A 57671-nucleotide genomic window follows, 5' to 3' on the forward strand; every position below is an offset into this window, starting at 1 on the left:
GAGACCTATGCGGCGGATAAAGGCTATGATGACGGCAACAATCACTTCTATTTAGAACTGCACGGCTTACACTCGGCAATTCGCTTGAAAAAGACGCGCACGCAGAAGAAAGACGCCAACAAAGACAGCTGGCTGGCCTTGGAGCAGACCCAACCGTACCGTCAAGGCTTGAAACAGCGCTACAAAATCGAACGCAAATTTGGGGAAGCCAAACAGTGGCATGGGTTGGGACGCTGCCGGTATTTGGGAAAAATGGGCTTTGCGGTGCAAGCCTTTTTGACGGCGATAGCGCTCAACTTGAAACGAATGGTCAAGCTCCTGTTTGGCGTCGGGTTCAAAACCCCGGCTGGGGCCGCCATCCAAGGGTGAACTCCCATGCGGAGGGTGAAGTGTCGCTGGTGGTCAAAAATCCAGAAAAAATGGAAGTGAAGAGGTCAAATCAAGATACACAGCCCCTTTATTTTAGGGTGGATACCCCATCGGGTGCGGCTTTTCCACCCCTCAAACAGCCTGCTCGGCGTATTACGCTTGATTTTTCAACTCTCTCTTAAGTCTTAATTTGACAACTGCGTATTTGTGTTTCTTTCAAAAAGTTGTATGATCAAGTTGTGGGTTGGTTTGTGGAGAGAGGAGGGGATGATGAAATGGCGGGTTCGGATTTTTGCATGGGCGCTGGCGGCCGGTTTGTTGATTTATGCAGGCGCTTGTAAACCGTCACAGCCGGCGGAGGATGACGTTACATTTTCGGACGAAGGTGAGGGGATAACCGAATCATCTCCCGTTCCAGAGACGGCCGTTCCAACCAGTCGGCCTGAAGCGGTTCCGGAGGGGATGAATCTGGCCGAATGCCCCGGCCGGTTTGGTTTGCTTTCGCTCAAGTTTTCGGCGGATATTGACTTTAACGCCGCCGGGGCTTCTCTTCATCATACCCTGGGCGACGGTGTATTGCTGCTGGAAGTGAGCGAGGATAAGCCACAGGTGATAATTCAATCACAAAATCCCGTCACCCTGCCGGTAACCATCAACGGCACGGTAGGGGATTGTAGCCTGTCCGGCGAAAGCAGCATGATCGCCAGCGCCAGCGGGTATTGTGAGAACGGCATTGTTCACCTGATCATCGAGGAAAACTGGCAGTCGGGCAGCGGTGTGTTGACCTGCCCGGATCGAAATCCGGCCAATTTTCCTCTGGTTGGGGCGGGCAGCATGACTCATCGCGGTGCGGACGGTCGCGGCGAGGTTTTCTACCTCGATTGGGGCTTTTCGGATCAAAACATCGGCTACATGCTGGAAAAACCTTTCCTTGGGCAGGGCGGTTCCGGTACTCACACCTGGACGCTAATGATGGAGCCTTTCCAGCCGATAATGCCGGTATCTACTCCCTGAGGTTAACCAAAAGCGCATGGTTCCTCCGGGAACCATGCGCTTTGATTGCATGCCATCCCGGCCGAGATGGCTCACAGATTGCGCTTTTCGCGGTCGTAGTTCTGACCGAGGAAAGCCGGCACGCGCGCCTTACGGAAGGTGAGGATCATGATCAGGATGGTGGCGAGGTACGGTACCATCAACAGATACTGATAGGGCAGAGCCAGCCCGATGACCTGAGCGCGGAAGGCGAGTACCTCAACCCCGGCAAAGAACAGCGAGCCGGTCAGAATGGTCAGCGGACTCCAGCCGCCGAAGAAGGTCAGCGCAATCGCCAGCCAGCCGCGTCCGCGCGTCATCGCCTCGGTGAAGGTGCCGGTGTACACCATCGGCAGGTAAGCCCCGGCCAGCCCGATCAACGCCCCGCCGAGGATGGCAGTCCAGTAACGCGCCCGCACGACATTGATGCCCAGACTATCGGCGGTCATGGGATTTTCGCCGACGGCGCGCAATTCCAGCCCGCGCTGGGTGCGATAAAGGAAGTACCACAGCAACAGGGAAAGCACGATCGAAAAGTACACCAGTCCATTCTGCCTGAAGAGGATCGGCCCCAGCAGCGGAATCTGGCTCAGCAGGGGGATGGACACTTCCGGCAGGGTGGGGATGAGCGGGGGCGAAAGGGTGATGCCGATGATCAGCTTGGGCAGCAGGGTGGACAGGCCGACCCCGATGAAGAACAGCGAAAGTCCGATGAAAAACTGATTCATCTTCAACGTGGTGGTGAAGTAAGCCAGCAGCAGTCCAAATACAGCGCCGGCCGCCATGGCTGCCAGCATACCCACAAAATTGTTACCGACCTGATAACTGACCAGAAATCCCAATGATGCGCCCAGCAGCATGATGCCTTCCTGAGCCACGTTGAAAATGCCGGTGCGTCCACCCAGCATGGTGCCCTGGCTGGCCAGGACAAACGGCACCATCGAAAGCAGCACCAATCGCAAGAAGGTGATCAGAGTTTCCATGTTGTTTTACCTCCTGCGTACCACATCGGAAAGTAGGACGAAGAGCAGTACCAGCGCTTCGACGATGAAGACCATCTCGACCGGGATCATCAGGGTGCGCTGCATGGCGCTGGCGCCGACTTCCAGCACGGCGATGAAGAACGCCACAAAGGGCACAGCCAGATTGTTCCCGCGGGCGATTAACCCGATGATCAGCCCCAGCACCAAAAAGTTGGACTGCATGCCTTCAATCAGACGGCGGTGAACGCCGGCGACTTCAATGGAACCGGCCAGCCCAGCCAGCGCTCCGGCCAGCACCAGCGAGAACACGAACATGCGCCCGACATGGATGCCGAACACCTCGGCGGCGCGCGGATTTGCACCGGTGGCAACCAGTTCGTAACCGCCGGTGGTGCGGCTGGTGTAGATGTAGATGCCGGCTGCCACCAGTACCGCCAGGATGATGCCGGAGTGCAGCGGCGGGTTGTTGATCAGCATGGGCAGCCAGCCGCCTTGCCCGATGGGGATGGTAGTGGGGTGCCCGGCAGTGGTATCGCGCCACGGGCCGGTAGCCACCAGATCAATTACCGCAAAGGATACGAAGTTAAGCAGGACGGTGGTCAAAATTTCATTCAGTCCAAAGCGGTAGAGCAGCCAGGCCGGGATCAGTCCCCAGAACGCCCCGGCCAGCACCCCCGCCAGAATGACCATCGGCAGGAGCAGCACCGGCGGCAGGTCGGAGAAGGTAATCCCCACCGCGGCAGCAGCGATCCCGCCGACAATCATCTGACCTTCGCCGCCGATGTTGAATTTACCGGCGGTCAGTGGGACGGTAAAAGCCAGCGCTTGCAGGGTCAGAGGGATGAATTTGAGCAGGGTCTGGATGAAGCCGTTGGGGGTGCGGAAGGAGGTCAGCAGGATGGTCTGGTAGGCACGCCCCACGTCAAAACCCATCGCCGCAATGAAGATGCCCACTGCTGCGAAGGCCACGGCAATGGCGATTAGATAAGGGAGGATGGTTCGTCCAAGAGCCTTCATTGTTACCTCACTCACGGGGTTGCCGGTTCAGTCGAGCGGATACCGCTCATCAGCCGGCCAATGGCGTATTTATCGAACGCTTCGCGCGGCAGGATGCCCAGAATTTCGCCGCGGTAGATCACGGCAATGCGGTCGCTGAGCAGCATTAATTCGTCCAGGTCTTCCGAGATCAGCAAGGTGGCTTGTTTTTGGGCTTTGCGCTGCAGAATTTTCTGGTAGACAAAGTCCATCGAGGGAATATCCAGCCCGCGGGTGGGGTTGTGAGCGACCAGCAAATCGGCGTTCATCGAAAAGGCGCGCGCAATCATCACCCGCTGAATGTTGCCGCCGGAGAGATTGCCGCCGGGTTCTTCCGGTCCGCCGGTTTTGATGTTGTACTCGCTAATCTGCTCGCGGGTTTTCTGGTAGACCGTTTTCCAGTTGATGAAGCGGCCGTCGCTGTAGGGCGCTGGCGGTGTACCCCCAGAATGAGGTTTTGGGCAACGCTGGCTTTGGGCAAAAAGCCGTCGTGCAGGCGGTCTTCGGGGATGTAGGAAAGGCCGCGGCGCAGCCGTTCAGCGACCGGCAAACCGGTGACGTCTTTGCCGTTTTGTTCGATCTTGCCACTGGTGGGCGGCACAATCCCGGCAGCCACCTCGGCCAGTTCGCGCTGACCATTACCCGCCACGCCGGCGATGCCAAAAATTTCCCCCGGAAAGATATCAAAGGAAACATCTTTGAGACGCGGCACACCCTCTTTGCTGATCAGGTTGACCTGACTGAGACGCAAGATGGGGGCTGCGGTGGTATCCACCTCGCCAAAAGTTTTGGTGTCGCGCGCAAAATAAACGCTCTTTTCAATGTTCATTTGCTCGCCGACCATGGCGCGCACGAAGACGTCTTCCGAAGCGTCTTTGCGGTCAAGGGTGGTGATGTTGCGCCCTTCGCGCAGCACGGTGATGCGGTCGCACACACTCAGTACCTCGCGCAGTTTGTGGGTGATGAAGACGATGCTCAGGCCGTCGTTAACCATCACCCGCAGCGATTCGAACAGGGCATCCACTTCCTGCGGGGTCAGGTTGGTGGTCGGTTCGTCGAGAATCAAAATCTTCACGCCGCGGTAAAGGGCTTTGAGGATTTCCACCTTTTGGCGGGTGCCAATCGGCAGTGTCGAGATGACCGCATTCAAATCCACCGGCAACCCAAAGCGTTGACACAATTCTTCCACTTTTCTGGTTTCCGGTTCCAGTTTCATCGTGTAACGATGGGTGATGCCAGTGCCCAGCACAATGTTTTCCAGTACGGTGTAATTGGAAATTTGTAAAAAGTGCTGGTGTACCATGCCAATGCCGCGGTTGAGGGCATCCCGCGGGCCGTGAATTTCAATCTTCTCGCCGTTCAGGTAAATGTCTCCCTGATCTTTGCGGTAAAGGCCGTAGAGGATGTTCATCAGGGTGGTTTTGCCGGCGCCGTTGCCGCCCAGCAGGCCGTGAATCTCGCCGGGCAGCAGTGAAAAGGATACATCATCCAGCGCCACCAGTTTATCGAAAGTTTTACGAATATTCCTTAATTCCAGAATCGGTTGTTTTTCCATGTTCTCCTTCCCTCAGGCCTGCGGGGGCTGTTTACTGGACAGGGCGGATGGCTTGGCTGCGTCGGCTCGCGGCGAGGTAAACTGCTCCATGTCATCCCGACCAAAGGGACACTTGCCAGTGCGGGCGGGGGTTCTCCCCCAACCTCCGCAACGGCTTTGCGGGAGATCGCCACGCTCGCTGCACTCGCTTATGGTGACGTAAACCGTTTACACGACACCGCAGGGTTATTACGTTGCCCTTTGCCGTGAATGAAGAATTCAGATGCTGCCAAACCATCTATTCTTAACGTGCCAATGAAAGTCCGCTCAGCCTGCCGAGGTCTTCCGCAGGGGAGTGTGAGCAGGGGTTCCTGCCGTTAGAATAGGCGCTGGAACCCCTGCCCGTATGGATTTTTATGGACGATGAAAGCCGTAACGGCAAAGCACTTTACTTGATTTCACTGGTATCTTTGACCACTTCGATCTTGCCGGCGCGCAGGTCGGCCAGCAGCGTGTCCATTTCCGCCTGAATTTCGGGGGAAACGTTCTTCAGCGGGGTTTGCAGGGCAACGCCGGTGGCAAAGCCCAGCGGGTAATAGCCGCCGGTTTCGCCAGCCTGGATTTTGGCGTAAATATCCTTGAGCGGGCCGGCAAAGTCGTACAGCAGCGAGGTCATGTAGTTGTCGGGGGCGTAGGTGGCCTTGTCGGTGTACTTGGCGGTGACCAGTACCTTGGTGGGTGAGGCTTTGACCGCCTCGAACAGACCGAACATGCCCAGATTGAGCGAGCCCATGATCACATCGCAGCCCTCGGCAATCAGGGCATCAGCAACCTGACGGGCTTTGGTCGGGTCGTTGAAATCGCCCGCCCACACGGCCTTGACTTCCACATCCAGCCCAAGGTCTTTGATGGCCTGCTGAACGGCGTGGACTTCGGCATAGGAGAAGGGCAGCGCTAACCCGCCCAGATAACCGATTTTACCGGTCTGAGTGGCTTTGGCAGCCAGCGCGCCGATGCCGTAGAAGCCGACATGGAAGTTGCGGTCAATGAACCACAAATTGGCGGGAGCATCGGCCACCGGAGCATCACCTTCACCGATAAAAATGACATCCGGGAACTGCTTGGCCAGATCAACCGTCTGGGTCAGGAATTGACCGCCATGCGTCCAGATGATGTTGTAACCGGCATCAATGTACTCGCGCATGACGCGGTCAACATCCGGTACGGCCACACTTTCCGAGTAGGCAGTCTCAATGCCGGTGGCTTTCTGGAGCTCCGAAATGCCCACATAGGCCAGCGTGTTGTAGTCGGCATCGGTAATTACGCCGGGGAAGATAGCGGCCAGTTTGTAGGTCTTGCCGGTTGGTTGGGCGGTGGGGGTTGCCGCCGGGGCGCATTGAGCCGCCAGCAGTGCAACCAGCACCAACACGAACACCAGAACGAAACGATTCTTACGCATTTCTTTCCTCCTTAAGTTTTGATGGGATGGGAAAAAACAGGGTGAAGGTGATTCTTATTGTACTCTTTTGAGATTGTCTGTTAATTACGAATTAAATAAAAAATTGGGGACGTTCTTCCTGAATCAGGTCTGTTTGGGGCAGGGCGGGAGATTCCCCTGCAGTGGCGAGTTTCGCTCACGCTCGGGGTGACGTGAATAAGGACATGTCATTGTGAGCCGCCCTCAGGCTGTGTGGTAATTTCCCGCAGAGCCGTCGGGGAGGCAGGGGCACAACAGGGGCAGTTCACCGTCGGGAGAGTGCCGGTTTGATGGTAAAATCCACCCATCCCCGTGTTTATCAAGGAAGGAGAGGGAAGGATGACCGCTTCTTTTATCACACCCGAGTGGGTTCAAGACGCTGTCTTTTACCAGATTTTTCCAGACCGGTTTGCTGCCAGCCCCATTTTGGAAAAGCCGAACAACCTCGAAGCGTGGGACGCTCCGCCGACCCCTCACGGCTTCAAAGGCGGTGACCTGCTGGGTGTGGCGGAGAAACTGGATTATTTGCAGGATTTGGGCGTGAACGCCATTTACTTTACGCCGGTATTCCAATCGGCTTCCAATCATCGCTACCACACCCACGATTATTTTCGGGTTGACCCGTTGTTAGGTGGAGATGCTGCCCTGCGGCGCTTATTAAAGGAAGCCCACCGCCGAGGCATCAAAATTGTGCTGGATGGCGTCTTCAATCACGCCAGCCGTGGGTTCTTCCAGTTCAATCACATTCTGGAATGCGGGGCGCAGTCACCCTATCTGGATTGGTTCCGCGTAAAGGGTTTTCCCCTGAACGCTTACCAGGGCAAACCCAACTACGACTGCTGGTGGGGGCTGGCGGCTCTGCCGGAGTTCAACCATCAAAATCCGCAGGTCAGGCGTTTCATCTTCGATGTGGCGCGCTACTGGCTGGAACAGGGCATTGACGGCTGGCGGCTGGATGTGCCCTTCTGCGTGGATGATGACCGTTTCTGGCAGGAATTTCGGCAGGTGGTCAAGCAGACCAATCCCGATGCCTACATCACCGGTGAAATCCCGTGGGATGCCGAGCGCTGGCTGCAGGGCGATCAGTTCGATGGGGTGATGAATTACCTGCTCACCTACGCCTGCTGGGGATTCTTCGGCGGCGAGAAGATGGATAAGGAACTGGTCGGCCACTGGTACGAACACGGCCCGCAGTACTTTACGCCGCAGGCGGATCGGTTTGCCGAAAACGTCAGGGCGTTGTTGAAGAAGTATCCCCGCCCGGCCGTGCAGTCCCAGTTGAATCTGCTGGATAGCCACGATACCGCCCGGTTTCTTTCCATCGCCGGGGGAGATAAGCGGCTGCAACGGCTGGCGGCGCTGTTCTTATTCACTTATCCGGGCGCACCCTGTATTTATTACGGCGATGAAATCGGGCTGGAAGGCGGCAAAGACCCCGACTGCCGGCGCGCTTTCCCGTGGGATGAAAACCGCTGGGACAACGACCTGCGCGATTTTTACAGGACGCTGGCCGGCCTGCGCCATCAACATGCCGTACTGCGTCACGGCTCATTTGAGGTGCTGTATGCGGCCGGACAGGTGTTGGTTTACCTGCGGCAGCAGGAAGGGGAGGCAGCGGTCATCGTCATCAACCGCTCGGCGGCTGCTTCGTTTGAATTGGATTTACCGGTAACGGATGTTCTGCCGGAGGGGATGGCTTTTCGGAATGCAATCGGGCAGGGAGGCGCTGCGGTTGGAGAGGGGCGCTTGCGCGGGTTGACTCTGCCGCCGCTTTCGGCGGCTGTATTGCTGCCGGGCAATGGATAACCGGTGAGCGGACGGGTTTGAAGCCGCGATTTCAGCCCAGAGAATAACTTGAGGTTGGGATAAGTTTGCTCGTGTTAAGCCGAATGCAGCGGCGCTAGCGCCGCCCTATACCACTTAATATCACCCCAAGAGCAGCGACACTTGCCAGCGCTGGCGGGGGTCCCCCCCAGCCCTGCGGGAGACCGCCACGCTCGCTGCGCTCGCTCGCGGTGACGTAAACCGTTATGGAACGGCTCTGCGGGAGACCGCCACGCTCGCTGCGCTCGCTCGCGGTGACGTATACCGTTATGGAACGGCTCTGCGGGAGACCGCCACGCTCGCTGCGCTCGCTCGCGGTGACGTAAACCGTTATGGAACGGCTCTGCGGGAGACCGCCACGCTCGCTGCGCTCGCTCGCGGTGACGTAAACCGTTATGGAACGGCCCTGCGGGAGACCGCCACACTCGCTGCGCTCGCGGTGACGTAAACCGTTATGGAACGGCTCTGCGGGAGACCGCCACGCTCGCTGCGCTCGCTCGCGGTGACGTAAACCGTTATGGAACGGCTCTGCGGGAGACCGCCACGCTCGCTGCGCTCGCTCGCGGTGACGTAAACCGTTATGGAACGGCCCTGCGGGAGACCGCCACGCTCGCTGCGCTCGCTCGCGGTGACGTAAACCGTTATGGAACGGCTCTGCGGGAGACCGCCACACTCGCTGCGCTCGCGGTGACGTAAACCGTTATGGAACGGCTCTGCGGGAGACCGCCACACTCGCTGCGCTCGCGGTGACGTAAACCGTTATGGAACGGCCCTGCGGGAGACCGCCACACTCGCTGCGCTCGCTCGCGGTGACATTAATCCAATGAACGCCGCGCCGCCTGACGGCGACATCTCCCTCGAATTGTTTGCGCAGCGGGCGGGGCAAAAACCCTTCCAAAACAACCAATCATCCGATTAATCAATTCATTTGACGTTCAAAAACAACCCGTTTTTCTTGACTCTCTCATCAGATTATGCTATATTGCTTGCACTTTCCATCCGATTTATTTACAATTAGGATAGTTGTAAACTCACAGATGCGCAGCGGATTCCGTCCAAATCCGCAGACTCTGTGAGCCGTCAAAATCGGAGGAAAGCCTCTGATCAATCATCCTAAATCCCATATAGAAGGAGGAGAAACATGAAGCGTTATACACTTCTGGTCGTTGGACTGTTGGTCATTGCCAGCATGGTCCTTTCGGCCTGCCAGCAGGGCACTCAGGTGGTGACCCAGGTGGTGACGGAAGAAGTCGAAGTGGTCAAGACGGTTGAGGTCGAAAAGACCGTTGAAGTCGTCGTGACCCCCGAACCCACCCGCGTTGACCGCAACGGTGCCTGGGTGGACACCATCGTCGTCGTTGAGGAGCCGAGTGCGGATGCGGCGGTAACCCGCTTACAGAACAAGGACATTGATCTGTATGCCTTCACCGTCAGCAATGCGGAAGTGGCCGCCAAGGTTGCCGCCAGCCCCGAACTCAAATCGGAGCGCACGTTCGGTTCCTACAACGAATTGACCTTCAACCCGGCTGGCCCCATCTTCGAAGGCACCGGCAAACTTAACCCCTTTGCCGTGCCGGCCGTTCGCGAGGCGATGAACTGGCTGGTTGACCGCGACTACATCGTGCAGGAAATCATGAAGGGTCTGGGTGTCCCGCGCTACACACCGTTCAACGTGGCCTCTTCGGACTATGCCCGCCTGGCGGAAGTCGTGCGCAAAGTTGAGTTGAAGTACGCCTACGACAAAGAAAAAGCCCAGCAAGTCATTTCTGCGGAAATGGAAAAATTGGGCGCGACACTTGTGGACGGCAAGTGGCAGTACAACGGCGAACCGGTTGAAATCATCGTCCTGATCCGTGTTGAAGACGAACGCCGCCAGGTTGGTGATTACGTCGCCAATCAACTGGAAGATATTGGCTTCACCGTGACCCGCGATTACAAGACCTCCGCCGAAGCCTCGCCAATTTGGATCCGCGGTAATCCCAATGACGGCAAATGGCACGTCTACACCGGCGGCTGGATCACCACGGCTGTACCGCGCGACCTGGGTGACAACTTCTCGTTCTTCTACACCAATCGTGGTTTGCCGCAGCCGTTGTGGCAGGCCTACACCCCCAGCGAGGAATTCGACAAAGTCGCCCTCGACCTGGAAAACCGCGCTTACAAGACCATTGAAGAGCGCACCCAATTGATGGGTAAAGCGCTCGAACTGGCGCTGCAAGACTCGGTGCGCGTCTGGCTGGTCGACCGCGCCAGCATCACCCCCATGCGGGCTGAATTGCAAGTGGCTTCCGACCTCTACGGCGCTGTTTACGGCTCGCAGTTGTGGCCGTACACCATCCGCCGCGAAGGTGAAGTGGGCGGCTCCGTGACCGTCGCCATGCCCAGCATCCTCGTCGAGCCGTGGAACGCCCTCAGCGGTACCAACTGGATCTACGACCAGATGCTGATTCGTGGCACGGGCGAATACGGCCAGGTGTACGATCCGTTCACTGGTCTGACCTACCCGAACCGCATTGAGAAAGCCGAAGTGGTGGTTCAGGAGGGCCTGCCGGTTGGCAAGACCCTGGACTGGTTGACGCTTGAATTTGCTCCGTCCATCGAAGTACCGGGCGACGCCTGGGCCGACTGGGATGCCGAGCAGCAGCGCTTCATCACCGTGGCTGAGAAATTCCCCGAAGGCACTACCGCCCTGCGCAAGAGCGTAGTCTATTACCCGGCTGACCTGTACGAAAAGGTCAAATGGCACGATGGCAGCCCCTTCTCCGTGGGCGATGTGGTGATGGGCATGATTCTCACCTTTGATCTTGGTAAGGAAGCCAGCCCCTACTACGACGCTTCTCAGGTGCCGACCCTGGAGTCCTTCCTGTCGTCCTTCAAGGGCGTCAAGATCGTCTCCACCGACCCGCTGGTCATCGAGACCTACTCCGACCTGTGGAATCTGGATGCTGAGCTCAACGTGAGCGACTGGTGGCCGTTCTACGCTCAGGGTCAGGCGGCCTGGCATGCTCTGGCCATCGGCCTGAAAGCCGACGGCGCCGGTGAAGCCGCCTTCTCGGCTGCGAAAGCTGATGAACTGCAGGTCGAATGGCTGTCCTACATCTCCGGCCCGACCATTGACATCCTCAAAGCCAAACTGGATGAGGCAAGCAGTGAAGGGTTCATCCCCTACGCTCCGACCCTCGGTGAGTATGTCAGCGCCGACGAAGCAGCTGCCCGCTACGCCAATCTGGCCGAGTGGTTCCGCCAGCGCGGTCACTTCTGGATCGGCACGAATGTGTTCTATCTGGAACGCGCCTTCCCGGTGGAAGGTACGGTTGTGCTGCGCCGCTACAACGGTTACTCTGAACCGGCCGACAAATGGCTGCGCTTCTCCGCTCCGCCAATCGCCGAGGTGGAAGTGGATGGTGACGACCGCGTGACCGCCGGTAGCGAAGCCTCGTTCGATGTCTTCGTGGACTTCGAGGGGCAGCCCTACCCGCTGGCCGATATTGACAATGTCAAATATCTGGTCTTCGATGCCAACGGTGAACTGGTACTGGTTGGTCAGGCGGAAGCCGTGGAAGACGGCCTGTTCCAGGTCAATCTGAGCGGTGAAGACACCGGCAAACTGGCGGAAGGCACCACCCGCCTTGAGGTGGTGGTGGTTTCCAAACGGGTTGCTGTGCCGTCCTTCGCCTCCTTCCAGTTTGTGACCGCCCCGTAAGGGCTTATCCGAAAAGTCAAATGGAGGGGCGAGGGAAACACCTCGCCCCTCTCCTACCTCAAAAAGGATGATGAATTCGTATGACGGAAGCGACTCAGTCCCCTGTGACGGCCTCCCCATCCTCCCTTGAAAAGAAAGCCACAGCCAGCACCTTATCCAGATTAGCCAAGTACACGCTCGTTAAAATCCTTACCCTGGGTGTGACCATCGTTATCGGTGTTTATCTGACCATTATCATTGCCAATATGGGGGGAGAAGTAGACAACATTCGCCGCGGCGAAATCCGTGAACGGGTTGCGCTGATGGTCAGCATGAATCAGGATTTACGCCGCCTGCCAGCCGAAGAGCGCGCAAAATACATCAACGACATGGTGAAAATTGAAGAAGACCGGCTGGGGTTGGATCGTCCTTTCATTCTGCGCAGTTTTACGTATTTGACCGATGCCATGTCCCTCAATTTGGGGCGTGCGCAGTTCCTGACCAGCGACAGCGGCTCAAAGCAGGTGCGCCTGATCATTCTGGAACGCCTGCCACCCACGCTGGTGCTGTTTGGGACGGCGAACATCTTGCTGTTCTTCTTTGCCCTGTTCATTGCCCTGGGGCTTTCCCGCCACTACGGCAGTTTCCTTGACCGGCTGGTGATTGCCCTGGCGCCGACTTCGGCCGCACCGGGCTGGTTCTACGGCATCTTTCTGATCTTGATTTTTGCAGCAGTATTGAATGTGCTGCCGTACGGCGGCATGGTGGATGCTCCCGTGCCGGACACGACCATCGGTTATGCGCTCAGCCTGCTCAAGCACATGATTTTGCCCACGCTGGCAATCTTCTTGAGCTCGATTTTCATCACCATCTACAGCTGGCGCACCTTTTTCTTGATTTTTTCCAGTGAAGATTACGTGGAGATGGCCAAGGCCAAAGGCCTGTCATCCCAGATGATTGAACGTCGGTACATTCTGCGGCCGACCATGCCGAACATCATTACCAACTTTGCCCTGCTGATTATCGGTTTGTGGTTCGGGGCAATTATTCTGGAAACGGTGTTCAACTGGCCCGGTTTGGGACGCCTGTTCTACCGGGCAATTGGCCTGTTTGATACGCCGGTGATCGTCGGTGAAACGGTGATTTACGCCTACCTGCTGGCGATTACGGTGTTTTTACTGGATTTCATCTACGCGTTGGTTGATCCGCGTGTCAAAGTCGGAGGCGAGGGCCCGAAAGCATGAACGCGCTGAAAAATACTTTCCGTGATATTAGCCAATACCCCTCGGCAGTGCTCGGTCTGGTGATTATTGTGCTGCTGGTCATCTTTGCCGTGTATGCCGTGGTAACCATTCCTTACAACGAAGCCATTCGGATGTGGCGCGGTGGGGAGGAAATCTGGGGCGACTACCCGCGCAACGCCGCCCCGGCGTGGACGAACTGGTTTTCGGCCAAGAAACTGCCCGAAACCATCATCTTGACCACCGATGATGAGCGGGTTAAAAAAGAAATTCAGACCGTTGGCAGCAATCAGGAAGTCATCATGCACTATGTTTTTGACTATCCGTATGACGACTTCCCGCAGGAAATGATCATCTTCTTCACTTCCAAGTACGATGTCAAGCAGCCCCACATTACCATGAAGTGGGTCACGCCGGACGGCCGTGAATTGCGCATGAGCCAGATGTCGGTACGCCGTTCGGATCAGTACCGCTTTGAACTGGATGAACGGTTGAAGCGGCGCATCAAGGACATGACCATCATACAAGGTCTGTTTGCTACACCGGACGTGATGCCGCCCACCATTCAAAAGGGACAGTATGAGCTGCAAATTTCAGCCCTGCTGTTTGAACCCAATGCCGAAGTGGATGCCAAGCTGGTGATTTACGGCAAGGTGCATGGGCTGGCCGGTACCGATCACCTGCGCCGTGATTTGATGGTGGCGATGCTGTGGGGCGCTCCAATTGCGCTGTCATTCGGCATTCTGGCCGCCCTCGGCACCAGCGTGTTGAGCATGATCATTGCGGCGGTGGGTTCGTGGTTCGGCGGTGCGGTGGATGAGGTCATCCAGCGCATCACCGAGGTTAATCTGGTGCTGCCGGTGCTGCCGATTCTGATTATGATCGGTACGCTGTATTCGCGTTCGATCTGGGTCATCCTTGGGGCGGTAGTTGCCTTGAGTATTTTCTCTTCTTCGATTAAGACCTTCCGGGCGATCTTCCTGCAAATTAAAGAAGCGCCCTATATCGAAGCAGCCCGTTCCTACGGCGCCGGAAATCTACGCATCATTTTCAGTTATCTGATTCCACGTCTGATTCCGGTGCTCATTCCGGGCTTTGTCATCGGCATCCCCAGTTATGTGTTTTTGGAGGCCTCGCTGGCGGTTCTGGGTCTGGGCGACCCGGTGCTGCCGACCTGGGGTAAAGTGATCAACGATGCTCAAGCGCAGGGGGCTTTGTTCAACGGGCATTATTACTGGGTGTTGCAGCCAGCGGTTTTGCTGATGATCACCGGTCTGGCGTTCTCGATGCTCGGTTTTGCACTCGATCGGATCTTCAATCCCAGACTGCGGGGGGTTTAGCACAATCATGCCAGAAAAAACATTACTGCGTGTCGAAGATTTGAAACTCTACTTTCGGGCCACCCGCGGTGTGGTGCAGGCGGTGGATGGGGTTTATTTCACCCTCAACCCCAACGAAGCGATGGTCATCATCGGCGAATCGGGCTGCGGCAAAAGCTCCATGGCCAAGGCACTGCTGCGTTTGTTACCCCGCAATGTGCATACCTACTCCGGCAAGGTCTTTCTCAACGGCACGGAATTAATATCCATGTCCGACGAGGAATACCGCCAGCAGATCCGCTGGCTGAAGATCTCGATGGTACCCCAGGCTGCCATGAATGCCCTCAACCCGGTGTTGCGGGTGGGCGATCAGGTAGCCGAGCCGATGATGGTGCATCACGGCGTCCGCAAGGAAGAAGCGCTGGTGCAGGCTGCCAACATGTTCCAGCGGGTGGGTGTGCCGGTGGACTTTCTGACCCGTTATCCGTTTGAATTGAGCGGCGGAATGCGCCAGCGGGCGGCCATCGCCATGGCGCTGGTCACAGCGCCGGATCTGGTCATTCTGGACGAACCGACCTCCGCCCTGGATGTGCTGACCCAGGCAAACATCATGAACCTGCTCAAGCGCATCAAGAAGGAAATTGCTACCAGTTTCATCCTGATCACCCACGATATTGCCACTTCCAGCGAACTGGCCGACCGGGTGGGGGTGATGTACGCCGGGCAGATGGTGGAATTGAGCGATGCTCACCGCTTTTTCACCGCCCCGCTGCATCCCTATTCGCAAAAGTTGATGGCCTCGGTGCCCAAACTGCGTAGCACGGTTGAACCGGAATTCATCACCGGTCAGCCGCCCAGCCTGATCAACCCGCCGACCGGCTGCCGCTTTGCAGCCCGCTGCCCGCTACGTTTTGAAAAATGCGATCAAGACCCGCCCATGTTCCAGCACCCGGATGGCCGGCAGGTCAAATGCTGGTTGTACGAAAAAGAGGCAAGGAGTTAAGCATGACCGTTCAAGATGCCGTTGTTCAACAGGAAACCTTGTCCGGCGCCGATGCGCTGAGCAATGCTCCGCTGCTGTCCATTCAAAATTTGCGGGTGTGGTTCGAGCTGCGCCGCTTTGGTTTTGGCCATGCCGGTTATGTCAAAGCGGTGGATGGTGTCAGCTTTGATCTGCAGCAGGGCGAGGCGGTGGCTGTGGTGGGTGAGTCGGGCTGCGGTAAATCCAGCCTGATGAAGACAATTTTGGGCCTCAACCGTCCCACTGAGGGCGATGTGGTCTTTCAGGGCAAGTACCGCATCAGTCAAATGGATGCCAAGACCCTGCGCTGGTACCGCCGGCAGGTCGGCTATGTCCAGCAAGACCCCTACGGCGCTCTGCCGCCGTTTATGAACGTCCAGCGCATTCTGGAAGAGCCGATGATCGTTGCCGGTATCAGCGACAAGAAGGAGCGGCTGGAACGCATTCATAAAGTGCTGACCGAAGTCAAAATGACGCCGGTGGAAGAATTCCTGCCCAAATTCCCGCACATGATCAGCGGTGGGCAGCAGCAGCGGGTGGTCATCGCCCGGGCAATGATCCTCGAACCCAAACTGCTGGTGGCCGATGAGCCGGTTTCGATGCTGGATGCCTCGGTGCGGGTGGAAATTCTCAAACTGCTGCGCGGTTTGCAGGAATCGCACAATCTGGGTGTGATTTACATTACTCACGACCTTTCGACGGTGCGCTACTTCTCCGAGCGTATTTTTGTGATGTACGCCGGGCAGATTGTGGAGAAGTCGCCGGTGGATAACCTGTTGCAGGACGCCAAACACCCCTACACCCACGCTCTGCTGGCGGCAACTTCGGACCCGGATGCACGCAATGCAGAAACCTTCAAAGAAGTGCCGCCGGGTGAGCCGCCCAGTCTGGTTAAACCGCCGACCGGTTGCCGCTTCCATCCGCGCTGTCCGCACATCATCCGCGGGGAGTGCGATGTGAACGTGCCGCCCGAATTTGAAGTCGGCCCCGATCACACGGCGGCGTGCTGGCTGTATAAGTAATCAACAACGATGATGCTCCGCTTGGGTCCAAAGGGAATGATGGCAATCGGCGCCGGGTTGTTGTTCTTCGGCGCCGCTGCTCCATTCCTGATGATTTTACGCATCTGGGAAACCTCCTTCTGGCTGAGTTTCCTTTCGTATGCGGCTTCGATCAGCGGGCTGGTAATCGGCTTTTTGGGAATTTTCCTCTACATCCGCATTCACCGGCGGGATTGAGGGATGTAAACGGGTTGCGTTCAACCCATTCAGCCCGCCTTACCCCACAGGCGGGCTGAATTTTTTTCATCGGACGAACAGAGGGCAAAGTGATTCGACGATGGCGGAAAGCAGCCGGTTGCAGCAGCCTTCCGGCTTTGGTTGCGGTGAAAAATCCCACAATTCACAACCGGAAAACGCGCCTTTTGGCTACAACGGGGGCGGCTGCCAGCCGCCTAGGGTTTGCTCCAGCAGGTGCGCCACTGCCAGCGCCACATCCTCACGCCACGGGCGGGCGACTACCTGCACGCCAATTGGCATTCCCTCCGGCGAGGTTGCGCAGCGGACAACCACTGCCGGGTAACCGGTCAGGCTATAGGGCAGGGTATAGGGGATGCGCCCTTCCGGTTGGCCGTGCGGTTGGGCGGGTAATTCGGCTGCCGGAGTCAGAATCACGTCCTGCCGTGCCATGAATCCGATCATCGCACGGCGGAAGCGATCCCAAATGAACAAATGGCGGGCGACTTCATCGCCATCCAGTTGCGAACGGCTGCTGCTGACCCATTCCTCATCGTCCTCGGATTCGACTCGCGCCCAATACTGACGGGTGATCTCGTAGGCTTCTTCAATGCGCGGCGGCAGGTTTTCTTCGACCTGTGCCCCGTGTTCAGCCAGCAGCCGGGCGGCACGCCGACAGGCGGCTGCTGTTTCGGGCGTGGGTTCGGCTTCGGCGTGATGAGTGTAGAAAGCAACCCGCAGACCGTCAATTTTTACCTGCCGCCAGTCCGCCAGCGGCATGGGAATGACGCTGGCATCCTGCCAGTCCACCCCGCTGAGAACCGGCAGCACCAGCGCCAGATCCTCCACAAAGCGCGCCATCGGGCCGATGGTGGTGCGCGGATCGTTCATGGCGCTGATGAACGGAAAATGACCGGTCAACGGCAGCCGGCCGGTGGTGGGTTTCAAGCCGGTTATGCCGCAGGCATGAGCCGGTTGCCGGATGCTCCCGCCCGAATCGGAGCCCAGCCCCAGCGGGCTGCCGCAGGCGGCGATGATGGCGGCTTCGCCGCTGCTGCTGCCGCACGGGCTGTAAGCGGGGTTATAGGGGTTGTGGGTGCGGCCATACACCTCGTTCTCGACCATTACATTGGTCTTTCCCAGCAAAATGGCGCCGGCTTGCCGCATCCGGCTCACCACGCTGGCATCTCTGACCGGGATGCGGTTTTTGTACCGGGCTTCTCCGCCGGTACAGGGCAGGCCGGCGGCATCAATCCAGTCCTTGACGGTGAAGGGAACGCCGTGCAAGGGGCCAACGGCTTCGCCGCGTGCCAGGGTTGCATCCGCCTTTACTGCCTGCGCCAGGGCTTCCTCAGCCGACAGAGCAACCACCGCATTTAAGCCGGGATTGACCTGCTCAATGCGCAGAAGGTGGGCTTCAATCACTTCCCGCGCGGAAATTTGCTTCCGGCGGATGCGCCGGGCCAGTTCCGATGCCGATAGACGGACGATTTCTTCGTTCAAATTTTCTCTCCGGAACGTAAAATTGCTTGCTTTGGGATTAGCGTACCCGGAATTGAACCGGCTCGGATACGGTCTGGTTGCCGGCCAGATCCACGGCGATGACTTCGAGGCGGTGCTCGCCGCGGCGGGCGTCCCACACCAGCGCAAAGGGCGGTTGGCTGGTCTCGCCGATGATGCGACCGTCCAGCCGCCATTCCACCCGTGCCAGCCCAACCGTATCGCTGACTTCGGCTTGCAGGGTAATGGTGGACTGTCCGGTAAATACCTGACCCTCCACCGGGTAGGGAATGCGTACCTGCGGCGGCGTGTTATCCACGGTGACTTGCAAGAGACTGGTCTCGACGCGCTGATCGCGGCGCACCACCAGCAGGCGGATCACGTACAGACCTTCCAGATTGCGCGTATCCCAGACGGCCAGCCGGCCGTTTTCCACTGGCTGAGTGGTGCTTTCTTGAATGCTGATCCACGCGGTGGGGTTAATCCCCTGCCCGACCTGAAGGCTGTACGATGCAAATGCCTCTCCGGCGGCTCTGCCGGTGATTTCTACCTGACCGCCCACCACGCTGAAGGGGCGCGGCTGGCTGATTTGAGCATTGGGGTTGGGAGAGGGCTGCTGAACCAGATCGTATTCGCTGGGCGGCAGGGGTAAACCGGCCGTCCGCGCCCACGCCTGAGCCTGCGGCGGCACCACCAGAAAAACGCGTTCTTCCACCAGTTCAGGTGGGGTGAAGACGGTTGCCAGCCGACCGGTTTCGCGGTTGATTTGGAAACGGCGGTAGAGCGAATCGATTCCGCCGGGCTGATTGCTTTCCAGAAAGACCTCGTTTACCCGGCTGGGGCAGGCATCTCCCGGCAGTAAACCGGAGGGATCGCAGACTTCCACCCGCACGACACCCGGCGGCATTGGCCACGATTGCACCGGCTGATTGCGGTGCAGGTATTGCATCAAGGCGTGCCAGATGCCGGCCGCCGGGAAAGCCCCCGGCGTCGGGGCATCCGCAACCTCGCTGCCCAGCCAGACGACTGCCACTGCTTGCGGGGTGTAGCCGGCTGCCCAGCTCGAACGTCCGCCGGCGGCCTGTCCGCTTTTTGCCGCCGCCGGGCGGCCAATTTCCAGCGGGTTGGGGTAGCCCAGGGTACGCCAGCGGGCGGCTTCGTCGCTGAATACGTGGTGGACAAGGTAGGCCAGTTGAGCGCTGACCACCGTGCGGCTGGCGGTCTGTTCCGGCATGGAAAGGGGATTGCCGCTGTAATCTTCCACCCGCAGCACCCAGCGCGGCTGCGGCAGGCCGGTTTCATCGCTGACCACGCCGTTGAGCGTGCCTGAGGCGGCAAATACGCTGTACGCATGGGCCAGTTCCAGCAGGGGCAGCGGCTCACCCTCGCTGAGCAGGGTGTCTTCTTCAACCGGCAGGCGGTACTGTTCGATGCCCAGGTTGTGAGCGGTGGCGGTCAGCGCGGCAGCCCCAATTTGAGCATAGACGGTTCGCAAAGCGGCCCAATCATCGTTGACCAGCGCGCTGCGCAGGCGCAGCGGCCCATCGTACTCCTCCGGCGGCTCATCAGCGGTCTCTCCCTCGCCGGTCAGCGGAATGTCCCACACCAGCGTAGCCGGGGAGAGGCCGCGCGCAAAACCGGCCAGCGCCAGAAACGGATTTTGCAGGCTGCCGGGCGGGTGCGGGCTTTGCTGAGAACTTTCCCCCGCTGGCGAGGTATCCCCGCTGAAAGCCAGCACTTCCCCGTTGAGCGGGTCGAGGATCACGGCACTGGCCTGCCACACACCGGCGGAGCGGGGGGTGCGCAGGGGCAGGGCCGGCAACAGGCGAGCGGCTTCACACTCGCCGGAAAGAGCAGCTGGCGGATCGCTCAGGCGTGCCAGTTGGGATTGCATGGTACACACGACCTGGCTTTGCAGGTCGGCGTCCAAACTGGTGATGATGCGCAGTCCGCCGCGCTCCAATCGGCTGCGACCGAGCCATTCGGCAATGCGGTTGATCACCTGAGCGGTGAAGGCCGGCGCCCGGCTTTCGACCGGCAGCGGTGCGCGCAATTCCAGCCATGCCTGCCGGGCCTGCTGGTAGGTTGGTTGATCGAGCAGTCCCAGCCCCAGCATGCGCAGCAGGATGGTTTGCTGATTTTCCAGCGCGGCGGCAGGTGCATCCAGCGGATTGAGAGCGGGTGATTCGAGGGCTGCCAGCAGCAGGGCGACTTCGGCGGGGTTGAGCGCGCTGGCGGGTTTCCCCAAAAAAGCCTGGGCAGCCGAGTCGGCCCCGTAGGTCAGGTGACCGAAGGGAGCGCTGTTCAGGTACCATTCCAGCACCTGCTCTTTTCCGTATGCGTTGACGATTTGATCGCCCAGCAGGCGCAGGCGCAGGGTGCGCTGCCAGCCGGGTGGCTCATCCGGCGGCATCAGCCAGTCCTCTGCCAGCCGCTCGGCCAGCGTGACAGGACGGGGGTCGTCCAGGTGGTCCCAACGCACGCCGCTGCGCTGCCAGAAAAGCGGGTCGAACAGGGCAACAACTCCTTCCACCAGCAGCGGGCTGAAAGCCTCACCGTGGGCCGGGTTAAGGTACAGGTAACGGCGCGTAATTCCCGGATTTTCCAGCGTGAGCAGCACCACCTGCCCGGTACGGTCGTACAGGCGGGTTGGGCGGGTGAGTGCGCCGTCGTTCGGGTCGAGCAGGCTTTCCAGCGCGTACACCGAGGGCAGGCTGGCGCTCAATTGGGCGTAGAAGAAGGACAACCCCAGCACCGCCATGCCCAACAGGCTCAAGCCGGCTGCCAGCAGCCCCCACAGACTGCGGCGCGCTCCGTTCAGCAGCCGGGTACGCCGGGCTGTCCGCCGCAATTGGCGATTTTTGACCAGCAGGATGGTTTCGAGACGGCGCACAGGTCAGGGGGTGGAAAGAGGAGGTGAGGTTGGAGAAGCCGGCTGGGGTGTAAACGTGCGGGTGGCAGGCGGCGTTCGGGTGGGGGTTGGTGTGCGGGTGGGCTGGCGGGTTGGGGTGGGTGTAAGGGTGCGGGTGGGCGGAGGGGTATCGGTGGGGGTGACCAGCACACTTAACTGGCGGCGGGCCTGCTCCAGCCATTCGGCCGGCACAACCTCTTCGCCCAGTTCCAGCAGGCGCTGCCAGTCGTTGATGGCAGCCCGCACATTGAGCGGTTCGAGGGAAATTGCCCGCCAGTAGTACAGCTGGGCTTTGCGTTCGTTACTGACCGCATCGCCTTCGATTTTGTTGAGCTGGATGTAGGCATCTCCGTAGGCTTCCAGCGCCAGCAATGCCCGGCTGCGCCACAGGGCGGCTTCGAAGGAGCGCGGGCGGATGGTCAGGGCGCGGTTGAAGTCGCTGAGGGCAGCCTGAGCATCTCCGCGATTCAAGTAGAGTTTGCCGCGTTCCATGACCACCTCAAAATTGAGCCGGTCAAGGCGCAGGGCTTCGTCAAAGACTCGCAGGGCTTTTTCTTCCTCGCCGCTTTCCAGGTAGGCTTTTCCGAGCAGGGCATACACGCGCGGTTCGGGTGGCTGGGCAAAGCGTTCGTAAATCTCCAGCGGCTCAATGGACTGGCGGTACAGCCCGTTAGCCTGTTGGGCTTCACCCAGTGTCAGGTAAGCCGGCAGGAGCGTTAAATCGAGTTGATTGGCGCGTTGGGCATCGGCCAGGGCGGCTTCGGCGTTCCCCTGTGCCAGCAGAACGCGGGCGCGGTATTCGTACACCAGCGGGGAGTCGGGCAGCAGTTCGGCGGCGCGGTCGAGGTTTTGGAGGGCGGCTTCGTAGCGTTCTTCGTTCAGGTCGAGTTGCGCCAGTTCCAGATAGGCCTCGGCCAGATTGGGGTCTAGGCTGAGGGCGGTTTGCAGGTCTTTGCGGATGTCCTCGATTTTGGGATTGCTGCCCGCCAGCCCGGCGCGCGCCCGCCCTAAAAAGGCCGGGGCAAAGTTTGGGCTGGCGCGGATGGCTTGATTGTAGGCGTTGAGCGCGGCGCCGATTTGTCCGCTGCGGCGCTCGGCTTCTCCCAGCCAGTAGTACAGGTCGGGGGCGGTGGAGTCGGCTTCGATTGCCTGCTGGAAGTATTGGGCGGCGCGCGCCCACTCGCCGCGCTCAAAAGCGCGCAGACCGATGGCGTAAGCCTCAATGACGGCGTGGGGAGTGCGCACGTAGGCGGCGGTGGGGGTGTAGGTGGCCTGTAAACCTTCCCACGGCGGAGTGGGTAACCGCAGGGTTGGGGTGAGGGTTGGCAGACCGGCCGTCGGCTGACTGGTTTCGGCGATGACCGGCCGGAAGGAGATGGTTGGACGCTGGCTGATTTCGCGCGGACGGAGCAGCTGCGGGGCGAACAAGACCAGCAGGAAGATGGCAATGACCGCCGCGGCTGCCAGCCCGTAAAGCGCGAGGCGCTTGTAGGAAATTGGCGGGCGCTGGACGGCCGGTTTTTCGATCTTGACCTGCCACTGACGCCGTTGCAGGCGTGGCGGGACGATGAGGGCCGGGTCGGGCGGCAGCACGCCCAGCAGGGTCAGCCCGCGCCGGGCAGCCTGATTGTTGGGATCACGTTTGAGCGCTTCTTTGAGGCAGTAAATTCGTTCTTTGCGGGTTTCCACCACTGCGCTCATCCACAGCCAGTACTGCGGGTTGGACTGGTCGCGGCGCAGCAGGCGAGTGAGCAGGTCGCGCGCCCGCTGGCGGTCGCCTTCTTCCAGCGCGCGAAAGACTTCCTCGAAAGCCGAGTCGGAAGTGGACATGTTATCAGTTTAGCACAGGCTCAAAGAGCGGGCAAGCCACTGCGGGCTGCGGACGGGTTTACGAAATTGTCAGGGCGGCGGTGTTGCCGGGGAAAACGCCGGTCTCCCGCAAGGTTGTTGCGGGGGCAAGGGGGGAGATGTCCACCTGCACTGCACCGTACGCAGTGCGGTGCAAGTGTCGCTGAGGCTCGACCTGACATTGCGAGCGAGCGGAGCGCGGCGGTCTCCGCAAAGCCGTTGCGGAGGTTCGAGGGCGGGAGACCCTTCGCTTCGCTCAGGGTGACATTAACGTCACCACGAGCGAGCGCAGCGAGCGTGGCAATCTCCGCAAAGCCGTTGCGGAGGTTGGGGGGCGGGAGACCCTTCGCTTCGCTCAGGGTGACATTAACGTCACCACGAGCGAGCGCAGCGAGCGTGGCAATCTCCGCAAAGCCGTTGCGGAGGTTGGAGGGCGGGAGACCCTTTGCTTTGCTCAGGGTGACATTAACGTCACCGCAAGCCGCCGTCAGGCAGCGCGGCAATTTCCCCTGCCCAGCCAGCCGGAGGCTTTTAGCCCACGCCTTCCGAAGAAAATCCTTCTCAAAGGTTGGTTTCTTCCCTTGCGTCACTTTGCGGTAAAATCATTGGCATGAGCCCCTATCCACCTCCGATTGTCCCCATGTCCTCCCCGGATTTGACCGATGCCGAACGGCAGGCGGTATTGAATGTGCTGAACACCCCCCACCTGAGCATGGGCGGGCAAATTGAAGCCTTTGAGCAAACCTTCTGCAACTATACCGGCTGGCGTCACGCCATCGGGGTAAATTCCGGCACGGCCGGCCTGCACCTTTGCGTGCGGGCAGCCGGTATTCAAGCCGGTGATTGGGTAATCACCACCCCGTTTTCGTTCGTCGCCTCGGCGAATGCCCTGTTGTTTGAAAATGCCGTGCCGGTTTTTGTGGATGTTGAGGAACGCAGCGGTAATATCAACCCGGCCCTGGTTGCCGAAGCAGCCCGTGATTTGATGCAGGGCGGTAAAGCCGCTCAGCGCTGGCTGCCGCGCCGCGGTCTCCACACTCATCCCAATGGACAATTGAAAGCCATTTTAGCCGTGGATGTATTCGGTCAGCCGGCCGATTACGACCTGTTGCGGGTCATCGCCGATCAATACGGCCTGCGCCTGATTGAGGATTCGTGCGAGGCGCTGGGCGCCGAGTACAAAGGCCGCAAAGCCGGCACGCTGGGTGATTACGGCGTGTTTGCTTTCTACCCCAACAAACAAATTACCACCGGCGAGGGCGGAATGATTGTAACCGATGATGACTCTGCCGGACAGTTGATGCGCGCGTTACGCAATCAGGGGCGCGCCCCGGGGGATACCTGGTTGCAGCACACCTATCTTGGTTACAACTACCGCCTGGATGAGATGAGTGCGGCGCTGGGCATCGCGCAAATGAACCGGCTGGAAGAATTGCTCGGCAAACGCCAACGGGTGGCCGATTGGTACCATCAGCGGCTGGTGCAGATTGCAGGGGTTGAACCGCCCGCTTTGGAGGAAACCACCACCCGCCCATCGTGGTTCGTCTATGTCATCCGGCTGGCGCGCGGGATTGACCGCGCCGCCGTGGCTCAGCGGCTGGCTGAACGGGGTATTCCGGTGCGCCCGTATTTCCTGCCCATTCACCTGCAGCCCTACATGGTGGAACGGTTTGGATATCAGCCGGGGGATTATCCGGTCACGGAGGATTTGGGAGAGCGCGGGCTGGCGCTGCCTTTCTCCGGGGTGATGGATGAGGCCCAGGTAGAACGGGTGTGTGATACGCTTCGCCAGGTTTTATGAGCATGAGCAAGGATGATGAAAGTCAGGTTTTCTTTCCTCCCCGCCGGCGCGGGCTGATCTTTCATCTGTTGCTGGGGTTCGTTCTGCTGGCTGGCAGTGTCGGCTGCCTGATTCTGGCGTTCAATCAACCTCAGGAGGGGCGCTTTGTGCTGTTGCTGCTGGGCAGCGTGGTGTTGTTCGCCCCTTTGCCGTGGGTGTTTTACCGCGGCTACGCCCTGATGAACGCTTTTTACCGGCTGGAACGGGATGGCCTGCGTTTGCGCTGGGGCTTGCGTGCCGAGGATATTCCCCTGCCGGAAATTGAGTGGGTGCGCCCCGCCAATGAACTGGGTTTTAACCTGCCCCTGCCGCCTTTGATTGCTCCCGGCGCCGTTTTGGGCAGCCGGCAGGTTGCCGAACTGGGTACGGTGGAATTTATGGCTTCGGAAACCGGCGGGTTGTTGCTGGTGGCAGCGCGTCAGAGGGTGTATGCCATCTCCCCGCAGGATGGACGGGCTTTCAACCGCGCCTTCCAGCGCATGATCGAGCTGGGCAGTCTGACTCCGCTGCCGCCTTATTCGGCTCAGCCGGCTGCCTTTGCCCGACGGGTGTGGGATAACCGTCCGGCACGCTGGTTCTTAATTGCCGGGCTGATTTTGACCGTGTTGCTGTTGATCGTTGTGGCGCTGGCGATTCCGTCCCATCCTTCGGTTTCGCTGGGCTTCGATGCTCAGGGGCAGCCGCTCCCGCCCGTCCCCGGTGAGCAGTTACTGCTCCTGCCGGTGCTGGGCATGCTGATCTATCTGGTCAATCTGCTGGGCGGCATTTATTTCTACCGGCGCGAATCCGACCGTCCTGTGGCTTTCCTGTTGTGGATAGCCTCTGCGTTTACCCCCCTGCTCCTGCTGATTGCCGCGGGGGTTATTTTACTCGGTTGAGGAAGATGCAGTGAGCCTCTCCATTTCCATGATTCAGATTGGGATCGGTTTTGGGCTGGCGCTGATCATATCGCTGGCAGCTTACGCGGTACATTCACTCAGCCGCAGCGGAGCGCTGGCCGCCACCCTGTTGGGGACGGCTGTCTTCGGACTGGGCGGGCTGCCCTGGGCGGTGTTGCTGCTGGGCTTCTTTATTTCATCCAGCCTGCTTTCGCGGCTGTTCCGTCGCCGCAAGCAAAGCGTGGAGGAAAAGTTTTCCAAAGGCAGCCGGCGGGATGCTGCTCAGGTGGCTGCCAACGGCGGAATTGCCGGGCTGCTGGCGCTGGTCCAGGCTGTTTTTCCCGCTTCGCCCCTGCCGTGGCTGGCTGCGGCTGCCGCGCTGGCAGCCGCCAACGCCGATACCTGGGCAACCGAATTGGGCGTTCTCAGTCCGACTCTGCCGCGCCTGATTACCACCGGCAAGGCGGTGGAAAGGGGGACTTCCGGCGGGCTGACGCCGCTGGGTACGTTAGCCGCCCTGGGCGGCGCGGCTTTGATCGGCTTGCTGGCGGTGCTGTTCCCGCCGGCGGAGGTGATGCTCCCGGCGATGGCTGTTTTTGGTCTGGTCACGCTGGCCGGCCTGCTGGGCAGTCTGGTCGATTCGCTGCTGGGGGCAACCGTACAGGCCATTTACACCTGTCCGCAGTGTGCCAGGGAGACCGAACGCCATCCGCTGCATTCCTGCGGCACACCCACCCGGCGGGTGCGCGGCTGGCGCTGGCTGAATAACGACGGCGTCAACGCCGCCTGCACGCTCAGCGCGGCAGGAGCGGCGGCGTTGTGCGCCGCTTTGCTTTTACCGGGGAGGATTTCACCGGTTCATTCGCTTCTCGAAGGAGGTAGTTCGATGAAAATCAGCAGTCCTGCGTTCCGCGATGCAGCCAACATCCCGGCCCGGTTCACCTGTGAGGGGGAGAATCTTTCCCCGCAACTGGATTGGAGCGGTGTCCCGGCTGGCGCGCGCAGTCTGGCGCTGGTGGTCAGCGATCCGGATGCGCCCGGCGGTACCTTCATCCATTGGGTGCTGTACAACCTGCCACCCCAGACGACCGGTTTACCGGAAGGCCTGCCGACCAGCGAACGGTTGAGCAGCGGCGCGTCCCAGGGGCGCAACGACTTTGGGCGAATCGGCTACGGCGGGCCGTGCCCCCCGCCCGGCAAGCCGCACCGCTACATTTTCACCCTGTATGCGCTGGATTTAGCCCCCGACCTGCCGGCTGGTTTGAATGCCGCCCGGCTCAACAACCTGATGCGCGGTCACATCCTCGAACAGGCCTCTCTGACCGGCCTCTATCAGCGTTGAGTTCCTTCGCCGCCTTCCAAATGTTCAAAATTGGCCAGGGGAGGGCCATCATCAGTCCTTATAACCATCCTTGTCGCCTCCCCCTTTACCGGAATTATCGTCATCTCCGCCCTTGCCCGAGTCGTCATCGGTTGCCTTGCCCGAGTCATCGGATTGGGTGGCGGTGAGGATGGGGCGTGGGGTTGGCGAAGACTGCGGCGTCAGCGTGGCGGTTGAAACGGTGGTTTCGGTCAGGGTGGGGGTGATAAGGTTGGGGGTAAAGGTCGGCGTTTGGGGCGGGTTCAGGCGGCCGGCGCGCGCGCTGAGCGCCAGAAAGTCATTTTCACCCACCCGGATGGCCGTGACCGAAATCGGCTTTCCCACCTCCGGCGTGCCTTCCAGCTCCGCCAGACTGGGCAGGCGCACCCGCACGCCTTCGATGATCCACTCCTGCTCGGTTTGGGATTGGAGTATGCCGCCGATTGGATAAAGGCGCAGACGCATGTCGGTGACTTCCAAACCCTGCTGGCCGCGCACAAAACCGCGAATATCCACATACCCGCCTGCCATCGAACCGGCAGCGGCTTGCAGCGAACCACTGAGGCTGAAATCAATCCCGCCAGCCGACCATTGATCGTAGCCGTCTTGAATACGGCGGGTGAGAAATCCGCTGAACTCGACCGGCTGCTCTTTACCGGCAAGGATCAACCGGCGCACTTCTTCCGCCCGGCGCTGATCGAAGGTATCTTCCAGGGCAATGCGGCCCAGGGCATCCCCGCTCAGCGCCAGCTGGGCCTGTTCCACCGAACGTTTCATCCCATACAAGGGCTGACCGGGCAGGGAGCGGCCGGAAGCCAGCGCCAGCCCAAAGACCGCCACCAGCACCAGCATCACCGCCGAAAGCAGCAACGGGGCAAACCGCGGCAGGGCAAAGGCACGTTTCGGCTGCCGACGAGCCTGCCGGGCGGCTTCTTCCAGAAACTGCGCCCGGCTGCGCTGATTCCCGCTGACGGGCGGCAGGTAGAGCGCATTGGCTTGAGCCATGCGGGCGCTTTCCAAAAGCGGGCGCAGTTCTTCCGCCCGTTCGGGATAATCCGCCAGAATCCTTTCCAGCGGTTCCCCGATTTGCATTCTCTGCAAACATTCTTCCAGTAATTGAGCGGTCTCGCCGGACTTCATGGCTTAAGCGCCCCTTTCTAACTGACGGCGCAAGGCCGCCAGGGCTCGATACTGTAAAACTTTCACCGCCTCGACCGATTTTTGCATCACCCGGGCGGTTTCATGCACCGATAATTCCTGAGAAAAGCGCAATGTCAGCACATGCTGCTGCTCGTCGGTCAACTGCCGAAGAGCGCGGCGGATCTGATGACGGGTGGCATTTTTTTCGGCTTCCTCCGCCGGGTTGTGACCGTTTGGCAGGTGCTCGTGGTGTTCAATTGGTGTGGTGGGGTGACGGTAGGACTTGCGGTAAAAATCCTGCACCAGATGATGAGCCGTTCCCAGCAGCCAGGCCCGCAGGTTGTCAATGGTCAGATCCTCTTTTTGGAGGGCTTTCAACAAACGCAGGAAAACTTCGGCGGTGATATCCTCGCAGGTGCGCGGATCATCCACGCGGTAGGACACATACCGAAACACCTGCGGATAAAGCGCATCGTGAATGGCTGTCAGCGCCTGTGGCTCAAATTGCTTAGCCCGCCGGAGCAGTTCGGCGGCTTCTTGTGCCTGACGGTTTTGAGCGGTTGGCGGAGTTCCGGTCATCAAGGTGTTCTCTGTACTGGGGATATTATACTTCCAGCCGCTGTGAAAAGGGCGCTGCCGGGTGTTGGGAAAAGACCACCCGGCAATCCGCACCATCTCACCCGTCCACAGGCAGAAATTACTCACTTGCCCTTTCCTTTACCGTAATCATCATCGCCTTTGCCATAATCATCATCGCCGCCCTTGCCGGAATTGTCGTCTCCACTCTTGCCGGAATTGTCATCATCGCCGCTTTTACCGGAATTGTCGTCTCCACTCTTGCCGGAGTTGTCATCATCGTCGCTTTTACCGGAATTGTCGTCTCCACTCTTGCCGGAATTGTCATCTCCCTGGGAAAGCTCGATCTCGCGCGCCAGATAACTGCCGTCGGCCTGCAAGGTGGCATGGACTTTGACCATCGCTCCGAGCGCCAGCGCGCCTTTGATTTCGGTATTGGCCTGGGTGCGTACCGTGCGCCCGCCGATTACATACACGCCGTTTTGGATGGACTCGATCTTGCCGTAGAATTCCACCTCGCCGCTGACCGGCGCGCCGGGGGTGCTGGTTTTGCCAGCATCATCTCCCTGGGAAAGCTCGATCTCGCGCGCCAGATAACTACCGTCGGCCTGCAAGGTGGCATGGACTTTGACCATCGCTCCGAGCGCCAGCGCGCCTTTGATTTCGGTATTGGTCTGGGTGCGTACCGTGCGCCCGCCGATTACATACACGCCGTTTTGGATGGACTCGATCTTGCCGTAGAATTCCACCTCGCCGCTGACCGGCGCGCCGGGGGTAACGGTTGAACCGCTTTTGGATGAGTCTTCCGTGGCAATTTTATCCGCCAGCAATTGACCGTTCAGAATGCGTCCTTCCACCTCGACAAAACTTCCCGGGCCGATGCCCCCAGCAATCGCCGTTGTGGAGGTAATCTGAACCGTAACCGCAGAAATCCGCCAGGCGTCGTTCCCCATCTCTTCCACAAAACCGTAGAATTTGAAACTGCTTGGGGAGGAAGCCGATAAATCCAGTTTGAGCGATTGAGCATACAGAGAATTATCGGGCAGCAAAACCGCTTTGACCTGAACCCGGTCACCGCGTTTGAGCGCGGAAACCACCACCGACTGCTCATCCAGCCGGAAGGTCTGGCCATCCACAACGGCGGATTGGGGATTGATTTGTTCCAGTGTGCCGTTCAGTTCGATGCGTGCCAGGCGCGTTTCAAATGAAGCCGATTCGGCATTAAGCGGTGCGGCTGCCAGAGGGGTGTTGGCAGCATCCACCGTTGCCGGTGCGCAAGCCGACAACCCCAGCAGAATGAAGACTGCCAGGACGGCCAGCGTTCCCATCCGAAAATTCGATTGAATGTTCATGGTGATTATTCTCCTCAATAAAATTTGTGTTTATCTATCCGGTTAGTCGTATTTTTCCGCGAAAAGTTACGGGCAAGCGAGGGAATGGAACAGGAACATCAACCGGTTTTCTGAGGTACAATTCAGCCGATGAACAACCAGACCAATCATCGCCAGAAGCGGTTGTACCTTTCCCTGCTGGCGCTGGCGGTGCTGATTTTGACCCCCTTTGGGTTGTATTTTGCCCTGCAGAGCGGCGCCGACCGACTGGCAGCCGTTTTGTTTGCCGTGTTAAGCAGCGGCATTCTGCTGGTGATGTGGAGCGGTTAAACCGGGCGGGGTGGGGTTCGCACGGCTTCGACCTGCTGAATGCGCTCGACGACTGCGCTCAGTTCCGGCAGGTGAACCTCTTCGGCGCGGCCGCTGTCGCAGCGTTCGCACCATTGCGGGTCAATCGGCAGGCGTGCCAGCAGTGGCGCGCCGGCCGCCTCGCAAATTTCCGGCGCATGACTGGCCCCAAACACGGCGTATTCGCCGCCATCCGCCGGACAGCGAAAATAACTGTAATTTTCCACTACCCCCAAAATGGGGATGTGAAGGGTTTGCAGCATGTGAACGGCTTTGCGCACTACCAGCGCCGAAAGTCCCTGCGGGGCGGTGACCAGCACCACCCCGTTGACCGGCAGGGTGCGCAGTACGGTGAGAGCCGCGTCAGAAGTGCCGGGTGGCAAGTCCACCAACAGGACATCCAGTTTGCCCCACAGCACCTGAGTCCAGAACTGCTGAATGGTGGCGGAAATCAATGCACCGCGCCAGATCACCGGCTGATCGGCTTCCGGCAGCAACAGGTTGGTGGAAACCACCCGAATGCCCTGGCGGGTAGTCGCCGGTAAAATGCCCTGCTCGCTGCCGCGCAGTCCGCCCGCCGGCAGCCCGAAGAAATGCGGAATGCTCGGGCCGGTAAGATCGGCATCGAGGATGCCGGTTTTCCAGCCGCGCCGGGTTAATTCCACCGCCAGCAGGGCGGTCAGCGAGGATTTGCCCACCCCGCCTTTGCCGCTCATCACCGCAATGACCCGTTGAACCTGATTGAAAGCGTTGAGTTTGGGTAATTGCGGGGTGGCGCTGGCGATCACGGCGCGGCGTTCTTCATCGGTCATTGTCCCAAAGGTGATCTCCACCTGTTCAAAACCGAGTGGGCGCAGCACCTGTCTGGCGTTGAAAGCCATCTGATCCTTCATCGGGCAGGTTGGCACGGTCAGCGCCAGGGTGAAGGACAGTCGTCCATCCCCATGCAGGGTCAGATCGCGTACCATGCCCATCTCGACGATGTTGCGCCCGATTTCGGGGTCAATCACCTTGCGCAGGGCGTTGAGAATGGCGTCCGTTTCCATCACGCGGCAGGTGGTTGCAGGCGCACGCGCATCACGCAGCGCTGACGCGCCCCAAAGCGGTATTTATAATCCTCGCCGCCGCGCATGAAATCAAATTCGCGGTAGCGGTTTTCAATCGCCCAGCGGATGAAATGAGAAAGCAGCACCCAGCCGGGTGAATAATCGTTGAAACGCCGGTCAAAACCGGAATTGTACAGCCAGACCTGCTGCAAATAATCGAACGCCAGATAGGCGGCGGCTTTTTCCCCGCCAACTTCCAGAAAGACCAGCCGCAGGCAGCCCAGATCAAACGAGCATCGAATCATCTCGCGCATGGTCTCGCGCATCAATGGAGTCAGGAAGACACGTTTTTCGTCATCCTGCTCCATCAGGGCAAACAGGGCTTCGATTTCGGCATCCAGCGCGGCACGTTCACTGACCATGTACCAGCGCGCCGGCGGGCTGAGGGTTTCGGCACGGCGCAGTTTACGGCGGATTTCGTGGCGCTGCTTTTTATCCAGGCTGGCCAGGTAGGTTTCCCAATCATCCGGCAGAGGAATGGTGGGACACGGCTGGCAGAATTCTTTGAGAAATGACCAGCCGTGCCGGGCAGCCGCGGCTTCCAGCGCATCAAAGGTCGGCGATTCCTCCGGCAGGTTGTATAAATCCAGTGCGCTAAACGGTTGTTCGGTGCGCAATTCCTGCAGGGCGGGCAGCAGAGCATCCAAAAAGGCGGGCAGGTCTTCGGGTCGGGCGATAAAATCGAGATAGTCGGAGATTTCGATGCTGCCCAAAAACAGCAGCGCCGGCTCGCCAAGATGATCGGGCGTCCAGAACAGCGGGGCAATACCCAGCAGACGGTCATCCCGCCGGGCGGTAATCAGCGCCAGTTGCGATTCGGGCGGCCATTCACCGCCGCCGCGCCGCCGCCACCAGATATCGAGATACTCAAAGCGCAAAAAAGGACAGTGCGATGGACTTTCGGCCAGCAGGGCGTTCCAGTCCTCTTGCAGGGCCGGCGACCATTCGCGATGGAGTTGCAGTTCAAGGGTTTTCATGGTGGGAATTATACCGCAGCAGTAATTCAGGTGAGGCGGTTTGTAATGGGAAAGAACCGCTTTACCGCCAATTTAACGAGCAAGGTCGGGTAAGCCATTGCTCAACCCGACCCGCTCCGGTGGATGGAAAGGTTATTTTATACAGGGGAAAATTCAGATTACCCGCTTAAGGCTCTCCAACTTTTCGTCCACTTGCTTGGCAACCTGTTTGATTTCTTTGAGCATTTGGGCGCCATGATGACCGTTTTTCTGATTTGCGGCAAATTCACGCAGTAAATCATGGAATCGGATGTGGTCGGCCTCCACCGCTTTGAATTCAGAATGAGCGCCAAATTCACGTTTGCCCAGCCCGTAATACCACTTTCCCAGCGCACAGTCGGTGTGAGCAGGCACGTCGCTCACACGCAGGGTCTCGGCGCCGCTGGCGGCTTTTTCCACCCGTTCCACCCATCTCAGATGGGCTTTTTGGAAGGTTTCAATCTCATCCAGCAAGTCGCTGCGGCTGGTTTGCTGCAACTTGAATTGCCGGACGATTTCCTTGAGGTTTTGAGCCATCTCTTCCAGAGAACGGGCCGAAGCGGCCACTTCCTCAACCTGCGCGCTCATTTCCTCCGCCGAAGCCGAAACTTCCTCCACCGCGGCGCTGTTCTCCTCGCTGACCGAGGCAATGTTCTCGATGGCGCCGGTCACCTCGGTGGCGCCGGCAGCCATCTGTTCGGTGGCGGCGGTGTTTTCCTCGACGACCGCCATCACGGCATCTACTGCTGCTACCAGCTCGGCAGCCGATGCGCTCGCCATGACAGACCATGGGTGGAGCCCCCGCCTCCGCGATGGCTTTGGGGGAGAACGCCCAAAATCTGTAAACGAATTGAAAAGAAACTTTCACAAAAAATTTATGAAATACCTCTTATAAAGCCTTATAATGAGACTGGTTTATCTTGTCTGATCAGGGCAAGTATTATCGGAGCGGTGACTGGGAAGAACGAAATGCAGGGGAACATTTTTCTCACCTTAATTCAAAACATTGCCTTGCTGCTGGCAACCCTGCTGATATTCGATGTCCTCATCCGCCGGGAAGAGATTGGCAACCAGCGGCTGCGGCAGATACTGGCTGGCCTTTTCCTCGGCGGGGTCGGCCTCTTGCTGATGTCCACGCCGTGGACTTTTGCGCCGGGGATCATCTTCGACACCCGGTCGGTGCTGCTCAGCACCGCCGGGCTGTTTTTTGGGTTCATCCCCACGCTCATCGCTATGCTCATCACCGCGGTTTACCGCTGGTGGATTAGCGGGGCTGCCGCCCTGACCGGTATTCTGGTGATTTTCGCAACCGGCGGGCTGGGGCTGCTGTGGCGTTACCGTCTCGGCCGGCAGGTGGAAAACATCCCGCTCTGGCAATTATGGGTATTTGGGGGGATCGTCCATCTGGTCATGCTGGGGTTGATGTTCACCCTGCCGTTACAGCGCGCTTTGGAAGTGGTGCGCATCATCAGCCTGCCGGTACTCTTGATCTACCCGCTGGGCAATCTGGCGCTGGGGGTGCTGCTGCAAAACCGCTTGCGGCGCGAGCGGCTGTGGCACGAGAACCAGCGTCAGATGGAGTACCTGCAATCCGCCTGGGATTTCTTTCAGGAAACGCATCCTTCGCTGCAACGTTTTTTGAAAGCCGCCCTGGAGAAAGCCCTGCAGATCACCCGCAGCCGGTTGGGGTTTTTGTTCCTGTACGATGAACATCAGAAACGGTTTGTGATGAGTGTGGTCTCTCCACCCATGGAGAATGCAGAGGAAATCCCAAGCCGGATGTTTGAAGAAATCAGCGGCGGCATGTGGGCCGAAGCGATCCGGCAGAAAAAACCGGTCTGGGTCAACGATTACCACCCGCCCAACCCTCTCCAAAAAGAGATGCCGCCCGATCACCCAGTTTTGGAGCGGTTTATGGGGGTTCCGGCGCTGGAAAATGGACGGGTGACCGCCCTGCTGGGGGTTGCCAACAGCCCGCAAGCCTATCATCAGGAAGATGCCCTGCGGTTGGCTCTGTTCATGGACGGTGTCTGGAAAGCCATCAAGCGCTTCCAAATGGAGCAGCAAATGCGCCTGCAATCTGCCGCGCTGGAATCTGCTGCCAGCGTGGTGGTGATCACCGACCGGGACGGGCGGATCGAGTGGGCCAACCCGGCTTTTACGCGGGTGACCGGTTACGCGCTGGATGAGGTGCGCGGTCAAAACCCGCGCATCCTCAAATCCGGCAAGCAGGATCAATCTTTTTACGAAAACCTGTGGAACACCATCCTGTGCGGGCAGGTCTGGCGGGGCGAGATGACCAACCGGCGCAAGGACGGCAGCCTGTACGTCGAACAGGCGGTCATTTCGCCGGTGTGCAACGAGGATGGCGAAATTGCCCACTTCATTGCCATCAAAGAAGACATCACCGAACAGCGCAAGGCCGAAGAAGCCGCCCGCGAAAGCGAGCAGCGCTTTGCGCTGATGGCCGAAGCCGCCCCGGTGATGATCTGGATGACCAAAGCCGACGGGAAGGACGGCTACGTTAACCGCGCCTGGCGCGAATTTATGGGCTGCCGCGAGGATGACGACCTGAACCGCGTTTGGGAGGAACGCATTCACCCCCATGAACGGGAAACACTCCTTGAGGCTTACCGGCAATCCATGCAGTTGTGCCTGCCGTTCATCGCCGAATACCGCCTGCGCCGCGCCGACGGCGAGTACCGCTGGATCAGCGATCACGGCGAGCCGCGTTTTTCGGCTTCGGGTGAATTTTTGGGGATGATTGGGGTGTTTTACGACATCACCGAGCAGCGCCAGCAAAGCGCGCTGCTGGCAGCGATCAGCGCGGTGAATCGCGCCTTGACCCGCGCCATCCACCCGCAGGACATGTTCAACCGCATCGTCGGCGAAATCAACCGCCTGATGGAGGTGGAGGCGGCCATGCTGGAGCTGATTGACCCGCAAACCAATCGGATCGAAATCGTGGCTGCCAGCGGTGTGTGGCAGCCGCTGCAGGGACAAACCGAATCGCCGCTGGAACATATCCGTCAGCAGGTACTGGAAGAAGGAAAGCCCTACCTCGAAAATCATCAGGGTCATCTGACACAAAAGGGCATCCCTGCGCCGGCCTGCGGCTGTCAGGCGATTGCCAGCATACCCCTGGAAGTAGATTATCAGAATCTCGGCATCCTGACGATTGGCAGTTATCAGGCTATCTCGCCGGAAAAGGTGAACTTGCTGCAGGGGATTGGCGAAGTGGTTGCCAGCGTCATCTACCGTGACGAACTGTACCGGCGCATCGAGCAAAATGCCTCCCGACTGGGCTCACTGCGCATCATTGACACTTCCATCATCGAAGGGCAGGACCTCAAAACCGTCCTGCGAATTGTCCTGGAGCAGACTTCCCACCAGTTAAAGATGGACGCTGCTTCAATTTTCCTGTTCAACCCGCAAAATTCGACCCTCGAACATGCCGCCGATTACGGCTTCAAAACCCGTGGGATCGAAAAGACTCTCAAACTGGGGCAAAGCCACGCCGGCGTGGCTGCCCTGCAGCGGACGATTCTCACCTACCCCGACCTGCCGGCAACCCGCGATGAAATTGCGGCTTACCTGCTGGATGAAGAGGGCTTCCGCTTTCAAGCGGCGGCGCCGCTGGTCTCCAAAGGCGACCTGATCGGGGTGTTGGAATTGTTTGCGCGGCGTGATTTTCAGCCGAATGATGACTGGGTCAGTGATTTGCAGACCTTCGCGGATCAGGCAGCCATCGCCATCAACAACATCCAAAACTTTGTCGCCTTGCAAAACTCCAACCGCGAACTGCAAACGGCTTATGAAGCCACCATCGAGGGCTGGTCACGCGCCATGGACCTGCGCGATCATGAAACCGAAAATCACACCCTGCGGGTGACGGATCTGACCCTGCGGCTGGCGCGCGCGATGGGCGTCCGCGAAGAGGAATTGATTCACTATCGGCGCGGCGCGCTGCTGCACGATATCGGAAAACTGGGCGTGCCGGATGCCATCCTGCAAAAAGCCGGTGCTTTGGACGATGACGAATGGCTGCTGATGCGCCAGCACCCGATTTATGCCTACCAGATGCTCTATCCGATTGAATACCTGCGGCCGGCGATCGAGATTCCCTACTGCCATCACGAAAAATGGGACGGAACGGGTTACCCGCGCGGCTTGAAAGGCGAGGAGATCCCGCTGGCGGCGCGGATATTTGCGGTGGTGGATGTGTTCGATGCGCTGACCTCCGACCGGCCCTACCGCCGGGCATGGAGTATTCGCGAGGCGCTGGACTACATCAAGGAGCAGTCCGGTCAGCATTTCGACCCGCAGGTGGTGGAAGCGTTTTTGCGGCTGTACGGCACTGGCTCGTTGAAGATTTAACAAAACTATAAACAAATTCCAAAAAAAGCCTCTTGACTCGAACCCCCCAATTAAGATAGACTATTGCATAATCTCGCACAAATTCTGATTCCTATGCGATTTTTCCCCTGGTTTTACGCCTACTTCTTTTACGGCAACGCCGCACGGCTTGCCGGGCGTGACGCTTAAGGGGAAGGGAACTCATCCACACCTGAGGCGGCGCAACCGGCGCCGCCTTTTGATTTTCCTCAACGGAGGTTGAACCATGGTTGTGCGCGGAATCCGCGGAGCCGTAACGGTCGAAAACGATCAGCCCGAAGCAGTGCTGGCAGCCACCCGCCGCCTGCTGCAAGCCATTCAGCAGGCTAACCCCGGCTTTGAGCCGGCTGAAGCCGCCAGCATGGTCTTTACCGTTACGCCGGATTTGACCTCGGCCTTTCCGGCTGAGGCTGCCCGTCAACTGGGCTGGACAGAAGTGCCGATGATGTGCGCTCAGGAAATTCCCGTGCCGGACGCCCTGCCGCGCTGTATTCGGGTGCTGATTCACTGGAATTGTGATTTGCCCCAATCCGCCGTTCGTCATGTTTATCTGGGAGAGGCAGCCCGCCTGCGCCCGGATTTAGCCGTATCTTAAGCCAAAGGAGGTTTTCATGTTAATCGTCATGCAAAAGGATGCCACACCGCAACAAGTCGAAAATGTCGTTGCCCGCGTGCGCAGTCAGGGGTTGAGCGTTCACCTCTCGCAAGGCGCCGAACGGGTGGTGATCGGCGCCATCGGCGATGACCGCTCCGTCTCCAAGGATCAATTCATGCTGTTAGAGGGGGTGGATCGCGTCCTGCCGATTTTACGGCCCTACAAACTGGCCTCGCGGGAATTCAGCGATACCGATACGCAGGTCAAAATTGGCGAGCGGGAGGTGGGCGGCAATGCCGTGGTGCTGATTGCCGGCCCGTGTTCGGTAGAGAGCCGCGGTCAAATTTTGGAAATTGCCCACGCCGTGCGCGAAGCCGGCGCTCACGCCCTGCGCGGCGGGGCTTACAAGCCGCGCACTTCGCCGTATTCCTTTCAGGGGCTGGGCGCCGAGGGGCTGGAACTGCTCGCCGAAGCGCGGGCAGCCACCGGCCTGCCGATTGTGACCGAAGTACTGGCCACCGAACAGGTGCAGCAGGTCAGTCAGGCTGCCGATGTGCTGCAAATTGGAGCGCGCAACATGCAGAACTTTGCCCTGCTGCACGCCATCGGCGAAACCCGCAAACCGGCGCTGCTCAAACGCGGTATGAGTGCCACGGTGGAGGAATTGCTGATGGCCGCCGAGTACATCCTCTCGCACGGCAACCGTCAGGTGATTTTGTGCGAGCGCGGCATCCGCACCTTTGAAACCGCCACCCGCAACACCACCGACATCAACGCCGTGCCGGTGCTGAAATCGCTCACCCACCTGCCGGTCCTGCTCGACCCCAGCCACAGCACCGGCTTGTGGCAGTTCGTCACGCCGGTAGCCCGTGCCGGCATCGCTGCCGGAGCCGATGGCCTGATCATCGAAGTCCACCCCCACCCCGAAGAGGCCCTTTCTGACGGCAGCCAGTCGCTTAAACCGGAACGGTTTGCCGAGCTGGTACGGCAGGTGCGCGCAGTCGCCGAGGCGGTCGGGCGCACGGTTGCCCCGCCGTTGGGCCAGCCCCTTCCCCAAGAGCGTGACAATGGCCGAAGACCCGCATTTTGAACGTTCGCTGGCACACCAGACGGTAGCCATTGTGGGGCTGGGGTTGATGGGCGGCTCACTGGCGCTGGCGCTGCGCGGCCGCTGCGCCGGCTTGCTGGGCGTGGATCACAACCCGGCGGTGGTCGAACAAGCCGCCGGCATGGGACTGGCCGACCGGGTTGGCACTTCGTTTGCCGACATCCTGCCGCAGGCCGGCCTGATCATCCTGGCAACCCCGCTTTCGGCGATTTTACGCCTGCTGGAAGATCTGCCCGGTCTGCATCCCGGCCCGGCGGTGGTGCTGGATTTGGGCTCGACCAAAAGCGCCGTGGTGGAAAAAATGGCCGGCCTGCCGCCGCGCTTTGACCCGCTGGGCGGGCATCCGATGTGTGGCAAGGAACGCTCCTCGCTGGATGAAGCCGAGGCCGGCCTGTACCACGGCGCGCCCTTCGCCCTCACCCCGCTGGGACGCACCAGCCCGGCAGCCCGCCGGCTGGCCGAAGAACTGGTGGATGCCGTGGGAGCGCGTCCGGTGTGGCTGGAGGCGGAGGAACATGATGCCGTGGTGGCGGCCACCAGCCACCTGCCTTACCTGACGGCGGCTGCCCTGGCCGGCATTACGCCGCTGCAGGCCGGGGTGCTGGTGGGACCGGGATTCCGTTCCACCACCCGCCTGGCGGAAACCCCCCTTTCGATCATGCTGGATATTTTGCGGTACAACCGCCCCAACCTGTTGAGTGGCTTGCAGCGTTTGCAGCGTCAGATGGCCTACCTGAGCCGGCTGCTGGAAGCAGAAGATTACCCCGCCCTGGCCGCCGAGCTGGAGCAGGCCGCCCGTCGGCGGGTGGAACTGACCCGTGCGTTAGCGGAGGATGAACGATGAGCCGTCTGACCGTCTTCCCCGGTCATCCCCTCTCCGGCGAGGTCAGCCTGCCGGGGGACAAATCCATCTCGCACCGCGCGGCTTTGCTGGCCGCCATGGCTGAAGGCGAAAGTCGGGTGACCCATTTTCTGGATTCGGGCGTTACGCGCGCTTTGCTCAACGCCCTGCAGCAGCTCGGCGTGGACTGGCAACTGGACGGCGAAACCCTGACGGTCAGGGGACAGGCCTGGCGCAGCCCCGACCAGAGTTTGAACTGCGGCAATTCGGCGACCACGCTGCGCCTGCTGGCCGGCGCCTTGGCGGCGCGTAACACCGCCGCCGTGCTGGACGGCTCGGACGGTCTGCGCCGCCGCCCGATGGGGCGCATTCTCCAACCGCTGCGTGCCATGGGGGTGGCGATTGAATCGCCCGACGGCGAACACGCCCCGCTGACCATTTCTCAGCGGGCGGCCGGGCAGCAGCTGCGCGCCTTAACCCACCCTTTGACCCTAGCCAGCGCTCAGGTCAAGTCGTGTGTGTTGCTGGCCGGGCTGGCAGCCGAAGGCCCTGTCACGGTCATCGAACCGCACCGCTCGCGCGATCACAGCGAACGCTTGTTGAGCGCGTTGGGGGTAAAGATCGAAAGCCAGCCGGTCGCGGACGGCTGGGCGGTCACCATTCACCCACACCCAACCGACCTGCCGGCCTTTGACCTGACCATCCCCGGCGATACGTCTGCGGCGGCTTTCTGGGTGGTGGCTGCCAGCATCACTCCCGGTTCGCGCATCACCCTGGCGGGAGTCGGGCTGAATCCCGGACGAACCGGCCTGCTGACAGCCCTGCAAGAGATGGGCGGACGGATTGAAATCATCCCGCGCGGCGAACAGGGCGGTGAAGCGGTGGGGGATGTGATCGTATCTTCCGCTGATTTGCGGGGCATCGAGATTCACGGCGAGCGGGTCACCGCCATGATTGATGAATTCCCCGTCTTTGCGGTGGCGGCGGCTTTCGCCACCGGTGTGACCCACGTTCGCGAGGCGGGGGAACTGCGCCACAAAGAATCCGACCGCATCCGCGCCTTGTGCCGCCTGTTGAATGCGCTGGGCGCAAAAGTCGAGGAACACCCCGACGGTTTCACGATTGACGGGCAGGCAGGGCTGCGGGGCGGGGCAGTCGTCTCGGCGGAAGGCGACCACCGGATTGCCATGGCGGCGGCGATTGCCGGTCTGGCTGCCGATCAGCCAGTAACCGTGCAGGGAGCGGAAATGATGGCAGAATCCTACCCGAAATTTGCTGAAACGCTACTCCGGCTGGGAGGTAGAATTCGGATGGAGGAAGAAAACAGCGGATGAGCGTGATGAAAGGCATCTCTTACTGGCGGCTGGGTCTGATCGGCGGGCAGCTGGGTCACAGCCTGTCGCCCCGTCTGCAGCGGGCGGCCCTGCAAAGTACCGGGCTGCGGGGCGAATACCGCCTGTATGCCGTCCCACCGCTGCCGGAGGGCGAGGCGCAGCTGCGCGCCCTGGTGGAGGGTCTGCGTGCCCCACCGGCGCTGCGCCTGCACGGTTTGAATGTGACCATCCCGCATAAACAGAACGTGCTACCCTATCTGGACGAATTGACCCCCACCGCCCGCGCTGTGGGGGCGGTCAATACCCTCTACGCCGACGGCAGCCGTCTGATCGGTGAAAACACCGATGCGCAGGGCTTCTGGACGGATTTTGAACGGCTCTGGCAGGCGGGGGGGGGCGGCAATCAGCCGGGGACGGCGCTGGTACTGGGCGGCGGCGGGGCGGCTCGCGCAGTTGCTTACAGCCTGATCAGTCACGGCTGGCGGGTGGTTCTGGCAACCCGCCGGATTGAGCAGGGCGAACGGGTCGTCCGCGATTTGAAAGCCCTGCGCCTGCCGGGTAGCCTTGCGGCCATCCCCCTGGAAGCGGCCCGTCTGGCGCGCTGGCGGGCGGCGCGAGCGGTGATCAACGCTACGCCGGTTGGGATGTCGCCTCAGACTGATGAATGTCCCTACCCGCCCGAACTCGACCTGCCGCCTCGGGCGGTGGTCTACGATCTGGTGTACAACCCGGCGGAAACCGTCCTGCTGCGCCGCGCTCGTCAGCAGGGGCTGCCGGCCGCCAACGGTCTTGGGATGCTGGTGGAGCAGGCGCGTTTGGCCTTTGCCTGCTGGACGGGAATCACCCCGCCGACGGAGGCGCTGTGGGCTGCCCTCCGCCAGCCGCAAACCATACCTTCAAGCCAACCCAATGGAGAGCAGGAATGAGATTACAACTACTGACCGCTGGTGAATCGCACGGGCCGGGATTGACGATGATTCTGGAAGGCATGCCGGCCGGATTACCGCTGGATGAAGACACCATCAACCGCGATCTGGCGCGCCGTCAGCACGGTTACGGAGCCGGCCCGCGCATGAAGATTGAGCAGGACCGCGCCCGCCTGCTGGGCGGGGTGATGGACGGTAAGACTACCGGTGCGCCGCTGTCGGTATTCATTGAAAACCGCGACCATTCGCGCTGGAAGGACAAACTCATCCAGCGCTTCACCGTACCCCGCCCCGGCCATGCCGATTTAAGCGGGGTGTTGAAGTACGGTTACGACGACCTGCGCCCGGCGCTGGAGCGCGCCTCCGCCCGCGAGACGGCCGCCCGGGTCGCCGGCGGGGCCATCTGCCGGCATTTGCTGGCTCAGTTCGGCATCCGCATTGGCGGCTATGTGATTTCGATCGGCGAGATTCGCGCCGACCTGCAAGCCCTGCCGCTGGAGGAGCGCATTCAGCGCGCTCTGACCAGTGAAGTGGCCTGCCCGGACGAAGCCGCCGCTCAGGCAATGCAGGCGCGCATCCGCGAGATCATGCAAGCCAGAGACACGCTTGGCGGGGTGATCGAGGCGATTGCCCTCGGCGTGCCGCCTGGCCTGGGTTCCTACGTCCACTGGGAGCGCCGGTTGGACGCCCGGATTGCCGCAGCGGTGATGAGTATACCGGCGATCAAAGGCGTGGAAATCGGGCCGGCCTTCGAGAACACCACCAGACCCGGCACGCAGGTGCACGACCCGATACTGCTGGCCGACGCCGACCTCTACCGACCGGGAGTGAACAGCGGCGGACTGGAAGGCGGCATCACCACCGGTCAGCCGATTGTGGTGCGGGCAGCCATGAAGCCGATTGCCACCACGCTCAACCCGCAGCGCTCGGTGGATCTGGCCGAAGGCCGGGAGGTCGAAACCCGCTACGAACGCTCCGATTTTTGCCCGGTGCCGCGCGCTGTGGTGATTGTGGAAGCCATGCTGGCGTTTGTATTGGCGGATGCGCTGCTGGAAAAACTGGGCGGTGATTCGCTGGCGGAGATGCTGCCGCGCTTTGCCGCCCTGCCGCGCGGTCGTCTGGGTGATGTTCACCTGCGCGAGGACGACCCGGTCTTCTGGCGCAGTGAGGGTCAGGCATGAACAACCACCGCTGGCTTTTTCTTTACGGGCCGCCCGGTTCGGGCAAGTCCACGCTTGCCCGCTGGCTGGCCGAGCGGCTGGAATGGCCGTGCTATGATCTGGATCAACGCATTGAGCAGGCCAGCGGACGCAGCATCCCGGCAATTTTCGAGGAAGAGGGGGAGAGCGGCTTTCGCCAGCGTGAGAAAAACGCCCTGCGCGATTTGCTGGGGCAACCGGCGGGTGTGGCGGCGCTCGGCGGGGGTGCGCTGCTCGATGCGGACAACCGTCGGCTGGCAGAGCGCCATGGGACGATCCTCTGCCTGACGTCCGGCCAGGAGACTCTCTTCAAGCGTCTGGGCGGCGCCAATCATACCCGACCGCTGCTGAAAGGTGCGGAAGGCTGGCAGGCGCGTCTGACAGCTTTACTGGAAGCCCGACGGGAGCATTATGACTCCTTCGAAAACCGCCTGTCCACCGATGGGCGCACTGCGGAGGAAAGCGGCTGGGAAGCGCTGTGCGCCATCGGCATTTTCCCGATCCGCGGGATGGGCAAGCCCTACCGGATGATCGTCCAAACCGGCATTCTCGAATCGGCGGCGGATTATTTGAGTGAGCTTGGGCGCAACCGCACTACCGGATTGGTCTGCGATGATCACACCGCGGCTCTGTACGCGGATGGACTGACAAAACGACTGACCGCCGCCGGTTGGCACGTGCGGCGCTGCGTCATCCCGGCCGGAGAAGCCCACAAAACCCTGCAAACCACTGCCGATTTATGGGCGCAGTTTGTTGAAGGGGGTTTGGACCGATCCAGTCTGGTCGCTGCCCTGGGCGGCGGCGTGGTGGGCGATGTGAGCGGCTTTGCTGCCGCCGCTTTTTTGCGCGGGATTGACTGGGTCAACCTGCCCACCACTCTGTTGGCGATGGTGGATGCTTCCATCGGCGGAAAGACCGGCGTGGACCTGCCCCAGGGAAAAAATCTGGTGGGAGCATTTCACCCGCCGAGGATGGTGCTGGCTGACCCGGCTGCCCTATCCACCCTGCCCATCGGCGAGCTGCGCAGCGGTCTGGCGGAAGTGGTCAAGCATGGGGTGATCGGCGACCCGGCTCTGCTGGAAGCCTGTGCCGAGGGTCTGGATGGGCTGGCCGGGCGCTGGGAATGGCTGGTGCGCCGCGCCGCGGCCGTCAAAGTGCGGGTGATCGAGGCGGATCCGTTTGAACAGGGCCTGCGCGAGGTGCTCAACTTCGGACACACCATCGGCCACGCCCTGGAAAAAGCCAGCCGCTATCAAATACGCCACGGAGAGGCGGTGGCCATCGGTATGGTGGTGGAAACCCGCCTTGCCGAAAAACTGGGAATTGCCCGGCAAGGTCTGAGCGGGCAAATCAAAGCAATTCTCACCCGCCTGGGGCTGCCGGTTGAGGTGCCGCTTGGCTTGGACACTGAGGAAATCCGCGCCGGGCTGGCAGTGGACAAGAAACGGCGGGCGGGTCAACTGCGTTTCAGCCTGCCGTCCGGTACCGGTCAGGCAGGCGACTTGCAGTCCGTTCAGGCCGGGGTGGTCATCCCGATTGAAGAGGTGCTGCAGGAGGTGTGTGGATGAAAAAAGTGCTGGTGCTGCACGGGCCGAATCTCAACCTGCTGGGGGAGCGAGAACCGCAGGTGTACGGCAGCCTGACGCTGGAGGCGATCAACCAGCGGTTGATTGAGGCCGGGCGGGAGTGGAATCTGGAGGTAGGTTGTTTTCAGTCCAATCACGAAGGTGAATTGATCGAGGCGCTGCACACCGCCCGCAAGACGGTAGAGGGAGTGGTTTTCAATCCGGCGGGCTACACCCACACCTCGGTTGCCCTGCGCGATGCGGTTGCGGCAATTTCGATACCGGTCATCGAGGTGCATCTTTCCAACCCGGCTGCCCGCGAGGATTTTCGGCAGGTTTCGCTGCTGGCGCCGGTCTGTCGTGGCAGCATTGCCGGTTTTGGGTGGCGTTCCTACTGGTTGGGGCTGCTGGCGTTGGCCAGTCTGCTGGCCGAATGAGCCGGGTCAACCGGAGCGGAGCAGCCCACCGGGTTGGGGCTTTCTCAAAGCCCCAGAACTCCCGCCTGCATGAAAAAGCGGGGTGGCGTTAACTGGTTTACGTTATTGCGAGCCGCCGAGCGAGAGGTTTGATTCAGCGCAGCAGAAGCCGGAACTGCTCGCTCAGGCGAAACGGCTGGTGGCCGGCGAACCAGCGCCGCAGGGCGCGCACCGCACCCAAAGCGCGCCGGCGGTCTTCCTCGCCGAGCGACAGGGCGGCGAACTCGTCCTCGTCCAGCAGCAGGCTGCTGCCATCGGGGTAGACCAGCAGATCCAGCGCCAGGTCGACGTACTCCACCCGCCCGTCCAGCAGGCGCGCCGGGCGGGTGATGTTGCAGTACCAGCCTTTCAGGGCATCCCCCTGGCGGTGGTGAATTTCAAAGATGTTGTACCAGCGATGGGTGAAGTAGGCTTCGATAAACCGGTCGCCCTTGCACAACCAGACGCCGTGGAAGAGCCGGTCATCGCGGTCAAAGTAGGCTTGCAGCAGCACACCACGCCCCGAACGCCGCAACACTTCACCTTCGTACTGCCAGACTTCCCTGCCGCTGGTATCCTGCTTGACCACCATCACCGTTTCAGTCATCGCCATTGTGCTCTCCCTGGCGTAAACACCACAACGCCTCCGGCTGAACGGCCAGCCGTCCCTGCCAGCCGGCAGGCAAGGCTTGCGGGACATGGAAGGACAGGTTATGCCCCCCGCTGGCGAGGGTCAGGCGGTAGCCCTCGCCGCGAAAGATGACATCCCGCACCTCGGCGGTGAAGGTGTTGAATTGCTCGTCCGCGGATGCGCCTGTCAGCCCGCCGGGGCGGATCAGCAAGGTAACCGCTTCATTCAGCGCGGGTGGCTCGGCACAATCCACGGGGCAAAACACACCGATTTCGGTTTGCACAGTGAGCGGCTGGCGGTTAACGACCCGGCCGGGCAGCAGATTGGTCAGCCCCAAAAAACGCGCCACCCACACGCTGGCCGGCTGCTGAACCACCCGGCTGGGGCTGCCGTCTTGAGCCACCCGCCCCTCGTGCAGTAAAATCAGCCGGTCGGCAATCATAAAGGCTTCTTCCTGATCGTGGGTCACATAAATGGCCGGCACGCCGCTTTCGTGCAACACCTCGCGCAAAAACTGGCCAAGTTCCTCGCGCAAAGCGCGGTCGAGCGCGCCGAGTGGTTCATCCAGCATCAGCAGGCGGGGACGAGGGGCCAGGGCGCGTGCCAGGGCAACCCGCTGCTGCTCGCCGCCGGAGAGGTCGGTTACCCGTCGGTCGGCAAATTGATTGAGGTTGACGCGCCGCAGCACTTCCTGCACACGCTGTTCGATCTGGGCGGGTGGCAGGTTTTGCATGCGCAGCCCAAAAGCCACATTCTGGGCAACGCTGCGGTGAGGAAAGAGGGCGTAATCCTGGAACATCAGTCCAAAGCGGCGCTCATGCACCGGCACGCCGCGCAAGTCATGGCCTTCCCACAGCACCCGTCCGCTTTCGGCCTCTTCCAGCCCGGCGATGATGCGCAGCAGCGTGCTCTTGCCGCTGCCGGAAGCCCCCAGCAGGCAAACCGTTTCCCCCGCGCCGACTTCAAACGAAACCCCGCGCAGCAGCGGCTTGCCTTCGTAATGTTTGTGGATGTTTTCGACGGTGAGCATGGTGTTTTGTTTATACCATGATTGTTTTCTCAGAGGGAGCGTTCCTCCGGCAGGCGTACACGCTCCAACAAGGCAATGCCCAGCCCGCAAACCAGCAGCAAGAGAGTGGACATGGCCAGGGCCTGTCCGTAATTCAAGCCGCCGGGCTGGCTGATGAAGCGGAAAATCGCCACTGGCAGGGTTGGGTATTCGGGGCGCGCCAGAAAACTGGTAGCGCCGAACTCCCCCAGAGAGATGGTAAAAGAAAAGATGGCCGCCACCAGCGCCGCCCGCGCCAGGATGGGCAAATCCACCTCTAACCAGACGCGTAAAGGTGAAGCGCCCAGCACGGCGGCTGCCTGACGCAGGTTGAGCGGGATTGAATTCAACACCGGCGTGAGGGTGCGCACGACGAACGGAAACGCTACCAGACTGTGGGCAATCGGTATCAAGAGGGGAAAGGAGCGCGCTTCCAGCGGCGGGCGGTTGAAGGTGAGGATGAAACCCAGGCCCAAGGTAACCGCCGAAGCCCCCAGCGGCAGCATCAGCAGCGGGTCGAGCAGACGGTTGAGCGGCGAGCGGCGGCTGAGCGCAGCCGCGGCCGGCAAACCCAGAGCGAGCGAAATGCCCACCGTCAGGCCGGCGTAAAGCAGCGAATTGCGGGCGGCCTCAATCGGCGGCACGTAGAACAGCGAACCGCGGCGGTTGACGAACAGCTCGCGGTAGTAATCAAGGGTCAGGCCGCTTTCAAACCCGCCGCGCTGACCGCGTGCCGGTTCGAGGCGCGCCACCGAACGAGCGGCCAGCGCCGTCAGCGGCAGCACCAGCAGGGTAAATAACACCAGCACCACCCCTCCGACCAGCAATTTTTGACGCAGGGAGACCGGCGCAGCCGCACCCTCGCCGTGCAGGCGCGGGGTGAGCGGAATGTTCAGGCGCGAGGCAACCCGCGTATAGACCACCGTCAACAGCAGGGTGCAGAGCAGCTGCACCAGCGAAAGCAGCCCGGCCAGCGGCAGGTTGAGCAGATGCAGTGCCTGAATGTAAATTTCGACCTCCAGCGTGGCGTAGCGCGCCCCGCCCAGCAGCAAAATCACCCCAAAACTGGTAAAGTCGAACAGAAAGACCAGCAAGGCGGCTGCCAGCAGCGAAGGCCTGAGCAGCGGTAGCGTGACTTCGCGGAAAGCGCGCCAGGGTGAGGCGCCCAGCACCCGCGCCGCCGCTTCCAGGCGCGGGTCGAGTTGTTCCCAGGCGCTGCCCACCACCCGCAGGATGATGGTGGTGTTGTAAAACACGTGCGCCAGCAAAATTGCCGCCAGCGAGTTGAGCAGGTTGAACGGCGGGGCGGGCAGGTTGAGCCACTCCATGGCCAGCAGGTTGAACCAGCCGCGCGGGCCGATCAGCGCGTTGAACGCCGCCGCAACCACCACGGTCGGCAGAATGAACGGCAGGGTGGAAAGCAGGCGCAACAGCCGTTTAGCAGGGAAATCAAAGCGGGCAAACACATAAGCGCCCGGCAGGCCGACCAGCACGGTCAGCAGCGTGGAAAGAGCCGCCTGATAAAAGGTAAAACCCAGGGCGCGCCCGAGCCGCTCGGCAGCAGCCGGGCTCAGCCCATCGGTGATCAATCCCCGTGCTGAGACCGACAGGATGCTGCCCAGGGGTACAAAGAAGAAAATGATCAGAAAGGCCAGGGGTGCCAGCCACAAAGCCAGCGCCTGCCAGATGGCAGACGCTGGCGGCTGCCCCTCAGGGGATCGGCGGGCGGCAGGGGCAGTTGAGAAGAAATTCACCGCAGGACAACCTGTGTCCAGGCTTCGATCCAGGCTTCACGCTTTTCGGCAATCAGCGCCGGGTCCAGCGTGGCGGGTTTGGCGGGGATTTGGGCATAACGCACAAATTCTTCCGGCAGTTGGGCGTTACGGTTGACGGGAAAGACGAACATCTGCAGGGGCAGGTCTTCCTGAAAACGCACATCCAGCATGAAGTCCACGAACTTCTCGGCCAGCGCCCGTTGTTGAGTGCCTTTGAGGATGCCGACAAACTCGATCTGCCGGAAGCACATATTCTCACCCACCAGAGAGGCGGTTGGGGCTTCTTCCAGCGGTTGTTCGGCAAAGATGACTTCGGCCGGCGGGCTGGAGCCGTAAGAGACGACCATTGGCTGCGGGCCGCGCCCGGAGGAAGCCGAGAAGTTGGTGTAGTAAGCCGTCTCCCAGTCGTTGACCACCACCACGCCGTTCGCTTTCAACTGCCGCCAGAAGTCAAGGTAGCCGTCCTCGCCAAAGGCGGCAATCGTCGCCATCAAAAATGCCAGTCCAGGGGATGAGGTAGCCGGGTTTTCAACCACCAGCAGCCCTTTGTACTCCGGTTTGGTCAAATCGGCCAGGGATTGGGGAAGAGGGAGATTTTTTTCGGCAAAGTAGGCTTTGTCGTAGTTGATGCAAACATCCCCGTAGTCCACCGGCAGGGCGCGGTTTTGGGGGTCGAGTTTGAAGGCATCCTCAATCTGGGCCAGCAGGGGTGAGTTGTACGGCTCGAAAATTTCCTCTTTCAAAGCGCGGGAGAGAAAGGTGTTGTCCACGCCGTAGAACACATCCGCCAGGGGAGCGTTTTTGGTCAAAATCGCCTGATTGAGCGCCGAGCCGGTATCACCGGAGGGCAAAAAGGTCAACTTGACGTTGTTTTCCTGCTCAAAGGCGCGAATCACCTCCTCGCTGGCGGCAAACGAGTCGTGGGTCAGTACCCGTAATTCGATCGGGGCGGCCGGGGTTTGCGGCGTACAGGCCACCAGTACCAGCGCCACCATAATGACCAGCAGCACAAAACGGCCAGTTGCTTTCATCGGTACACCTCCAAAAAAAGAATTGATCCAAAAGCCCGGGTGATCTTTTTTTCCGGCAGAGGGGAGGCCGAGAGAAATGCGGCGTTTTTTAACCGGCGCTCGACGACCGGCGGGTGTGCATGCACAACAGACGGCCGGTCAGCAGGCGGATCTCGGCGCGCTCGTCGGTCATCTCGTTGCTGATGCCGCGCGTCCGGTTGGGACACAGCGTTTCGTGGTTGAGGGCGTACTTCAAGCCGCTGGTCACGATGCCCTTGGTGCATTCGTTCATCGCCAGCAGCGATACGGTATCGCCGGGCCGACCTTCCACCACCGCCTGATCGCGAATGATCAGGATTTCTTCCCGTCCGTCATCCAGCCGGATATCCACCCCTTCCAGGCCGGGCATTTCCAGCAGCGCCAGGTTGGCAAGCGTTTGGTCGAGCCGCCCGCCGAGGGCTGCCACCACCCGCATTTGCTTGAAGCCCTGCCCCAGCGCGTACTGGATGGCCAGTTCCAGGTCGGTTTCGTCTTTTTCGGCAGGGTGGCGTTCGATTTGGACGCCGGTCTGTTGCAGGGCAGCCGTTTCTTCCGGCGTCAGCGAATCGAGATCGCCGATCAGCAGATGCGGACGCAGCCCCAGAGTTTGCAGGTGACGCAGCCCGCCGTCGGCAGCGATCAGGTAGTCATCGGGGCGCAGCCAGCCGCGGACGGCTTCGCCATCCGCCAGTTCGCCGTTGGCAAAAATCACCGCGCGTGTGTATTCCATAACAAAAAACCTCCTCGCCGGTGAGGAGGGGAGCAGCCGCAAGCCGTGTGATTTCTCCCTCCGCCGGCATTACCCGGATCAGGTTCAGCGGGTCGAGGGCAGCCTCAGCCCTCCTCTCAGCCCGGTGCCCCGGGCTCCCCGTGTTGAAGCATCTATAGTATAGCCTTGCGGCAAGGGGTTGTCAAGAAAAAGTCCAATTTTGCACATCAGGTTCGTTATAATTTGGAGTAAATTTGGTTGTATTGGAGGTTGCCGTGTCTCACTCGCTGCGCGCTTTGGGAATTGATCTGCTTTCTCCGCAATTCATTGCCGATCCCTACCCCTTCTACGACCGGCTGCGCGCCGCCCGGCCGATCCTGTTCGACCCGGAGTGGAACCTGTGGTTTTTCAGCGCTTATGAGGACATTGTCAGCTTGCTGCGCGACCGCCGGCTTGGACGGGATCTGGACGAGGCTCCCAAACCCGATCCGCAAACCCCATTCGGCTGGCTGCACGCTAACTCCTTGATGGAAAAAGAGCCCCCCGACCATACCCGTCTGCGCGGGCTGGTCAACAAAGCCTTCACCCCGGCACGGGTCGAGGCGCTACGCCCGCTGATCGAACAGGCCGCCCATCGCTTATTGGATGAGGTTGTGGAACGCGGTGAGATGGACCTGCTGGCCGATTTTGCCGAGCCGCTGCCGGTTTTGGTGATTGCCGATTTGCTGGGTGTGCCGCAGGAAGCCCGTTCCCGCCTGCGCCCGTGGTCGAATCGGATTGTGGCGATGTATGAACTCTCCCCCAGCGCCGAGGATGCCCGCCACGCCAACCGCGCCGTGAGTGAGTTTGCCGCTTTCCTGCGCGGTCTGGCGGCAGAGCGTAAATTGCGGCCGCAGGATGACCTGATCAGCGCGCTGGTGGCGGCTGAGGAGCAGGGCAGCCGATTGAGTGAGGACGAGCTGATTGCCACCTGCATCCTGCTGCTCAACGCCGGCCATGAGGCGACCGTCAATGCCATTACCAACGGGATGCTGGCGCTCTTCCAACACCCCGATTCCTACGCACAACTGCGCCGCTCGCCGGAATGGATCAAAACTGCGGTGGAGGAGATGCTGCGCTACGATACCCCCTTGCAGCTGTTTCGCCGCTGGGTGCGTGAAGATGTGGAGTACAAGGGCTTTTTCTTGAAACGCGGCACACAGGTCGCTTTGCTCTACGGGGCCGGCAACCGTGATGGGGCACGCTTCCCCGATCCGCATGGTTTTGACATCACCCGCAGCGACAACCCTCACCTGACCTTTGGGCTGGGCATTCACTACTGCGTTGGTGCACCGTTGGCGCGGTTGGAGATGCAGGTGGCGGTTCAGGCCCTGCTGGAACGCCTGCCCCGCCTGCGGCTGGCAGATGATGCGCTGCTGGTGTACCGCCCCACCTACGTAATTCGCGGTTTGAAGGCTTTACCGGTGCGCTTTTAAGGGCAACCGCTGGTCAATGCTTCCCTGCTGCTTCTGCAACGGCGTTGCGGGAGACCGCCACGCTTCTGTTAAGCCTGCTGATTGCGCTCACTCGTAGCGCAGGGCTTCGACCGGCTCCAAATTGGCCGCCCGGTTGGCGGGATACAGCCCAAAGAATAAGCCGACTGCGGTCGAGAAGATGGTCGCCAGTAAAATGGCATTGATGCCGACCACCGGTGTGAAGGGTGTCCCGGAACGCGCCGCTACCTGTCCAACCACAAAGGCAATCAGCCAGCCGAATCCAATCCCAATCAGTCCGCCAAACAGGGAAAGCAGCGAAGATTCGGTCAGGAACTGAATCAGAATGTCCCGTTTGCGCGCGCCGATGGCCTTTCGCAAGCCGATTTCACGCGTGCGTTCGGTGACCGAGACCAGCATGATGTTCATGATGCCGATGCCGCCCACCAGCAGAGAAATGGCGGCAATCCCGCCCAGAAAGACGGTCAACACGCCGGTGATGGTTTGAGCGGTGGCCACAAAATCTTGTTGGGAGAAGATGGTGAAGTCATCTGCGCCCAGTTCGGTGCGGTGGCGGGTGCGCAAAATCTGAGCGATTTCTTCGGTGGCCTGCGGCACCGCCTCGGCGCTGACTGCCTGCACCAGAATCAAATCCACCCGGTCACGAGTTCGACGGATGAGCCGACTTTGAGCCGTGGTAAACGGCACCAGAATCAGGTCATCCTGGCTGCCGAAGGAACTGCCGCCTTTGGGCTCCAGTACGCCCAGCACGCGGAAGGGCTGCCCCTCGATGCGGATGGTCTCGCCGACAATCCCCTCGCGCCGACCAAAGAGACGGTCGGCGACATCCGGCCCCAGCAGCGCCACCGAGGCGCGCCCCAGCAGGTGTTCGTTGTTGATAAATTCACCTTCCAGCAGGCGGTAATTGCGCACCGTCTCGTATTCGGGTGTGATGCCGGTAATTTGCGTGCGGGTCTGCTCCCCACCAAAAGTGACCGTGGCGTTACTCTGAATGGCGGGAGCAACCGCTGCCACCGAGGGAGCCTGAAAGACATCCCCAATCGCTTCGGCATCGCCCAGCGTGAGCGGCTGGGGATTGCGGACATCTTCGTTGAAGTTGCCGGAAAACACGAACAGCAGATTACTGCCCAGCCCGCTGATTGAACCGGTAATGGTATCCTGCGCGCCGGTGCCGACTGCCAGCATGGCAATGACCGCCGCCACGCCGATGACAATCCCCAAAATGGTCAGGCCAGAACGCAATTTGTTGGCTGCCAGACTTTCCAGCGCTTCGAGAATTGCCTGTCCCAGGTTCATAGCCCATCCTCCACTACCAGCCCGTCATACAGGCGAATAATTCGCCCGGTTTGTTCGGCCACTTTGGGGTCGTGCGTTACGATAATCACGGTGGTGCCGCGCTCGCTGTTCAGCCGCAGCAACAGTTCCATGATTTCCTTGCCGGATTTCGAATCGAGGTTGCCGGTTGGCTCATCGGCCATGATGATGGCCGGGTCGTTGATCAGCGCACGAGCAATGGCTACCCGTTGCTGCTGCCCGCCGGAAAGTTCGGTGGGGCGGTGATGCAGGCGGTCGCCCAGTCCCACCGCTTCCAGCGCCTGTTTGGCGCGTTCGGCGCGCCCGCGGGTGACCCCCGCGTAGCGCAGGGGCAGTTCAACATTCGAGAGCGCCGAGGCGCGCGGCAGCAAGTTGAAGGACTGAAACACAAACCCCACCTTGCGGTTGCGGATGACCGCCAGTTGATCATCGTTGAGGTGTGAAACATCCTCGCCATCCAGAACGTATTGCCCGCCGCTGGGGTGGTCGAGACAGCCGAGGATGTTCATCAGGGTGGATTTACCCGAACCGGAAGGCCCCATGATCGAAACGATCTCGCCGCGGCGGATTTTGACGTTTGCGCCGCGCAGCGCATGGACTTCCACCTCGCCCATTTTATAGACTTTGCGAAGATCGGTAGCCTGAATGACCCAGTCTTCCATGATCGGATTACCTCCGGACGAAGGGCGGCGGACCATTGGCTTCAATCTGGGCTGGCGGGTTGAGGATGACTGCGTCACCTTCCTTAATTTCGCCTTCCAGCACCTCACTGTAAGCATCCGAAATAGCGCCAATGGTGATCGCCACGGGGGTAGCAGCCCCGTCTTTGAGCAGGTAAACGACCCGCTTACCATCCCGTAAGCGGACGGCGCGGTTGGGAACGATCAGGGCGTTTTCGATCTGATCCACGACGATGTTGACCGCGGCGGTCATACCCGGTCGGACGGCCTGATCGGCGTCTGCCAGTTCAATGGTCACGGTAAAGTTGACCACACCGGCTACCGCCGTGCCAACCCGGCCGACCTGCACCACCCTGCCGCTATATTCTTTGCCGAGAATCGCATCGAAAGTGAGCCGGGCCGGCTGCCCGACCTGAATGCGGTTGATGTCAATTTCCGGCACCTGCACGTCCACCAGCAGGCGGGAAAGATCGTCAATCCGAAAAGCCAGCGTGCCGGGGTTGACCTGATCGCCGGGTTTGATGTTGACCTCGGTCATTGTGCCGGCGAACGGCGCCCGCAGCCGAACCTGATCCAGGGTAGCCTCGATTGCGGCAATGCGCGCTTCGGCGGCTTTGATGTCATCCGGGTCGGGACCGTCTTTCAGACGTTCCCATTCCCGTTCGGCTTCTTTGAGGTTGGCTTCTGCCACTGCCAGATTGGCATCGGCTTTTTCCACTTCCAGGGCATCCGGCAGGCTTTCCAGATAATTCAAATTCGCCTGAGCGCGCTGCAAATTGCGCTGGGCGGCCAGATAGCGCGAATAGGCGTTCATACGCTGCGGGTTGTCCACCTCTAAGTGGTCGAACATGTCGTAAACTCGCTCGGCCTCTTTTGCCTCGATCTTGGCCAGTTCCAGGTTGGTACGGGCTTCGTCCAGCGTCAGGGGGCTGGCGCGTTGATAATCTTTACTGGCACGTTGATCTTTGGCTTTCTTGTAGGCTTCCTGCGCCTGCGCCAGATTCAACTGGGCCTGAGCGCGGGCAACATCCGATTCCAGCAGGTTTTCCAGCGCCTTCCTGGCGTTGACCAGATCGGCTTCTGCCAGAATCAACGATTGGGGGAGGGAGCTTTTCTTCAACTCGGCCAGCACCTCATCCTGAGCGACCTGCTGGCCGACTTCCACCAGTACTTGCCCCACCTGACCGCTGGTTTGCCAGACCAGCACGGCCGTCTGATTGGCGCGGACGGTGCCGGTGGCACCCACCAGTGCGGTCAATTCACCCCGCCGCACCAGTTCGGTCTGAAAAGCCGAATTCTGGGCAGCCTGAGCCTGCTGATAGGACTGGTAGACAAAGTAGGCAGCAATGGCTGCAACCACACCGATAATGATCCAGATGACCGTTTTCCTCTTCATAGCAATACTACCTTTCTACAATCTTTATACGAGTCTATCACGTTCGGGTTTTGTTTTCAGGGGCGTGCATAACCATCGGGTATAATTCCGCGCAATGATCCCGAATCGTCTGCGATTGATCCTGCGTAACCTGTTGATCCTGGTGGTGTTTGCCCTTGTTCAGGTTCGCAGCGAGTACAACACCGCCGATCCGGTCGAGCGCGTGCGCCGCTTTACCCGCTGGATGGAATTTGATTATGTTTCCTGGACGCTGGACGCCTTGCGTCTGAAACAGCAGCAGGCTGCCCTCAACCTGCCGCGCTTTTTGAGCATCGAACAGCAGCGTCAGGTTGTGCTGCGCTATCTGGAAAGGGTTGAACGGCTCAATCAGGTGCGCAGCGAGATCAACGCCCTTTACGCTGATCCCAACATTCTCAACCCCGAACAGGCTGCGGCCGGCTTGCTGGCCGAGCAAGAATCCCTGACTATAGAAATCAACCAACGCCTTGCGCCGCTGGCGGAGTCGGTGATGCAGTACCAGCTGAGTCTGGTAGTTGCCGATTTGGGGCTGGGGCTGGGCGGTCAACCCATCCCGCCGCCGCTCTATCATGTCACCAGTTTGCCGTATGCGTTGATCGTTTCGCCGCGTGAGGTGATTCGGCAGGATGCCGACATCTCGCTGGTTGCCGATCTCTCGCTGGATCAAATTGTACAACTGGAACGACAAGTCGAACAGGGGTTGAATGTTTCGGCGCTGGTGGTGCCGGTGGGCGGGGTGGGCACCTACCCGACCATGGTGATGAGTACCACCGATTTGAACTGGCTGGCCGAGGTGATTGCCCACGAGTGGATTCACAACACGCTCACCCTGCGCCCGCTGGGGGCTTTGTACTACGCCTCGCCGGAGATGCGCACCATCAACGAAACAACCGCCTCGATTGCCGGGAAAGAGATTGGGGCGGCGCTGATCGAACGCTTCTATCCAGAGAAGGTTCCCCCGCCGGCGCCGCCATCTCCTCCGCTCCGGCCGTCGCAGCCGCAAGAACCGCCTGCTTTCGACTTTCGGGCCGAGATGCGCGAAACGCGCGTGACGGTAGATGCTCTGCTGGCAGAAGGGAAGATCGAGGAGGCAGAAAACTACATGGAACAGCGCCGGCGTGTCTTTTGGGAGAACGGCTACCGCATCCGGCGGCTGAATCAGGCTTACTTTGCCTTTTACGGCGCCTACGCCGATCAGCCCGGCGGAGCGGCCGGAGAAGACCCCGTCCCTGCGGCGGTGCGCGCTTTGCGCGCCCAAAGCCCCTCGCTGGCCGTGTTTATCAACCGGATTGCGTGGGTCACTTCTTACGAAGCGCTGACCGCCATGCTCGAACCGTGAAGTCACCCCATCAGTCCAAATCGCTCATTCCGCCAAAGTCGCCGCCCTCGTCGCTGCCCAGTTCGGGCAGGTCGCGCTCAATATCCTCCGGCGATTGACCCTTTTCGAGCCGGTCGACCACCTCATCGAACACATCCCCCATGTCCTCGCCCAGTTCGCTCTTCATCTGACGCATCATGCGCCCCAGCGTGCGGGGGTCGTCTTCCAAACCGGCCAGATTATCCGGGTCTGCCAGACTTTCCAGGCGGCTCTCGTCCGAGCGGGCAACCCGAATCCGGCCGATGCGCCGCTGAACACGGGCGCTTCCGCAATGGGTACAGGTTACCGCACGCGTGCCATATTCGGAATAGGACATGAAGACTTCAAAGCGTTTACGGCAGTCCAGACAGCGATACTCGTAGGCAGGCATTCTCACACTCCACTCATCAAAGAGTTCAATTTCTCTATTATAATCAACCCAATGTAAGAAAACCGTAAGAGCCTCTACCCACAGGAGAAATTAAACCCCCATGGCGCATTCGCCCGTCTCGCTGCTGCCCGGTCAAAGTCCGCTGCTGGTGGTCATCTCCGGCCCTTCGGGGGTCGGCAAAGATACCGTGATTCAGGAACTCAAACGACGCAACCTGCCCCTGCATGTGGTGGTGACTGCTACCGACCGTCTACCGCGCGCTGGAGAGGTGGACGGTGTGGACTACCACTTTGTCAGCACGCAGCGTTTCGAGGAGATGATTCGCAATCATGAATTGATTGAGTACGCGCGGGTGTACGATGATTACAAGGGCATTCCCCGGCGCGAAGTCACCGATGCGATGCAGAGCGGCAAGGATGTCATCTTCCGGGTGGATGTGCAGGGGGCTGCCCGGCTGCGTCAGTTGTTCCCCGAAGCGGTGATGATTTTTCTGCTGCCCGCCAGCATGGAGGAACTGGAAGCGCGTCTGGCTGCCCGCCATACCGAAACCCCGGAAACCCTGAAAAAGCGCATCGAAACCGCCCGGGAAGAAATGAAGCGGTTGAACGAGTTTGAATACGCGGTGGTCAACGCGGATGGTCAACTGGAAAAGACCATCGAACAAATCCTGGCGATCCTCACCGCCGAACATCTCAAAGTAAAACCCCGAACCTATTCGTTATGAATAACACACCTTACACTCCGTACGATAATGACGAATATCCGCCACCCCCGCCCAGCGGGCCGGTACGCATCTTCCGGCGGCCG

At 60.2% G+C, this 57671-nt stretch carries 50 protein-coding genes and 1 riboswitch (1 of these 51 running past the window's edge); of the genes, 27 read left to right on the forward strand and 23 right to left on the reverse strand.

Translation table 11 applies throughout. The features are described 5' to 3' along the window. The 3 genes from AC812_RS09435 to AC812_RS09440 form a co-directional block, all read left to right on the forward strand. On the forward strand, positions 1-369 hold a 369-nt coding region (locus AC812_RS09435), incomplete at its 5' end, for a transposase (protein ID WP_062158777.1). Positions 370-389: 20 nt separating this feature from the next. Beyond that, positions 390-551, forward strand: a complete 162-nt coding sequence (locus tag AC812_RS17595) for a hypothetical protein (RefSeq protein ID WP_157235443.1) — start codon at positions 390-392, stop codon at positions 549-551. A gap of 88 nt (positions 552-639) precedes the next feature. Continuing rightward, positions 640-1383: a hypothetical protein gene (locus AC812_RS09440; RefSeq protein WP_061913170.1), complete on the forward strand. Its 744-nt coding sequence runs from the start codon at positions 640-642 to the stop codon at positions 1381-1383. 71 nt (positions 1384-1454) lie between these two features. Here the strand turns inward: AC812_RS09440 and AC812_RS09445 are convergent, their stop codons facing one another. The 5 genes from AC812_RS09445 to AC812_RS09465 all read right to left on the reverse strand — a co-directional run bounded on the left by AC812_RS09445 (position 1455) and on the right by AC812_RS09465 (position 6412). Next, positions 1455-2384: an ABC transporter permease gene (locus tag AC812_RS09445; RefSeq protein ID WP_061913171.1), complete on the reverse strand. Its 930-nt coding sequence runs from the start codon at positions 2382-2384 to the stop codon at positions 1455-1457. Positions 2385-2390: 6 nt separating this feature from the next. Then, positions 2391-3401, reverse strand: coding sequence for an ABC transporter permease (locus AC812_RS09450; RefSeq protein WP_061913172.1), 1011 nt, complete (start codon positions 3399-3401; stop codon positions 2391-2393). A gap of 11 nt (positions 3402-3412) precedes the next feature. Continuing rightward, positions 3413-3712, reverse strand: coding sequence for a hypothetical protein (locus tag AC812_RS09455; RefSeq protein WP_169787284.1), 300 nt, complete (start codon positions 3710-3712; stop codon positions 3413-3415). Continuing rightward, a complete protein-coding gene (locus tag AC812_RS09460; protein WP_061913174.1) occupies positions 3709-4974 on the reverse strand; it encodes an ABC transporter ATP-binding protein in 1266 nt (421 codons plus the stop codon). The genes AC812_RS09455 and AC812_RS09460 overlap by 4 nt, the downstream gene beginning before the upstream one ends. Before the next feature lie 427 nt (positions 4975-5401). Beyond that, entirely contained in the window at positions 5402-6412 is a 1011-nt protein-coding gene (locus AC812_RS09465) for a BMP family protein (protein WP_061913175.1), read from the reverse strand. Between the two features lie 357 nt (positions 6413-6769). On the opposite strand from AC812_RS09465, the gene AC812_RS09470 reads away from it, so the two are divergent. The 7 genes from AC812_RS09470 to AC812_RS09500 all read left to right on the forward strand — a co-directional run bounded on the left by AC812_RS09470 (position 6770) and on the right by AC812_RS09500 (position 16755). After that, the gene (locus AC812_RS09470; RefSeq protein WP_061913176.1) at positions 6770-8236 is read left to right on the forward strand and encodes a glycoside hydrolase family 13 protein; all 1467 of its coding nucleotides are present in this window, start codon (positions 6770-6772) and stop codon (positions 8234-8236) included. 1159 nt (positions 8237-9395) lie between these two features. Continuing rightward, positions 9396-11957: an ABC transporter substrate-binding protein gene (locus AC812_RS09475; RefSeq protein WP_082148884.1), complete on the forward strand. Its 2562-nt coding sequence runs from the start codon at positions 9396-9398 to the stop codon at positions 11955-11957. An 80-nt stretch (positions 11958-12037) separates the two neighbouring features. After that, on the forward strand, positions 12038-13180 hold the full coding sequence (locus tag AC812_RS09480; RefSeq protein ID WP_082148885.1) for an ABC transporter permease: 1143 nt from the start codon (positions 12038-12040) through the stop codon (positions 13178-13180). Next, a complete protein-coding gene (locus AC812_RS09485) occupies positions 13177-14517 on the forward strand; it encodes an ABC transporter permease (protein ID WP_061913177.1) in 1341 nt (446 codons plus the stop codon). The genes AC812_RS09480 and AC812_RS09485 overlap by 4 nt, the downstream gene beginning before the upstream one ends. Before the next feature lie 7 nt (positions 14518-14524). Next, on the forward strand, positions 14525-15499 hold the full coding sequence (locus AC812_RS09490) for an ABC transporter ATP-binding protein (RefSeq protein WP_061913178.1): 975 nt from the start codon (positions 14525-14527) through the stop codon (positions 15497-15499). A 2-nt stretch (positions 15500-15501) separates the two neighbouring features. After that, a complete protein-coding gene (locus AC812_RS09495) occupies positions 15502-16539 on the forward strand; it encodes an ABC transporter ATP-binding protein (RefSeq protein WP_082148886.1) in 1038 nt (345 codons plus the stop codon). Positions 16540-16548: 9 nt separating this feature from the next. Continuing rightward, positions 16549-16755 carry a hypothetical protein gene (locus tag AC812_RS09500; protein WP_061913179.1) on the forward strand — a complete coding sequence of 69 codons (207 nt, stop codon included), beginning with the start codon at positions 16549-16551 and terminating at the stop codon, positions 16753-16755. A 189-nt stretch (positions 16756-16944) separates the two neighbouring features. Here the strand turns inward: AC812_RS09500 and AC812_RS09505 are convergent, their stop codons facing one another. The 3 genes from AC812_RS09505 to AC812_RS09515 are packed head-to-tail and all read right to left on the reverse strand — an operon-like array spanning position 16945 to position 22993. After that, positions 16945-18255, reverse strand: a complete 1311-nt coding sequence (locus AC812_RS09505; protein ID WP_061913180.1) for an amidase — start codon at positions 18253-18255, stop codon at positions 16945-16947. A gap of 37 nt (positions 18256-18292) precedes the next feature. Then, positions 18293-21145, reverse strand: a complete 2853-nt coding sequence (locus tag AC812_RS09510; protein ID WP_061913181.1) for a penicillin-binding protein — start codon at positions 21143-21145, stop codon at positions 18293-18295. Between the two features lie 3 nt (positions 21146-21148). Next, positions 21149-22993, reverse strand: a complete 1845-nt coding sequence (locus tag AC812_RS09515) for a tetratricopeptide repeat protein (protein WP_062158876.1) — start codon at positions 22991-22993, stop codon at positions 21149-21151. Between the two features lie 628 nt (positions 22994-23621). Here AC812_RS09515 and AC812_RS09525 point away from each other — a divergent pair. From AC812_RS09525 to AC812_RS17985, 3 genes are read left to right on the forward strand one after another with little or no spacing between them, the layout of a single operon-like run. Then, positions 23622-24812, forward strand: coding sequence for a DegT/DnrJ/EryC1/StrS family aminotransferase (locus AC812_RS09525; protein ID WP_061913184.1), 1191 nt, complete (start codon positions 23622-23624; stop codon positions 24810-24812). Between the two features lie 2 nt (positions 24813-24814). Beyond that, positions 24815-25729 (forward strand): PH domain-containing protein, encoded by a 915-nt coding sequence (locus AC812_RS09530; RefSeq protein WP_062158878.1) that lies wholly within the window; start codon positions 24815-24817, stop codon positions 25727-25729. Positions 25730-25739: 10 nt separating this feature from the next. Next, positions 25740-27071, forward strand: coding sequence for a YbhB/YbcL family Raf kinase inhibitor-like protein (locus AC812_RS17985; protein WP_061913186.1), 1332 nt, complete (start codon positions 25740-25742; stop codon positions 27069-27071). A 51-nt stretch (positions 27072-27122) separates the two neighbouring features. Here AC812_RS17985 and AC812_RS09540 read toward each other — a convergent pair whose 3' ends face one another. Genes AC812_RS09540 through AC812_RS09550 form a run of 3 tightly spaced genes read right to left on the reverse strand, consistent with a single transcriptional unit; the run spans position 27123 to position 30157 of the window. Further along, the gene (locus AC812_RS09540; protein ID WP_062158880.1) at positions 27123-28229 is read right to left on the reverse strand and encodes a DUF5667 domain-containing protein; all 1107 of its coding nucleotides are present in this window, start codon (positions 28227-28229) and stop codon (positions 27123-27125) included. A 3-nt stretch (positions 28230-28232) separates the two neighbouring features. Then, on the reverse strand, positions 28233-28934 hold the full coding sequence (locus AC812_RS09545; protein ID WP_061913188.1) for a sigma-70 family RNA polymerase sigma factor: 702 nt from the start codon (positions 28932-28934) through the stop codon (positions 28233-28235). Then, on the reverse strand, positions 28931-30157 hold the full coding sequence (locus AC812_RS09550; RefSeq protein WP_062158882.1) for a DUF5666 domain-containing protein: 1227 nt from the start codon (positions 30155-30157) through the stop codon (positions 28931-28933). Before AC812_RS09550 ends, AC812_RS09545 begins: the two co-directional genes overlap by 4 nt. 129 nt (positions 30158-30286) lie before the next feature. Between AC812_RS09550 and AC812_RS09555 the strand changes: the two genes are divergently transcribed. After that, a complete protein-coding gene (locus AC812_RS09555) occupies positions 30287-30466 on the forward strand; it encodes a hypothetical protein (protein ID WP_061913190.1) in 180 nt (59 codons plus the stop codon). Here AC812_RS09555 and AC812_RS09560 read toward each other — a convergent pair. The 3 genes from AC812_RS09560 to AC812_RS17600 all read right to left on the reverse strand — a co-directional run bounded on the left by AC812_RS09560 (position 30463) and on the right by AC812_RS17600 (position 33365). Continuing rightward, entirely contained in the window at positions 30463-31530 is a 1068-nt protein-coding gene (locus AC812_RS09560; protein WP_061913191.1) for an Mrp/NBP35 family ATP-binding protein, read from the reverse strand. The two genes, AC812_RS09555 and AC812_RS09560, sit on opposite strands and share 4 nt — an antisense overlap. Next, the gene (locus AC812_RS09565; protein WP_061913192.1) at positions 31530-32567 is read right to left on the reverse strand and encodes a GNAT family N-acetyltransferase; all 1038 of its coding nucleotides are present in this window, start codon (positions 32565-32567) and stop codon (positions 31530-31532) included. The genes AC812_RS09560 and AC812_RS09565 overlap by 1 nt, the downstream gene beginning before the upstream one ends. 153 nt (positions 32568-32720) lie before the next feature. Beyond that, positions 32721-33365 (reverse strand): CZB domain-containing protein, encoded by a 645-nt coding sequence (locus AC812_RS17600; RefSeq protein ID WP_061913193.1) that lies wholly within the window; start codon positions 33363-33365, stop codon positions 32721-32723. Between the two features lie 189 nt (positions 33366-33554). On the opposite strand from AC812_RS17600, the gene AC812_RS09575 reads away from it, so the two are divergent. From AC812_RS09575 to aroQ, 9 genes are all read left to right on the forward strand, one after another. Next, positions 33555-36962 (forward strand): GAF domain-containing protein, encoded by a 3408-nt coding sequence (locus tag AC812_RS09575; protein WP_061913194.1) that lies wholly within the window; start codon positions 33555-33557, stop codon positions 36960-36962. Positions 36963-37206: 244 nt separating this feature from the next. Then, positions 37207-37575 (forward strand): chorismate mutase, encoded by a 369-nt coding sequence (gene aroH / locus AC812_RS09580; protein WP_061913195.1) that lies wholly within the window; start codon positions 37207-37209, stop codon positions 37573-37575. A 16-nt stretch (positions 37576-37591) separates the two neighbouring features. Further along, a complete protein-coding gene (gene aroF / locus AC812_RS09585) occupies positions 37592-38665 on the forward strand; it encodes a 3-deoxy-7-phosphoheptulonate synthase (RefSeq protein ID WP_061913196.1) in 1074 nt (357 codons plus the stop codon). Further along, entirely contained in the window at positions 38643-39527 is an 885-nt protein-coding gene (locus tag AC812_RS09590; protein WP_061913197.1) for a prephenate dehydrogenase, read from the forward strand. Before aroF ends, AC812_RS09590 begins: the two co-directional genes overlap by 23 nt. Further along, positions 39524-40858 (forward strand): 3-phosphoshikimate 1-carboxyvinyltransferase, encoded by a 1335-nt coding sequence (aroA, locus tag AC812_RS09595; protein ID WP_061913198.1) that lies wholly within the window; start codon positions 39524-39526, stop codon positions 40856-40858. The genes AC812_RS09590 and aroA overlap by 4 nt, the downstream gene beginning before the upstream one ends. Beyond that, positions 40855-41784 (forward strand): shikimate dehydrogenase, encoded by a 930-nt coding sequence (gene aroE / locus AC812_RS09600; protein ID WP_061913199.1) that lies wholly within the window; start codon positions 40855-40857, stop codon positions 41782-41784. Before aroA ends, aroE begins: the two co-directional genes overlap by 4 nt. Then, on the forward strand, positions 41781-42965 hold the full coding sequence (gene aroC, locus AC812_RS09605) for a chorismate synthase (RefSeq protein ID WP_061913200.1): 1185 nt from the start codon (positions 41781-41783) through the stop codon (positions 42963-42965). Before aroE ends, aroC begins: the two co-directional genes overlap by 4 nt. After that, on the forward strand, positions 42962-44551 hold the full coding sequence (gene aroB / locus AC812_RS09610) for a 3-dehydroquinate synthase (RefSeq protein ID WP_061913201.1): 1590 nt from the start codon (positions 42962-42964) through the stop codon (positions 44549-44551). Before aroC ends, aroB begins: the two co-directional genes overlap by 4 nt. Continuing rightward, positions 44548-44985, forward strand: coding sequence for a type II 3-dehydroquinate dehydratase (gene aroQ, locus AC812_RS09615; protein WP_061913202.1), 438 nt, complete (start codon positions 44548-44550; stop codon positions 44983-44985). The genes aroB and aroQ overlap by 4 nt, the downstream gene beginning before the upstream one ends. A 133-nt stretch (positions 44986-45118) precedes the next feature. Here the strand turns inward: aroQ and AC812_RS09620 are convergent, their stop codons facing one another. From AC812_RS09620 to AC812_RS09640, 5 genes are all read right to left on the reverse strand, one after another. Further along, entirely contained in the window at positions 45119-45616 is a 498-nt protein-coding gene (locus AC812_RS09620; protein WP_061913203.1) for a ribonuclease FAU-1 family protein, read from the reverse strand. Beyond that, positions 45603-46664, reverse strand: a complete 1062-nt coding sequence (locus AC812_RS09625; RefSeq protein WP_061913204.1) for an ABC transporter ATP-binding protein — start codon at positions 46662-46664, stop codon at positions 45603-45605. The genes AC812_RS09620 and AC812_RS09625 overlap by 14 nt, the downstream gene beginning before the upstream one ends. A 29-nt stretch (positions 46665-46693) precedes the next feature. After that, entirely contained in the window at positions 46694-48436 is a 1743-nt protein-coding gene (locus AC812_RS09630) for an ABC transporter permease (protein WP_201797686.1), read from the reverse strand. Next, entirely contained in the window at positions 48433-49488 is a 1056-nt protein-coding gene (locus tag AC812_RS09635; RefSeq protein WP_082148890.1) for a thiamine ABC transporter substrate-binding protein, read from the reverse strand. Before AC812_RS09635 ends, AC812_RS09630 begins: the two co-directional genes overlap by 4 nt. 88 nt (positions 49489-49576) lie before the next feature. Further along, positions 49577-50236: a thiamine diphosphokinase gene (locus AC812_RS09640; protein ID WP_061913205.1), complete on the reverse strand. Its 660-nt coding sequence runs from the start codon at positions 50234-50236 to the stop codon at positions 49577-49579. 37 nt (positions 50237-50273) lie between these two features. Next, positions 50274-50387: riboswitch (TPP riboswitch) on the reverse strand. A gap of 103 nt (positions 50388-50490) precedes the next feature. On the opposite strand from AC812_RS09640, the gene AC812_RS09645 reads away from it, so the two are divergent. Next, on the forward strand, positions 50491-51690 hold the full coding sequence (locus tag AC812_RS09645) for a cytochrome P450 (RefSeq protein ID WP_211261479.1): 1200 nt from the start codon (positions 50491-50493) through the stop codon (positions 51688-51690). 87 nt (positions 51691-51777) lie between these two features. Here the strand turns inward: AC812_RS09645 and AC812_RS09650 are convergent, their stop codons facing one another. The 3 genes from AC812_RS09650 to AC812_RS09660 are packed head-to-tail and all read right to left on the reverse strand — an operon-like array spanning position 51778 to position 55098. Continuing rightward, positions 51778-53004, reverse strand: coding sequence for an ABC transporter permease (locus AC812_RS09650; RefSeq protein WP_061913206.1), 1227 nt, complete (start codon positions 53002-53004; stop codon positions 51778-51780). Then, the gene (locus AC812_RS09655) at positions 53001-53684 is read right to left on the reverse strand and encodes an ABC transporter ATP-binding protein (protein ID WP_061913207.1); all 684 of its coding nucleotides are present in this window, start codon (positions 53682-53684) and stop codon (positions 53001-53003) included. Before AC812_RS09655 ends, AC812_RS09650 begins: the two co-directional genes overlap by 4 nt. Before the next feature lie 7 nt (positions 53685-53691). Continuing rightward, the gene (locus AC812_RS09660; RefSeq protein ID WP_061913208.1) at positions 53692-55098 is read right to left on the reverse strand and encodes an efflux RND transporter periplasmic adaptor subunit; all 1407 of its coding nucleotides are present in this window, start codon (positions 55096-55098) and stop codon (positions 53692-53694) included. Positions 55099-55192: 94 nt separating this feature from the next. Between AC812_RS09660 and AC812_RS09665 the strand changes: the two genes are divergently transcribed. Then, entirely contained in the window at positions 55193-56455 is a 1263-nt protein-coding gene (locus AC812_RS09665) for a hypothetical protein (RefSeq protein WP_061913209.1), read from the forward strand. A gap of 10 nt (positions 56456-56465) precedes the next feature. On the opposite strand, the gene AC812_RS09670 is transcribed toward AC812_RS09665, so the two are convergent. Continuing rightward, positions 56466-56864, reverse strand: coding sequence for an FmdB family zinc ribbon protein (locus tag AC812_RS09670; RefSeq protein WP_061913210.1), 399 nt, complete (start codon positions 56862-56864; stop codon positions 56466-56468). 100 nt (positions 56865-56964) lie between these two features. Here AC812_RS09670 and AC812_RS09675 point away from each other — a divergent pair, with 100 nt between their 5' ends. Together AC812_RS09675 and AC812_RS09680 are read left to right on the forward strand one after the other, a co-directional pair. After that, the gene (locus AC812_RS09675; RefSeq protein WP_061913211.1) at positions 56965-57588 is read left to right on the forward strand and encodes a guanylate kinase; all 624 of its coding nucleotides are present in this window, start codon (positions 56965-56967) and stop codon (positions 57586-57588) included. After that, positions 57585-57671: the 5' end (the start) of a rhomboid family intramembrane serine protease gene (locus AC812_RS09680; protein ID WP_061913212.1), read on the forward strand. It continues 687 nt past the right edge of the window; 87 of the gene's 774 nt are visible here — the first part of the coding sequence; the start codon lies at positions 57585-57587; the stop codon falls past the right edge of the window. Before AC812_RS09675 ends, AC812_RS09680 begins: the two co-directional genes overlap by 4 nt.

Source organism: Bellilinea caldifistulae, from assembly GCF_001306055.1.
GTDB classification, from domain to species: domain Bacteria; phylum Chloroflexota; class Anaerolineae; order Anaerolineales; family Anaerolineaceae; genus Bellilinea; species Bellilinea caldifistulae.

Excerpts from the sequence above, each read along its gene's own strand:
- AC812_RS09450 (WP_061913172.1), bottom strand. The coding sequence starts at position 3,401 with ATGAAGGCTCTTGGACGAACCATCCTCCCTTATCTAATCGCCATTGCC.
- AC812_RS09495 (WP_082148886.1), top strand. The coding sequence starts at position 15,502 with ATGACCGTTCAAGATGCCGTTGTTCAACAGGAAACCTTGTCCGGCGCC.
- AC812_RS09540 (WP_062158880.1), bottom strand. The coding sequence starts at position 28,229 with ATGAAGTCCGGCGAGACCGCTCAATTACTGGAAGAATGTTTGCAGAGA.
- AC812_RS09485 (WP_061913177.1), top strand. The coding sequence starts at position 13,177 with ATGAACGCGCTGAAAAATACTTTCCGTGATATTAGCCAATACCCCTCG.
- AC812_RS09665 (WP_061913209.1), top strand. The coding sequence starts at position 55,193 with ATGATCCCGAATCGTCTGCGATTGATCCTGCGTAACCTGTTGATCCTG.
- AC812_RS09590 (WP_061913197.1), top strand. The coding sequence starts at position 38,643 with ATGGCCGAAGACCCGCATTTTGAACGTTCGCTGGCACACCAGACGGTA.
- AC812_RS09525 (WP_061913184.1), top strand. The coding sequence starts at position 23,622 with ATGAGCCCCTATCCACCTCCGATTGTCCCCATGTCCTCCCCGGATTTG.
- AC812_RS09650 (WP_061913206.1), bottom strand. The coding sequence starts at position 53,004 with ATGAACCTGGGACAGGCAATTCTCGAAGCGCTGGAAAGTCTGGCAGCC.
- aroF (WP_061913196.1), top strand. The coding sequence starts at position 37,592 with ATGTTAATCGTCATGCAAAAGGATGCCACACCGCAACAAGTCGAAAAT.
- AC812_RS09440 (WP_061913170.1), top strand. The coding sequence starts at position 640 with ATGAAATGGCGGGTTCGGATTTTTGCATGGGCGCTGGCGGCCGGTTTG.
- AC812_RS09560 (WP_061913191.1), bottom strand. The coding sequence starts at position 31,530 with ATGGAAACGGACGCCATTCTCAACGCCCTGCGCAAGGTGATTGACCCC.
- AC812_RS17600 (WP_061913193.1), bottom strand. The coding sequence starts at position 33,365 with ATGGCGAGCGCATCGGCTGCCGAGCTGGTAGCAGCAGTAGATGCCGTG.
- AC812_RS09515 (WP_062158876.1), bottom strand. The coding sequence starts at position 22,993 with ATGTCCACTTCCGACTCGGCTTTCGAGGAAGTCTTTCGCGCGCTGGAA.
- AC812_RS09675 (WP_061913211.1), top strand. The coding sequence starts at position 56,965 with ATGGCGCATTCGCCCGTCTCGCTGCTGCCCGGTCAAAGTCCGCTGCTG.
- AC812_RS09640 (WP_061913205.1), bottom strand. The coding sequence starts at position 50,236 with ATGGAATACACACGCGCGGTGATTTTTGCCAACGGCGAACTGGCGGAT.
- AC812_RS09550 (WP_062158882.1), bottom strand. The coding sequence starts at position 30,157 with ATGAACATTCAATCGAATTTTCGGATGGGAACGCTGGCCGTCCTGGCA.
- aroQ (WP_061913202.1), top strand. The coding sequence starts at position 44,548 with ATGAAAAAAGTGCTGGTGCTGCACGGGCCGAATCTCAACCTGCTGGGG.
- AC812_RS09445 (WP_061913171.1), bottom strand. The coding sequence starts at position 2,384 with ATGGAAACTCTGATCACCTTCTTGCGATTGGTGCTGCTTTCGATGGTG.
- AC812_RS09555 (WP_061913190.1), top strand. The coding sequence starts at position 30,287 with ATGAACAACCAGACCAATCATCGCCAGAAGCGGTTGTACCTTTCCCTG.
- AC812_RS09625 (WP_061913204.1), bottom strand. The coding sequence starts at position 46,664 with ATGCTCACCGTCGAAAACATCCACAAACATTACGAAGGCAAGCCGCTG.
- AC812_RS09470 (WP_061913176.1), top strand. The coding sequence starts at position 6,770 with ATGACCGCTTCTTTTATCACACCCGAGTGGGTTCAAGACGCTGTCTTT.
- AC812_RS09660 (WP_061913208.1), bottom strand. The coding sequence starts at position 55,098 with ATGAAGAGGAAAACGGTCATCTGGATCATTATCGGTGTGGTTGCAGCC.
- AC812_RS09670 (WP_061913210.1), bottom strand. The coding sequence starts at position 56,864 with ATGCCTGCCTACGAGTATCGCTGTCTGGACTGCCGTAAACGCTTTGAA.
- AC812_RS09490 (WP_061913178.1), top strand. The coding sequence starts at position 14,525 with ATGCCAGAAAAAACATTACTGCGTGTCGAAGATTTGAAACTCTACTTT.
- aroH (WP_061913195.1), top strand. The coding sequence starts at position 37,207 with ATGGTTGTGCGCGGAATCCGCGGAGCCGTAACGGTCGAAAACGATCAG.
- AC812_RS09460 (WP_061913174.1), bottom strand. The coding sequence starts at position 4,974 with ATGGAAAAACAACCGATTCTGGAATTAAGGAATATTCGTAAAACTTTC.
- AC812_RS09530 (WP_062158878.1), top strand. The coding sequence starts at position 24,815 with ATGAGCAAGGATGATGAAAGTCAGGTTTTCTTTCCTCCCCGCCGGCGC.
- aroA (WP_061913198.1), top strand. The coding sequence starts at position 39,524 with ATGAGCCGTCTGACCGTCTTCCCCGGTCATCCCCTCTCCGGCGAGGTC.
- AC812_RS09635 (WP_082148890.1), bottom strand. The coding sequence starts at position 49,488 with ATGAAAGCAACTGGCCGTTTTGTGCTGCTGGTCATTATGGTGGCGCTG.
- aroE (WP_061913199.1), top strand. The coding sequence starts at position 40,855 with ATGAGCGTGATGAAAGGCATCTCTTACTGGCGGCTGGGTCTGATCGGC.
- aroB (WP_061913201.1), top strand. The coding sequence starts at position 42,962 with ATGAACAACCACCGCTGGCTTTTTCTTTACGGGCCGCCCGGTTCGGGC.
- AC812_RS09500 (WP_061913179.1), top strand. The coding sequence starts at position 16,549 with ATGATGCTCCGCTTGGGTCCAAAGGGAATGATGGCAATCGGCGCCGGG.
- AC812_RS09575 (WP_061913194.1), top strand. The coding sequence starts at position 33,555 with ATGCAGGGGAACATTTTTCTCACCTTAATTCAAAACATTGCCTTGCTG.
- AC812_RS09565 (WP_061913192.1), bottom strand. The coding sequence starts at position 32,567 with ATGAAAACCCTTGAACTGCAACTCCATCGCGAATGGTCGCCGGCCCTG.
- AC812_RS09475 (WP_082148884.1), top strand. The coding sequence starts at position 9,396 with ATGAAGCGTTATACACTTCTGGTCGTTGGACTGTTGGTCATTGCCAGC.
- AC812_RS09465 (WP_061913175.1), bottom strand. The coding sequence starts at position 6,412 with ATGCGTAAGAATCGTTTCGTTCTGGTGTTCGTGTTGGTGCTGGTTGCA.
- AC812_RS09655 (WP_061913207.1), bottom strand. The coding sequence starts at position 53,684 with ATGGAAGACTGGGTCATTCAGGCTACCGATCTTCGCAAAGTCTATAAA.
- aroC (WP_061913200.1), top strand. The coding sequence starts at position 41,781 with ATGAGATTACAACTACTGACCGCTGGTGAATCGCACGGGCCGGGATTG.
- AC812_RS09620 (WP_061913203.1), bottom strand. The coding sequence starts at position 45,616 with ATGGCGATGACTGAAACGGTGATGGTGGTCAAGCAGGATACCAGCGGC.
- AC812_RS09480 (WP_082148885.1), top strand. The coding sequence starts at position 12,038 with ATGACGGAAGCGACTCAGTCCCCTGTGACGGCCTCCCCATCCTCCCTT.